53 protein-coding genes (1 of these 53 cut by a window edge) are annotated in these 57,204 nt (G+C 70.3%); 28 read left to right on the forward strand and 25 right to left on the reverse strand.

Annotated features, from left to right (window positions below; genetic code table 11):
- Positions 1-171: 171 nt before the first annotated feature.
- Entirely contained in the window at positions 172-1,416 is a 1,245-nt protein-coding gene (locus tag BMY74_RS06450) for a cytochrome P450 (protein ID WP_089911113.1), read from the forward strand.
- On the opposite strand, the gene BMY74_RS06455 is transcribed toward BMY74_RS06450, so the two are convergent.
- The gene (locus tag BMY74_RS06455) at positions 1,406-1,996 is read right to left on the reverse strand and encodes a TetR/AcrR family transcriptional regulator (protein ID WP_245785938.1); all 591 of its coding nucleotides are present in this window, start codon (positions 1,994-1,996) and stop codon (positions 1,406-1,408) included. The genes BMY74_RS06450 and BMY74_RS06455 overlap by 11 nt on opposite strands.
- Positions 1,997-2,100: 104 nt before the next feature.
- Between BMY74_RS06455 and BMY74_RS06460 the strand changes: the two genes are divergently transcribed.
- The 6 genes from BMY74_RS06460 (at position 2,101) to BMY74_RS06485 (ending at position 15,299) form a co-directional block, all read left to right on the forward strand.
- A complete protein-coding gene (locus BMY74_RS06460) occupies positions 2,101-5,181 on the forward strand; it encodes a S8 family peptidase (protein WP_089911116.1) in 3,081 nt (1,026 codons plus the stop codon).
- A gap of 10 nt (positions 5,182-5,191) precedes the next feature.
- On the forward strand, positions 5,192-6,460 hold the full coding sequence (locus BMY74_RS06465; RefSeq protein WP_089911121.1) for an alpha/beta hydrolase family protein: 1,269 nt from the start codon (positions 5,192-5,194) through the stop codon (positions 6,458-6,460).
- Between the two features lie 317 nt (positions 6,461-6,777).
- Positions 6,778-10,593, forward strand: coding sequence for a galactose-binding domain-containing protein (locus BMY74_RS06470; RefSeq protein WP_089911131.1), 3,816 nt, complete (start codon positions 6,778-6,780; stop codon positions 10,591-10,593).
- Positions 10,594-10,618: 25 nt separating this feature from the next.
- Positions 10,619-13,948, forward strand: a complete 3,330-nt coding sequence (locus BMY74_RS06475) for a CARDB domain-containing protein (RefSeq protein ID WP_089911134.1) — start codon at positions 10,619-10,621, stop codon at positions 13,946-13,948.
- A gap of 64 nt (positions 13,949-14,012) precedes the next feature.
- On the forward strand, positions 14,013-14,864 hold the full coding sequence (locus tag BMY74_RS06480) for a universal stress protein (RefSeq protein WP_089911137.1): 852 nt from the start codon (positions 14,013-14,015) through the stop codon (positions 14,862-14,864).
- 6 nt (positions 14,865-14,870) lie between these two features.
- Positions 14,871-15,299, forward strand: a complete 429-nt coding sequence (locus BMY74_RS06485; RefSeq protein ID WP_218159536.1) for a hypothetical protein — start codon at positions 14,871-14,873, stop codon at positions 15,297-15,299.
- On the opposite strand, the gene BMY74_RS06490 is transcribed toward BMY74_RS06485, so the two are convergent.
- From BMY74_RS06490 to BMY74_RS06500, 3 genes are all read right to left on the reverse strand, one after another.
- The gene (locus BMY74_RS06490) at positions 15,296-16,231 is read right to left on the reverse strand and encodes an alpha/beta hydrolase (protein WP_089911140.1); all 936 of its coding nucleotides are present in this window, start codon (positions 16,229-16,231) and stop codon (positions 15,296-15,298) included. The genes BMY74_RS06485 and BMY74_RS06490 overlap by 4 nt on opposite strands.
- Positions 16,232-16,490: 259 nt before the next feature.
- A complete protein-coding gene (locus BMY74_RS06495; protein ID WP_089911144.1) occupies positions 16,491-18,491 on the reverse strand; it encodes a neutral/alkaline ceramidase in 2,001 nt (666 codons plus the stop codon).
- A gap of 26 nt (positions 18,492-18,517) precedes the next feature.
- Positions 18,518-19,378 (reverse strand): EamA family transporter, encoded by an 861-nt coding sequence (locus BMY74_RS06500; protein ID WP_245785939.1) that lies wholly within the window; start codon positions 19,376-19,378, stop codon positions 18,518-18,520.
- A gap of 83 nt (positions 19,379-19,461) precedes the next feature.
- Here BMY74_RS06500 and BMY74_RS06505 point away from each other — a divergent pair, with 83 nt between their 5' ends.
- Both BMY74_RS06505 and BMY74_RS06510 read left to right on the forward strand, forming a co-directional pair.
- On the forward strand, positions 19,462-20,313 hold the full coding sequence (locus BMY74_RS06505) for a LysR family transcriptional regulator (protein ID WP_089911147.1): 852 nt from the start codon (positions 19,462-19,464) through the stop codon (positions 20,311-20,313).
- An 80-nt stretch (positions 20,314-20,393) separates the two neighbouring features.
- Positions 20,394-22,025 carry a long-chain fatty acid--CoA ligase gene (locus tag BMY74_RS06510; RefSeq protein WP_089911150.1) on the forward strand — a complete coding sequence of 544 codons (1,632 nt, stop codon included), beginning with the start codon at positions 20,394-20,396 and terminating at the stop codon, positions 22,023-22,025.
- Here BMY74_RS06510 and BMY74_RS06515 read toward each other — a convergent pair.
- A complete protein-coding gene (locus BMY74_RS06515) occupies positions 21,987-23,657 on the reverse strand; it encodes a helix-turn-helix domain-containing protein (protein ID WP_245785940.1) in 1,671 nt (556 codons plus the stop codon). The genes BMY74_RS06510 and BMY74_RS06515 overlap by 39 nt on opposite strands.
- A 144-nt stretch (positions 23,658-23,801) precedes the next feature.
- On the opposite strand from BMY74_RS06515, the gene BMY74_RS06520 reads away from it, so the two are divergent.
- Both BMY74_RS06520 and BMY74_RS06525 read left to right on the forward strand, forming a co-directional pair.
- A complete protein-coding gene (locus BMY74_RS06520; RefSeq protein WP_089911156.1) occupies positions 23,802-25,178 on the forward strand; it encodes an MFS transporter in 1,377 nt (458 codons plus the stop codon).
- Between the two features lie 12 nt (positions 25,179-25,190).
- Positions 25,191-26,807 carry a tannase/feruloyl esterase family alpha/beta hydrolase gene (locus BMY74_RS06525; RefSeq protein WP_245785941.1) on the forward strand — a complete coding sequence of 539 codons (1,617 nt, stop codon included), beginning with the start codon at positions 25,191-25,193 and terminating at the stop codon, positions 26,805-26,807.
- On the opposite strand, the gene BMY74_RS06530 is transcribed toward BMY74_RS06525, so the two are convergent.
- Positions 26,797-27,684 (reverse strand): LysR family transcriptional regulator, encoded by an 888-nt coding sequence (locus BMY74_RS06530; protein WP_089911159.1) that lies wholly within the window; start codon positions 27,682-27,684, stop codon positions 26,797-26,799. The two genes, BMY74_RS06525 and BMY74_RS06530, sit on opposite strands and share 11 nt — an antisense overlap.
- Before the next feature lie 82 nt (positions 27,685-27,766).
- Here BMY74_RS06530 and BMY74_RS06535 point away from each other — a divergent pair, with 82 nt between their 5' ends.
- Positions 27,767-28,981, forward strand: coding sequence for an MFS transporter (locus BMY74_RS06535; protein WP_089911162.1), 1,215 nt, complete (start codon positions 27,767-27,769; stop codon positions 28,979-28,981).
- 31 nt (positions 28,982-29,012) lie between these two features.
- On the forward strand, positions 29,013-29,486 hold the full coding sequence (locus tag BMY74_RS06540; protein WP_143091467.1) for a hypothetical protein: 474 nt from the start codon (positions 29,013-29,015) through the stop codon (positions 29,484-29,486).
- A 53-nt stretch (positions 29,487-29,539) separates the two neighbouring features.
- Here the strand turns inward: BMY74_RS06540 and argG are convergent, their stop codons facing one another.
- Positions 29,540-30,985: an argininosuccinate synthase gene (gene argG / locus BMY74_RS06545; protein ID WP_089911168.1), complete on the reverse strand. Its 1,446-nt coding sequence runs from the start codon at positions 30,983-30,985 to the stop codon at positions 29,540-29,542.
- A gap of 83 nt (positions 30,986-31,068) precedes the next feature.
- Positions 31,069-31,548 carry a hypothetical protein gene (locus BMY74_RS06550; RefSeq protein WP_089911171.1) on the reverse strand — a complete coding sequence of 160 codons (480 nt, stop codon included), beginning with the start codon at positions 31,546-31,548 and terminating at the stop codon, positions 31,069-31,071.
- A gap of 76 nt (positions 31,549-31,624) precedes the next feature.
- Between BMY74_RS06550 and BMY74_RS06555 the strand changes: the two genes are divergently transcribed.
- The 5 genes from BMY74_RS06555 (at position 31,625) to BMY74_RS06575 (ending at position 35,898) form a co-directional block, all read left to right on the forward strand.
- Positions 31,625-32,446, forward strand: coding sequence for a siderophore-interacting protein (locus BMY74_RS06555; protein ID WP_218159537.1), 822 nt, complete (start codon positions 31,625-31,627; stop codon positions 32,444-32,446).
- A 398-nt stretch (positions 32,447-32,844) separates the two neighbouring features.
- Positions 32,845-33,039, forward strand: a complete 195-nt coding sequence (locus tag BMY74_RS06560; protein WP_089911173.1) for a hypothetical protein — start codon at positions 32,845-32,847, stop codon at positions 33,037-33,039.
- Positions 33,036-34,058, forward strand: a complete 1,023-nt coding sequence (locus BMY74_RS06565) for a hypothetical protein (RefSeq protein ID WP_089911176.1) — start codon at positions 33,036-33,038, stop codon at positions 34,056-34,058. The genes BMY74_RS06560 and BMY74_RS06565 overlap by 4 nt, the downstream gene beginning before the upstream one ends.
- A 25-nt stretch (positions 34,059-34,083) precedes the next feature.
- Positions 34,084-34,977: a pentapeptide repeat-containing protein gene (locus tag BMY74_RS06570; RefSeq protein WP_245785942.1), complete on the forward strand. Its 894-nt coding sequence runs from the start codon at positions 34,084-34,086 to the stop codon at positions 34,975-34,977.
- Between the two features lie 171 nt (positions 34,978-35,148).
- A complete protein-coding gene (locus tag BMY74_RS06575) occupies positions 35,149-35,898 on the forward strand; it encodes an NPP1 family protein (RefSeq protein ID WP_245785943.1) in 750 nt (249 codons plus the stop codon).
- On the opposite strand, the gene BMY74_RS06580 is transcribed toward BMY74_RS06575, so the two are convergent.
- Positions 35,899-36,570 (reverse strand): TetR/AcrR family transcriptional regulator, encoded by a 672-nt coding sequence (locus tag BMY74_RS06580; protein WP_089911180.1) that lies wholly within the window; start codon positions 36,568-36,570, stop codon positions 35,899-35,901.
- 93 nt (positions 36,571-36,663) lie between these two features.
- Between BMY74_RS06580 and BMY74_RS06585 the strand changes: the two genes are divergently transcribed.
- Positions 36,664-37,389: an SDR family oxidoreductase gene (locus BMY74_RS06585; RefSeq protein ID WP_089911183.1), complete on the forward strand. Its 726-nt coding sequence runs from the start codon at positions 36,664-36,666 to the stop codon at positions 37,387-37,389.
- Positions 37,389-38,261 carry an SDR family NAD(P)-dependent oxidoreductase gene (locus BMY74_RS06590; RefSeq protein ID WP_218159538.1) on the forward strand — a complete coding sequence of 291 codons (873 nt, stop codon included), beginning with the start codon at positions 37,389-37,391 and terminating at the stop codon, positions 38,259-38,261. Before BMY74_RS06585 ends, BMY74_RS06590 begins: the two co-directional genes overlap by 1 nt.
- Here the strand turns inward: BMY74_RS06590 and BMY74_RS06595 are convergent.
- Genes BMY74_RS06595 through BMY74_RS06615 form a run of 5 tightly spaced genes read right to left on the reverse strand, consistent with a single transcriptional unit; the run spans position 38,258 to position 41,561 of the window.
- Entirely contained in the window at positions 38,258-38,977 is a 720-nt protein-coding gene (locus BMY74_RS06595; RefSeq protein WP_089911186.1) for a polysaccharide deacetylase family protein, read from the reverse strand. The two genes, BMY74_RS06590 and BMY74_RS06595, sit on opposite strands and share 4 nt — an antisense overlap.
- Positions 38,974-39,474 (reverse strand): MOSC domain-containing protein, encoded by a 501-nt coding sequence (locus tag BMY74_RS06600; protein WP_089911189.1) that lies wholly within the window; start codon positions 39,472-39,474, stop codon positions 38,974-38,976. Before BMY74_RS06600 ends, BMY74_RS06595 begins: the two co-directional genes overlap by 4 nt.
- Positions 39,453-39,950, reverse strand: a complete 498-nt coding sequence (gene msrA, locus BMY74_RS06605) for a peptide-methionine (S)-S-oxide reductase MsrA (protein WP_089912529.1) — start codon at positions 39,948-39,950, stop codon at positions 39,453-39,455. Before msrA ends, BMY74_RS06600 begins: the two co-directional genes overlap by 22 nt.
- A gap of 23 nt (positions 39,951-39,973) precedes the next feature.
- The gene (locus BMY74_RS06610; protein ID WP_089912532.1) at positions 39,974-41,113 is read right to left on the reverse strand and encodes an AI-2E family transporter; all 1,140 of its coding nucleotides are present in this window, start codon (positions 41,111-41,113) and stop codon (positions 39,974-39,976) included.
- Positions 41,114-41,165: 52 nt separating this feature from the next.
- Entirely contained in the window at positions 41,166-41,561 is a 396-nt protein-coding gene (locus tag BMY74_RS06615) for a nuclear transport factor 2 family protein (protein WP_089911194.1), read from the reverse strand.
- Positions 41,562-41,645: 84 nt separating this feature from the next.
- Between BMY74_RS06615 and BMY74_RS06620 the strand changes: the two genes are divergently transcribed.
- Positions 41,646-42,014 (forward strand): winged helix-turn-helix transcriptional regulator, encoded by a 369-nt coding sequence (locus tag BMY74_RS06620; RefSeq protein ID WP_089912535.1) that lies wholly within the window; start codon positions 41,646-41,648, stop codon positions 42,012-42,014.
- A 21-nt stretch (positions 42,015-42,035) separates the two neighbouring features.
- Here BMY74_RS06620 and BMY74_RS06625 read toward each other — a convergent pair whose 3' ends face one another.
- The 4 genes from BMY74_RS06625 to BMY74_RS06640 are packed head-to-tail and all read right to left on the reverse strand — an operon-like array spanning position 42,036 to position 45,467.
- Complete coding sequence (locus BMY74_RS06625; protein ID WP_089911196.1) at positions 42,036-43,187, reverse strand: FAD-dependent oxidoreductase; 1,152 nt, start codon at positions 43,185-43,187, stop codon at positions 42,036-42,038.
- Between the two features lie 58 nt (positions 43,188-43,245).
- Positions 43,246-43,803 (reverse strand): TetR/AcrR family transcriptional regulator, encoded by a 558-nt coding sequence (locus BMY74_RS06630; RefSeq protein ID WP_089911198.1) that lies wholly within the window; start codon positions 43,801-43,803, stop codon positions 43,246-43,248.
- 43 nt (positions 43,804-43,846) lie between these two features.
- Positions 43,847-44,884, reverse strand: coding sequence for a CU044_5270 family protein (locus BMY74_RS06635; RefSeq protein ID WP_089911201.1), 1,038 nt, complete (start codon positions 44,882-44,884; stop codon positions 43,847-43,849).
- Positions 44,877-45,467, reverse strand: a complete 591-nt coding sequence (locus tag BMY74_RS06640) for an RNA polymerase sigma factor (RefSeq protein ID WP_177229606.1) — start codon at positions 45,465-45,467, stop codon at positions 44,877-44,879. Before BMY74_RS06640 ends, BMY74_RS06635 begins: the two co-directional genes overlap by 8 nt.
- A 429-nt stretch (positions 45,468-45,896) precedes the next feature.
- Between BMY74_RS06640 and lexA the strand changes: the two genes are divergently transcribed.
- Positions 45,897-46,556 (forward strand): transcriptional repressor LexA, encoded by a 660-nt coding sequence (lexA, locus tag BMY74_RS06645; RefSeq protein ID WP_089912538.1) that lies wholly within the window; start codon positions 45,897-45,899, stop codon positions 46,554-46,556.
- Here the strand turns inward: lexA and BMY74_RS06650 are convergent.
- Complete coding sequence (locus BMY74_RS06650) at positions 46,553-47,446, reverse strand: LysR family transcriptional regulator (RefSeq protein ID WP_245785944.1); 894 nt, start codon at positions 47,444-47,446, stop codon at positions 46,553-46,555. The genes lexA and BMY74_RS06650 overlap by 4 nt on opposite strands.
- A 56-nt stretch (positions 47,447-47,502) precedes the next feature.
- Here BMY74_RS06650 and BMY74_RS06655 point away from each other — a divergent pair, with 56 nt between their 5' ends.
- Entirely contained in the window at positions 47,503-48,162 is a 660-nt protein-coding gene (locus tag BMY74_RS06655; RefSeq protein WP_089912544.1) for a type 1 glutamine amidotransferase domain-containing protein, read from the forward strand.
- Here the strand turns inward: BMY74_RS06655 and BMY74_RS06660 are convergent.
- The gene (locus BMY74_RS06660) at positions 48,159-49,502 is read right to left on the reverse strand and encodes a DUF6297 family protein (protein ID WP_089911207.1); all 1,344 of its coding nucleotides are present in this window, start codon (positions 49,500-49,502) and stop codon (positions 48,159-48,161) included. The genes BMY74_RS06655 and BMY74_RS06660 overlap by 4 nt on opposite strands.
- Positions 49,499-50,104: an ABC transporter ATP-binding protein gene (locus BMY74_RS06665; protein WP_089911210.1), complete on the reverse strand. Its 606-nt coding sequence runs from the start codon at positions 50,102-50,104 to the stop codon at positions 49,499-49,501. Before BMY74_RS06665 ends, BMY74_RS06660 begins: the two co-directional genes overlap by 4 nt.
- Before the next feature lie 89 nt (positions 50,105-50,193).
- Between BMY74_RS06665 and BMY74_RS06670 the strand changes: the two genes are divergently transcribed.
- From BMY74_RS06670 to BMY74_RS06680, 3 genes are read left to right on the forward strand one after another with little or no spacing between them, the layout of a single operon-like run.
- Positions 50,194-51,351, forward strand: a complete 1,158-nt coding sequence (locus tag BMY74_RS06670) for an LLM class flavin-dependent oxidoreductase (RefSeq protein ID WP_089911213.1) — start codon at positions 50,194-50,196, stop codon at positions 51,349-51,351.
- Positions 51,348-51,773, forward strand: coding sequence for a MarR family winged helix-turn-helix transcriptional regulator (locus tag BMY74_RS06675; RefSeq protein WP_245785945.1), 426 nt, complete (start codon positions 51,348-51,350; stop codon positions 51,771-51,773). Before BMY74_RS06670 ends, BMY74_RS06675 begins: the two co-directional genes overlap by 4 nt.
- Positions 51,770-52,438, forward strand: a complete 669-nt coding sequence (locus tag BMY74_RS06680) for a CE1759 family FMN reductase (RefSeq protein ID WP_089911217.1) — start codon at positions 51,770-51,772, stop codon at positions 52,436-52,438. Before BMY74_RS06675 ends, BMY74_RS06680 begins: the two co-directional genes overlap by 4 nt.
- Here the strand turns inward: BMY74_RS06680 and BMY74_RS06685 are convergent.
- On the reverse strand, positions 52,435-53,265 hold the full coding sequence (locus BMY74_RS06685) for an SDR family NAD(P)-dependent oxidoreductase (RefSeq protein WP_089911220.1): 831 nt from the start codon (positions 53,263-53,265) through the stop codon (positions 52,435-52,437). The two genes, BMY74_RS06680 and BMY74_RS06685, sit on opposite strands and share 4 nt — an antisense overlap.
- A 79-nt stretch (positions 53,266-53,344) precedes the next feature.
- Between BMY74_RS06685 and BMY74_RS06690 the strand changes: the two genes are divergently transcribed.
- A complete protein-coding gene (locus BMY74_RS06690) occupies positions 53,345-54,001 on the forward strand; it encodes a TetR/AcrR family transcriptional regulator (protein ID WP_089911223.1) in 657 nt (218 codons plus the stop codon).
- On the opposite strand, the gene BMY74_RS06695 is transcribed toward BMY74_RS06690, so the two are convergent.
- Genes BMY74_RS06695 through BMY74_RS06705 form a run of 3 tightly spaced genes read right to left on the reverse strand, consistent with a single transcriptional unit; the run spans position 53,998 to position 56,446 of the window.
- On the reverse strand, positions 53,998-54,747 hold the full coding sequence (locus BMY74_RS06695) for an ABC transporter permease (RefSeq protein ID WP_089911226.1): 750 nt from the start codon (positions 54,745-54,747) through the stop codon (positions 53,998-54,000). The genes BMY74_RS06690 and BMY74_RS06695 overlap by 4 nt on opposite strands.
- Complete coding sequence (locus BMY74_RS06700; protein ID WP_089911229.1) at positions 54,744-55,466, reverse strand: ABC transporter ATP-binding protein; 723 nt, start codon at positions 55,464-55,466, stop codon at positions 54,744-54,746. Before BMY74_RS06700 ends, BMY74_RS06695 begins: the two co-directional genes overlap by 4 nt.
- Positions 55,463-56,446 (reverse strand): ABC transporter substrate-binding protein, encoded by a 984-nt coding sequence (locus tag BMY74_RS06705; RefSeq protein WP_089912551.1) that lies wholly within the window; start codon positions 56,444-56,446, stop codon positions 55,463-55,465. The genes BMY74_RS06700 and BMY74_RS06705 overlap by 4 nt, the downstream gene beginning before the upstream one ends.
- A 54-nt stretch (positions 56,447-56,500) precedes the next feature.
- On the opposite strand from BMY74_RS06705, the gene BMY74_RS06710 reads away from it, so the two are divergent.
- Positions 56,501-57,204: the beginning of an FAD-dependent monooxygenase gene (locus tag BMY74_RS06710; RefSeq protein ID WP_089911231.1), read on the forward strand. Its footprint extends 808 nt past the window's final position; 704 of the gene's 1,512 nt are visible here — the first part of the coding sequence; the start codon lies at positions 56,501-56,503; its stop codon lies beyond the right edge, outside the window.

Consider the following 57,204-nt stretch of genomic DNA (forward strand, 5'->3'; position numbering starts at 1 on the left):
CGACTTCCGCCCTCCCGCCGTCCACTCTCCCGACTCCCCACCACCCACAGCCCGGCAACCCACCCATCCCTAAAGACGCCCTAAAAATCTTGCACAACGCGCAAGTTTGAGTAGCGTGGAGGTGACGCCGAGCCACGACCCGGTCACACCGGGTCAGACAGGGAGAAGGCCATGACCACGGCCGAGCGCCAGCGCAACGCGGCGGAGCTCATCCGTCCCCAGCTGCCCGCCGAACTCATCGAGAAGCGCGCCGGCTGCCCGTTCGACCCGGCCGCCGGGCTGACCGAGCTGAGCGGGCAGGGGCGGATCCACCGGATCGAGCACAACGGCGACACCGTCTGGCTCGTCACCGGGCACGACGAGGCGCGGGCGGTGCTGGCGGCGCCGCAGATGAGCTCGGACCGGATCAACAGTCCCCGCGCCAGGGCGTTGATCTCCCCCGAGCTGCACGCGGAGATGTTCCCGCCGGAGCGGCAGGCCGGGTCGTTCATCTTCATGGACGCGCCCCGGCACACGCGCTTCCGCCGGCTGCTGACCGGGCAGTTCACCGTGCGGCGGATGCGGGACCTCACGCCGCGCATCCACGAGATCGTCACCGAGGCCCTCGACGCGATGATCGCGAAGGGCGCGCCCGCGGATCTGGTGCACGACTTCGCGTTGCCGGTGCCGTCCCTGGTCATCTGCGAGCTGCTGGGCGTCGACTACGGGGACCGGGACGAGTTCCAGCAGCGCACGGCCAAGCTGCTGAGCCTGCACACCACGGTGGACGAGCAGATCAAGAACAACCTCGCGATGCGCCGGTTCATGCAGAAGCTGGTGCGCGCCAAGCAGGAGAACCCCGGCAACGACCTCCTCTCGGGGCTCGTGCGGGACACCGACCTCAACGAGGACGAGCTCGTCGGCATCGCGAACCTGCTGCTGATCGCGGGGCACGAGACGACGGCGAACATGCTGGCGCTCGGCACCTTCGCGCTGCTGGAGCACCCCGACCAGTGGGCGAGGCTGCACGACGACCCGGAGTTGATCGACAACGCGGTCGAGGAGCTGCTGCGCTACCTGTCCATCATCAGCTCGGGCGTCTCGCGGCATGCGAAGGAGGACGTCGAGATCGGCGGCGTCACGATCCGGGCCGGCGAGACGGTCGTGGTGTCGGTGCCGGCGGTCAACCGCGACGACAGCCAGTACGACGACCCGCACGAGCTGCGGGTCGACCGGCCGCGCGGGCACCACGTGGCGTTCGGGCACGGCATCCACCAGTGCCTCGGCCAGCAGCTCGCTCGCGTCGAGATGGCGGTCGGCTTCACCGAGCTGCTGCGGCGCCTGCCGACGCTGAAGCTCGCCGTGCCCGCGGACGAGGTGCCGCTGCGGACCGACATGTCGATCTACGGCGTGCACTCGCTCCCCGTCACCTGGTGAACCCGGCGCCGAGCTGGTCGATCATCCTGCCGACCAGCTCGGCGGCCGTGTACCGCTCGGTGGCCTGCGGGGTGTCGAGCCACCACTGCACCACCGCGCGCATCGACGCGAGGATCGTCGACGCCGTCACCGCCGGATAGGGGTCGACGAGGGGGTCGACGCCGCAGCGCACCGCGATCGCCGCCGTCAGGGCCTGCTCACGGGCGGAGTAGGCGGCGAACACGTGGGGCAGCAGGGCCGGGTGGCGGCGCAGTTCGCGCAGCTGGCGGAGGCGGTCCAGGTCGACGTGGCGCGGGTAGATCGAGTGCAGCGCCTCGCGCAGCGCGACCAGCACCGGTTCGTCCGGCGGCCGCGCGGCGAACTCCTCCACGAACGCCAGCGCAGTGGCCGTGTCCCCGGCGACGACCGCCTCCTCCTTCGACGAGTAGTAGTTGAAGAACGTCCGCAGCGACACCCCGGCCGCCCGCGCGATCTGCTCCACCGTCACCCGGTCGAGGCCGTGCTCCACGCACAGACTCCAGGCGGCGTCACCCAGCGCTTCCCTGGTCGCCGCCTTCTTGCGTTCACGCAGGCCCGTCACGGACGAAGAGTAAAGCGTACCGAAAATTGGTGTAGACCTTGTCACCCGGGTGAGCCCCTCACTACGGTCCGTGAGAACGCTCTCACGAACTCACGGAGGACCGGGTGCGCTTACTCGGAGTCGTCGTCCTGGCGGGCGCCCTGCTCACCGCCGGCCAGGCCCAAGCCTCTCCCCCGAGACCGGCCGCGCAGGCGCCGACCGTCACGCTGATCACCGGTGACCAGGTGCTCACCGGGCAGCGCGCGGTCAAGCCGGCCCCCGGCCGCGAGGGGGTCCTGTTCTCCACCTACACCGTGCAGGGCCACGAGTACGTGGTGCCGCACGACGCCATCCCGCTGATCGCGGACGGCCGCCTCGACGAGCGCCTCTTCGACGTCACCGAGCTCGCCACCTACGACGGCGCGCTGCCGGTGATCGCCACCTACCCCGAGGGCACCGTCAGCGCGCAGTCCGGCCTCCAGCTGCGCAGCATCAACGGTGTGGCGTTCGACGCGGCCAAGACGCCGCTCGTGGGCACCCTCGCCACTTCGAGCGCCGAGAAGATCTGGCTCGACGCCAGGCGCAAGGCGAACCTCGACCGCAGCGTCGTCCAGATCAACGCCCCGGCCGCCTACGAGGCGGGCTTCACCGGCAAGGGCGTCACGGTCGCCGTCCTCGACACGGGCGTCGACAACACCCACCCGGACCTGGCGGACCGCGAGATCGGGGAGCGCAACTTCACGAGCTCGCCGGACAACGTCGACCGCTACGGCCACGGCACGCACGTGGCGTCGATCGTCGCGGGCACGGGCGCGAAGAGCGGTGGCAAGTACCGCGGTGTGGCACCCGACGCGCAGATCCTCGACGTGAAGGTGCTGGGCGACAACGGTTCCGGCCAGGACAGCGGCATCATCGCCGGCATGGAGTGGGCGGTCGAGCAGGGCGCCCAGATCATCAACATGAGCCTCGGCGGGTACGACACGCCCGCCGTCGAACCCCTCGAAGAGGCCGTGAACCGCCTCAGCGCCGAGAAGGGCACGTTGTTCGTCGTCGCGGCCGGCAACAGCGGCCCGAACGCGCGCACGGTCGGTTCGCCCGGCTCGGCGGACGCGGCGCTGACCGTCGGCGCCGTGGACCACGACGACAAGATCGCCGAGTTCTCGAGCCGCGGCCCGACGCAGGCGGGCACGCTCAAGCCCGACCTCACCGCGCCCGGCGTCGGCATCGTCGCCGCGCTGCACTCCGCCGGGCGCATCGGCCCGCCGGTCGCCGAGGGCTACACCTCGCTCGACGGCACCTCGATGGCCACGCCGCACGTCGCGGGCGCGGCGGCCCTGCTGCGCCAGCAGCACCCCGAACTGGACGGCGCCGCCCTCAAGGCGCGGCTCACCGGTACCACCACGCCCACCGCGAACCTCACGCCGTTCGAACAGGGTTCGGGTCGCGTCGACGTCGCCAAGCTGATCAGGCAGAACGTGACGTCGAGCCCGACCAACCTCAGCTTCGGCTCGCACCAGTGGCCGCACACCGGCGAGACCCCGCTGACGAAGGAGATCACCTACTCCAACGCCGGTTCCGAGCCGGTCACGCTCGACCTGTCGACGGACACCACCGGCACGCTGTTCAGCGTCTCCCCCGCCACGCTCACGGTCCCGGCGGGCGGCACCGCGAAGGCGACCGTCACCGCGGACCTCGCCCAGCAGCCCGCGGGCGGCGTGTTCGGCGGTTCGGTCGTGGCGAGCGGCCTGCGCACGGCCGTCGTGGCCGACCTGGAGGTGGAGAGCTACGACGTCACGGTCACCGGCGTCCAGCGATCCGGAGCGACGACGACCTCCACGTTCGCCAGCCTGACCAACGTGGACACGGGCGCCCGCGTCTGGCCGAACAGCACGACCGGTCTGGCCCGCGTGGCCAAGGGCCGCTACATCCTCACCGGCAGCGTGCTGTCGTCCGGAAGCGGTCCCTACACCCACGACGTCATCAACTACCCGAACCTGACGGTCTCCGGGCCGACGACGATCACCCTCGACGCCCGCCAGGCCAAGCCGGTCGAGGTGACGCTGCCGGTGAGCGCGCAGCTCTCGTTGCTGCAGACCGGTTTCGAACGCGTCGTCAACGGCACGAGCTACACCATCGGCAACTTCTCCGTCGGCGGCTCGATCGGCCACCTCGGTGTCGCGAGCATCGGTCCCGAGTCGGAGGAGGTCACCGGCAAGATCGCGACCTTCTGGACCGCGGGCACCGACTTCTACGGACTCGCCTGGTACCAGAAGGGATCCGCGCCGAACGGCCTGGCGAAGACGGTCCTGAAGCGGGACCTCGCGACCGTCAAGGTCGACATGCCGGCCCTCAAGCCGGGCCAGAGCGCCTCGATCGGCCACACCTCCTCACCCGAGGGCCGTGCCGACTGGACCTACGGCTCGCTCGACAACTTCGTCGCGGGCCAGCGCACCGAGTACTACGGCGGCGAGGGCGGTGACTGGTCGCGCCGGTTCAACCTCTTCGACGAGACCGGCAACGTCGGCGCGCTCGTCACCCCGCTGCGGCACTACAAGCCGGGCCGCTCCTACGTGGAACCGTTCAACCGCGCGGTGTTCGGCCCGGCGCTCCCGCCGACGCGGGACGTGCCGCACTCGTTCCGCACCGGCGACTTCGTCCGCGTCACCGTGCCGCTGTACGGCGACAGCGCGGGCAACGAGGGCTACGGCCCCGTGACCGAGGCGAAGACGACGGTGTACCGCGACGGCGTGAAGGCGGTCGAGACGGCCGAGGCGGGCTGGGCGGCGCTCGACGTCCAGCCGGGCACCGCGGACTACCGCGTCGAGACGTCCGCGAGCCGTGCGAACGCGTTGAGCAGCAAGGTGTCCGGGGTCTGGACGTTCCGCAGCGGCACCACGCCGGAACGGACCGCACTGCCGCTGTCCGTCATCCGCTTCACACCGCAACTGGACGACGAGGGCTTCGCCCGCGCGGGCCGGCTGCTGTCTGTGCCGATCTCCACGCAGTCCCAGGTGGACTCGGTCCGCGTCACGTCCGTCGAGGTCTCCTACGACGGCGGCACGACGTGGAAGCACACGCCGATCACAGCCAACCGGGTCCTGCTCGCACACCCGAGGGACGCGAAGTCGGTGTCCCTGCGCGCCAAGGCGTCCGGCAGCGGTCAGACCGCGGAGCAGACGATCATCGACGCGTACCTGCTCCGCTAGCCTGGGGACCATGGGGGCGGCGGTGCGACAGCTGACCGACGAGATCGTCGTCGGCCACCGTCCGCCGCCGCCCACCGAGAAGCCTCCGTCCGACGTGCACGTCCCCGGCCGTCACGTCGCCGAAGTCGCCCGGCACCCCGACGGCAGGCTGGCCGTGATCACCTGGTCGTCGCAGGAGATCGACCCCGGTCTGCTGAATCCCGCGCTGCACGTCGTCGACCACGGCCGGATCACCGACCTGGGCGCCACGCCCGCGGACGCCGGTTCGCCGGTGTGGTGGGGCGACGAGGTCTGCTACCTCGCGCTCACCCCACCGCACCTGCAGGGCGGCAACGCCGTGTTCGACCAGCGGCACCGCAACCTGACCGAGGGCATGCCGGCGTGCCCGATCGACCTCGTGCAGGACGACGGCGACGCACCCGTCGTGGTGGTCGCGGCGGGCCTGGACACGGAGTTCCACCGGCTCGGGGGCGGCCTGCTCGCCCGGATCAGGGGTTCCCACCTCCCACCCCGCTACGACGACCTCGACGGCATTCCGTGGGGCACGCAGGAACGCCTCCACTACCGGGCGCACGACGGCCTGGACCTCGACGGCCTCCTCGTGCTCCCCGTTGGAAAGACCAGGGAGGACGGGCCGTTCCCGCTCGTCACGGTGGTCCACGGCGGCCCCTACGACCGCTGGACGGACAGCCTGCAGCTGCACTGGGTGCCGTCCGCGCAGTGGTTCGCCCACCAGGGCATCGCGACCTTCCTGCCGAACCCGAGAGGCGGGCAGGGTCACGGCCACGAGTTCGCCGCGGCGGTGGCGAAGAGGGTCGGTCAGGAGGAGTGGCTCGACATCGAGGCGGGCATCGACCTGCTCGTCGGCCAGGGCGTCGCGGACGGGGACAGGCTGGGCATCGCCGGCTGGAGCCACGGCGGGTTCATGGCCGCGTGGGCGACGACCCGCACGGACAGGTTCAGGGCGGCGCTGGTCGGCGCGGGCATCTCCGACTGGCCGCGGCTGATCGCCACGGGCGAGTGGGGCGTGTTCGAGGCGGCGCTAGGCGACAGCGCGGAGCACAGCCCGCTCACCTACGCGTCCAGGATCAGCACGCCGATGTTGATCGTGCACGGTGCGGACGACACCAACGTGCCGGTGGAGCAAGCCGAACTCCTGCACCGGGCCGTCCCGCACTCCGAACTGGTCGTCTACCCCGGCGAGGGGCACTCGCTGCGGCGGCGTGAGCACAGGCTGGATCTGCTGAACCGAACCAGAAGGCTGTTCGCCACCCTCTGACTCTTGCGCAAGCCTTACGCAACACCCGCAAGCCTCAGGCAAACCAGCGCAAGCAGTCGCATGACCACCAAAACAATTTTCCCGGCAAGTTCGGACCCGAACCTACGGCGACCCGGTCCGTCCAGCCGCTGGTGATCGCCCTTGTGCACCCTGGGACACCAGCCGGATACTCGTCGCAGCCTCCGTCTTTCCTGTTCAGAGGGCTATGTCGCAAATTTGCGCAATCACGTCGAGATATTGCGGTAATCTGCTGGACACTTCTACGGTGAGGCGCGCCACACCCCCTCGCGTCCCCACCGAGAAGGGCCAAGCCCGCCATGCATGCCTCGTTACTGACGACACGCAGCCGCTCCCTGCTAGCCCCGATAACGGCACTGGTCACCGTCGCGGCCACCCTGACGATCTCCCCCGCGGCCCAGGCGGCACCGGTCAGCCTCGACCTCGCGAAGCAGACCCGCATCGACCAGGTCACGCTCACGTCCTCCCGCACCGGCACCGAAACCTTCGCCGTGCAGACGAGTCTCGACGGCAGAGGCTGGTCGACGCTGGTCGCGGAACAACCGCACGAGTTCAAGAACGGCAAGGCGACCTTCCAGGTCGACCCGACGCTCGTCCGGCACGTCCGCGCCACCAAGACCACGGCCAAGCTCGAAGTCCGCGAGGCGGCCGTCAGCGCGCAGTTGCAGGCCACCTACAGCGCGAGCAGCGTCAGCCAGAACTACGGCCCCGGCAACGCGGGCGACGGCAACCAGGGCACCTACTGGGAGAGCGCGAACAACGCGTTCCCGCAGTGGATCCAGGCCGATCTCGGCTCGGCGGTGAAGGCCGACCGGGTCGTGCTGAAGCTCCCGACCGCAGGCTGGGGCACGCGCACCCAGACGCTCTCGGTCCAGGGCAGCACGGACGGCCAGAACTTCACGGACCTGGTGGCGAGCAGGGGGTACGAGTTCAACCCGGCGAGTGGAAGCACCGTCGCGATCGACTTCACCGCGGCCACCACCCGGTACGTCCGGCTGCGGATCACCGCGAACACGGGCTGGCCGGCGGGCCAGATCAGCGAGTTCGAGGTGCAGGGCCCCACGGGCGGTGACACCCAGGCCCCGTCGGCGCCGTCGAACCTCGCCTTCACCCAGCCGCAGTCCGGGCAGATCCGGCTGACCTGGAACGCCGGCACCGACAACGTCGGCGTCACCGCGTACGACGTCTACGCCAACGGCGTGCTGCGCACCACGGTCACCGGCACCACCTACACCGACAGCCAGCCCGACGGCTTGCGCGTCAGCTACCACGTGATCGCCAAGGACGCGGCCGGCAACCAGTCCCCCGCCAGCAACACCGTGACGCGCGAGGGCGCCACCGGCACGAACCTGGCCCAGGGCAAGCCCGTCACGGCGAACAACAACATCCACAACTTCGTCGCGGCCAACGCCAACGACGGCAACGTGCAGACCTACTGGGAGTCCAACGGGTTCCCCGGCACGCTGACCGTCCAACTGGGATCGAACGCGGACGTCGGCTCGGTCGCGGTCAAGCTCAACCCCGACTCCGCGTGGGGCGCCCGCACGCAGAACATCGAGGTCCTCGGCCGCGAGCAGAACGCGACCGGGTTCACGAGCCTCGTCGCGGGCCGCGACTACCGCTTCGACCCGGCGACCGGCAACAGCGTCACCATCACCGCCTCCGGCCGGATCGCCGACCTCCAGTTGCGCGGCACGTCCAACACCGGTGCGCCCGGCACCCAGGTGGCGGAGATCCAGGTGTTCGGCACCCCTGCCCCGAACCCCGACCTCACCGTCACCGCGACGTCGTTCACGCCGGCGAGCCCGGTCGAGACCGACCAGATCACGCTGAACGCCACCGTCCGCAACGCGGGCACCGCGGCGAGCACCGCGACCGACGTGACGTTCTTCCTCGGCACCACGGCCGTCGGCACCGCGAACGTCGGCGCCCTCGCGGCCGGTGCGCAGGCCAACGTCAGCACGACGATCTCCGCCCGCCCGGAGGGCTCGTACGAGTACACCGCCAAGGTCGACGAGACCAAGAAGGTGGCGGAGCAGAACGAGTCCAACAACGCCCGCGTCCACCCCGACCGGCTCGTCGTGACGCCGGTCCCGAGCTCGGACCTGGTCGCCGTGCCGTCCTGGTCGCCCAGCAACCCTGGCAACGGCCAGACCACCACGTTCAGCGTCGCGCTGAAGAACCAGGGCACCACCGCCTCCGCGTCCGGCGCCCACGGCATCACGGTCACGATCCTGAACAGCAGCGGCCAGACCGTCCGCACGCTGACCGGCAGCCACAACGGCACGATCAACGCGGGCGCGACGACCGCCGCGGTGAACCTCGGCACGTGGACCGCCGCCGACGGCCGCTACACGGTCCGGACCGTCGTCGCCAACGACGGCAACGAGATCCCCGCCAAGCAGGGCAACAACACCAGTGAGCAGTCGCTGTTCATCGGCCGCGGCGCCAGCGTCCCGTGGCAGCACGTCGAGGCCGAGGACGCGACCGTCGGCGGCGGTGCGCAGGTCCTCAGTCCGAACAGGACGATCGGCGACCTCGCCGGCGAGGCGTCCGGCCGCCGTGCCGTCACGCTGAACGGCACCGGTCAGTCGGTCGAGTTCACCACGTCCGGCCCGACCAACACCCTCGTCACCCGGTTCTCCATCCCGGACAGCTCCGGTGGCGGTGGCATCACCTCGAACCTCAACGTCTACGTCAACGGCCAGTTCCACAAGGCCATCGACCTGACTTCGAAGTACATGTGGCTCTACGGCAACGAAGCGTCCCCGAACAACTCCCCGGGGTCGGGCGGGCCGCGCCACATCTACGACGAGGCGAACGTGATGCTCAACTCGACGTTCCCGGCGGGCACGAAGATCAAGCTGCAGAAGGACGCGGCCAACACCACGAACTACGCGATCGACTTCGTGAACTTCGAACAGGTGCAGGCCGCCGGAAACCCCGACGCCGCACGCTATGCCGTGCCCGCCGGGTTCACCCACCAGGACGTGCAGAACGCGCTCGACCGCGTCCGGATGGACACGACCGGCAACCTCGTCGGCGTCTACCTTCCCGCGGGCACGTACCAGACGCAGCAGAAGTTCAACGTCTACGGCAAGCCCGTCAAGGTGATCGGTGCCGGGCCCTGGTTCACCCGGTTCCAGGCTCCGCAGACGCAGGAGAACACCGACCTCGGCTTCTCCGCCCAGTCGTCCGCGAGCGGCTCGACGTTCAGCGGTTTCGCCGTGTTCGGCAACTACACCCAGCGCAACGACGGCCCCGGCAAGGTGTTCGACTTCGCCGGTGTCCAGAACATGACCATCGAGAACATCTGGGTCGAGCACATGATGTGCCTGTTCTGGGGCAACAACGTCGACAACAACGTCATCAAGGACAGCCGCATCCGCAACATGTACGCGGACGGCCTGAACATGACGAACGGGTCGTCGGGCAACCGCGTCGCCAACATCGAGGCCCGGTCGACCGGTGACGACGCGTTCGCGTTGTTCGCCGCCACCGACAACGGCGGCACCGGCCAGCAGAACAACTTGTTCGAGAACCTGAGCGTGACGACCCCGTGGCGCGCGGCCGGCCTCGCGGTCTACGGCGGCAAGAACAACGTCTTCCGCAACATCTACATCGCGGACACGCTCACCTACTCCGCCGTGACGATCAGCTCGCTCGACTTCGGTTACCCGATGGAGGACTTCGGGCCCGAGCCGACGACGTTCAGCGGCCTCACCCTGGTCCGCTCCGGCGGCCACTTCTGGGGCGCGCAGACGTTCGGCGCGATCTGGATGTTCTCCGCGTCCAAGAAGTACACGGGGATCCGGGTGAACGACGTCGAGATCATCGATCCGACGTACAGCGGGATCATGTTCCAGACCAAGTACAACGGTGCCGCCGAGAACGTCTTCCAGGACACGGTGCTGTCCAACGTGAGCATCTCGGGTGCGCGCAAGTCCGGTGACGCGTTCGACGCCAAGTCCGGTTTCGGCCTGTGGGCCAACGAGATGCCGGAACCGAACCAGGGGCCCGCCGTCGGCGAGGTCACGTTCAACGGCCTGAGGTTCAGCAACAACTTCCAGGACATCAGGAACACGACGTCCACCTTCAAGATCAACATCAACTGATTTCCCTGCCGCGAAGGACAAGTACATGAAATCCACGCTCATGAAGCGTGCGGTGAGTGCTGCCGTGGTCAGCGCTCTCGCACTGTTCGGATTGACACCCGCGGCAGGAGCAGCGGTCGTCCGGCTGTCCGCGAACCTGACCGCGTCGAGCAGCAACGGCCCGTACGGGGCCGGGAACGCCGGTGACGGCAACCAGGGCAGCTACTGGGAGAGCACGAACGGCGTGTTCCCGCAGTGGCTCCAGGCCGACCTCGGTTCGTCGAGGAGCGTCAGCAAGGTCGTGCTGCGCCTGCCCTCGACCTGGGAGCAGCGCTCGCAAACGCTTGCTGTGCAAGGGAGTGCGAACGGATCGCAGTTCAGCGACCTCGTCGGTTCGGGCGCGCGGGTCTTCTCCCCCGGCTCGAACAACACGGTGACGCTGGACTTCACCGCCACCAGCGCGCGGTACGTGCGCGTCACGATCACCGCGAACTCCGGCTGGGCCGCGGGCCAGCTCAGCGAGTTCGAGGTGCACGGCGAGTCCGGGCCGGTCGACCCGCCGCCCGCCGGGGACGACCTGGCGGCCGGCAAGCCGGTCGAGGAGTCCGGGCACGTGCACGACTTCGTGCCCGCCAACGCCGTGGACGGCAACGTGGGCACGTACTGGGAGTCGAGCGGGCTGCCCGGTCACCTGACCGCGAAGCTGGGCTCGAACGCCGACATCACCTCGGTCGTCGTGAAGCTCAACCCCGACTCCGCGTGGGGCGCCCGCACGCAGAACTTCGAGGTGCTCGGACGTGAGGCGGGCGCGTCCGCGTTCGCGACCCTGAAGGCGCGCGCCGACTACCGGTTCGACCCGGCCACCGGCAACACCGTCACCGTGCCGGTGACCGGTCGCGCGTCCGACGTGCGGCTGCACTTCTACTCGAACACCGGCGCGCCCGGCGGCCAGGTCGCCGAGTTCCAGGTGTTCGGGGCCTCGGCTCCCGCGCCCGACCTGACCGTCACGAACCTGACGTGGACACCGGCGAGCCCGTCCGAGGCCGACGCGATCAGGCTCACCGCCACCGTGCGCAACGGCGGCACCGTGGCGTCCGGCGCGACGACGCTGAACGCCACGCTCGGCGGCACCGTCGCGGGCACCGCCTCCGTCGGCGCGCTCGCCGCCGGGGCCACGGCCACCGTCACGGTCGACGCGGGTCGCCGGGGTGCCGGTTCCTACGCGGCCGCGGCCACCGTGGACCCGGCCGGCCAGGTCGCGGAGACCAACGAGGGCAACAACACCTTCACCTCCGGCTCTCCCCTGGTCGTCGGCCAGGCGCCGGGACCGGACCTGCAGATCACCGGTGTCACGCCGAACCCGTCGTCCCCGGCGGCAGGCCAGCAGGTGACGTTCGCGGTGTCGGTCAACAACCGCGGCACCTCGGCTGCGGGCGCCTCGGTGACCCGTGTCTCGGTCGGCGGCAGCACCTTGAACGCCAACACCGGAGCGATCAACCCCGGTCAGACCGTGACGGTCAACGTCGGCACCTGGACCGCCACCAACGGCGGCGCCACGGCCACCGCGACCGCCGACGCGACCAACGTCGTGGCGGAGACCAACGAGAACAACAACACCGCCACCCAGTCCGTTGTGGTCGGACGCGGCGCCTCGGTGCCGTTCACCTCGTACGAGGCCGAAGCAGGCCGCCACAACGGCACGCTGCTGCAGGCCGACGCGAAGCGCACGTTCGGGCACACCAACTTCGGCTCCGAGTCCTCGGGCCGCAAGTCGGTGCGACTCGACGCGCAGGGCCAGTTCGTGGAGATCACCTCGACGGTCAGCACCAACTCGATCGTCGTGCGCAACTCGATCCCGGACGCCGCCGCGGGCGGTGGCCAGGAGGCGACGATCAGCCTCTACGCGAACGACCAGTTCGTGCAGAAGCTGACGTTCTCGTCGCGCCACAGCTGGCTCTACGGCACGACCGACGACCCCGAGGGCCTCACGAACCGTCCGGGTGGCGACGCCCGCAGGCTGTTCGACGAGACCTCGCAGTTGCTGGCGAACTCCTACCCGGCGGGCACGAAGTTCAAGCTCCAGCGCGACTCCGGTGACAACGCGCAGTTCTACGTCATCGACCTGATCGACCTGGAGCAGGTCGCCCCGGCCGCCTCGAAGCCGTCCGAGTGCGTCTCGATCACGCAGTACGGCGCCACCGCGAACGACCAGACGGACGACACCGACGCGTTGCAGCGCGCCGTGACGGCCGACCAGAACGGCGAGATCCCCTGCGTCTGGATCCCGGAGGGCAAGTTCCGCCAGGAGAAGAAGATCCTCACCGTGTTCAACAGCGGTGGTGACAACCAGGTCGGCATCCGCAACGTCACGATCCGCGGCGCCGGCATGTGGCGCTCGCAGCTGTTCTCGCTGATCCAGCCGCAGGACGCCGACACGATCAACCACCCGCACGAGGGCAACTTCGGCTTCGACATCGACGACAACACGCAGATCTCCGACATCGCGATCTTCGGCTCCGGCCGGATCCGCGGCGGTGACGGCGGCGCCGAGGGCGGCGTCGGCCTCAACGGCCGGTTCGGCAAGAACACCAAGGTCACCAACGTGTGGATCGAGCACGCGAACGTCGGTGTCTGGGTCGGCCGCGACTACACCAACCTGCCGGACCGCTGGAACCCCGGCGACGGCCTGCAGTTCAGCGGCATGCGCATCCGCGACACCTACGCCGACGGCATCAACTTCACCAACGGCACCCGCAACTCCACGGTGTTCAACTCGTCGTTCCGCACCACGGGCGACGACGCGCTGGCCGTGTGGGCGTCGAAGTACGTGAAGGACCAGAACCTGGACGCCGGCAGCGGCAACGCGTTCCTCAACAACACGATCGCACTCCCCTGGCGCGCCAACGGGATCGCGATCTACGGCGGGTCGAACAACCGCGCGGAGAACAACATCATCTCCGACACCGCCAACTACCCGGGCATCATGCTGGCGACCGACCACGACCCGCTGCCGTTCGGCGGGACGACGTTGCTCGCCAACAACGCCCTGTACCGCACGGGCGGCGCGTTCTGGGGTGAGGCGCAGGAGTTCGGCGCCATCACGCTGTTCTCGCAGAACCTGCCGATCCCCGGCGTCGTCATCCGCGACACCGAGATCCTCGACTCGACCTACGACGGGATCCAGTTCAAGGGCGGCGGCAGCGGCATGCCGGACGTGCAGATCAGCAACGTCCGGATCGACCGGTCCAACAACGGCTCGGGCATCCTCGCGATGGCCCAGGCCCGCGGGTCGGCGCGCCTGACGAACGTCACGATCACCAACTCGCGCGACGGCGACATCACGATCGAGCCGGGATCGCAGTTCGTCATCGGCTAGTCCGGATCTAGATCACTTTTGAAACCACCTCCGATCGGGTATCTCCCGGTCGGAGGTGGTTTCAATGTCCACGGTCGTTGTCGGGTTCGACGGTTCCGACCTGGCCAGGCGCGCTGTGCGGTTCGGTGCCGAGGAAGCATCCCGCCGCGGTGCCGCGCTTCAGGTGGTGCACGCCGTCCGCGCTCCCCTGCCCGAACCGGTCTTCACGCCGATGTCCGTCCCGGTGCCGGAGTTCGTCACCGAGGAGACGATGTCCAAGGCCGCCGAGGACCACCTCGCCGAGCTGGCCGAGGAGATCAGGCGCGACTGGCCTTCGCTCGAGGTGGCCACCCACGTGCGCATCGGCCGCCCGGTCGACGTCCTCGCGGACGAACCCGGCGACCTGCTGGTGCTCGGCTCGTCCGGCCGCACCGGCATCGCCGAGATGTTCCTCGGTTCCACCGCCGTCGAGCTGGTGTCGACGGCGGGCCGTCCCGTGATCGTGACGCGCTCCGGCCCGGTCGACGGCCGCGTGGTCGTCGGCGTCGACGGCTCCGACACCTCGACGGACGCGATCGCGTTCGCCTTCGAGCACGCCGCCCGCCACGGCCGCGAACTGCACGCCCTCCACGCCTTCAACGACGCCGGCTGGGCCGAACTGCCCGAGCCGGACGTCGACCACGTCCGCGCGGACCTCTCCAAGCTGCTGGACGAACAACTGGCACCCCACGCCGCGCGGTGGCCCGATGTGCACGTGTCGCACGAGGTCGTCTTCGACGCTCCCGCCCGCGCGTTGCTCCATGCGGCCGACGGCGCTGCTCTCGTCGCGGTGGGAAGTCACGGCCGTGGAGCCGTGACGCGTGCAATCCTGGGTTCGGTGAGCCACGCTGTGCTCCACCACGCGCCGTGCCCGGTCGCGGTGGTCCATCGGAGGTGACGTCGGATGCGCGGGTTAGCGGCCGTGCTGCTGTGCCTGGTCTTGGCTTCGTGCGGCCAGGTTCCGCCACCGCAGGTGCCTGCTTCGGCGCCGCCTTTGAGCGTGGTGACGTCCGCGGCCGTGGCGTCGCCGCCGAGTTCGGCCCCGCTCAGCGTTCCGGTGCCGACGTCGGCACCACCGCCGCCCACGCTGCCCACTCCCTCGCGTGCGCTCGACCCGTCGCTGACGACGGTGCGGGGCACGGTGTCCGGTGGGGTCGAGTCCGGCTGCACCCTCCTGTCCACGCCCGGTGAGCAGTACTTGCTGCTCGGCGCCGACCCCGCGATCGCGGTGGCCGGCGCCGTGGTGGAGGTGAGCGGGCGTCCTGATCCCGGTGCGATGACCACGTGCCAGCAGGGCACGCCGTTCCACGTCGTCAGGACATCTCGCGTCTAGTCGTTCAGCGCCTTGCGGAGGAACGCGACGGCCTGGCTGATAGCGCCCTCGGCGGCGTGCGTGCCGCGCAACGCGTTGAGCATCACGAAGTCGTGGATCGCGCCCGCGTACCGCACGGCCGTGACGGGCACCCCGGCGGAGCGCAGCTTGTCGGCGTAGGCCTCGCCCTCGTCGCGCAGCACGTCGGCCTCGGCGGTGATCACGAGCGCCTGGGGCAGGCCCGCGAGCTGGTCGAGCGTGGCGCGCAGCGGGGACGCGGTGATCTCGGCGCGCTCGACGGGGTTCGTCGTGTACTGGTCCCAGAACCACTGCATGCCGTCGCGGCGCAGGAAGTAGCCCTCGGCGAACTGCAGGTACGAGTCGGTGTCGAAGGACGCGTCGGTGACCGGGTAGAAGAGCACCTGGGCCTTCAACGCGATGTCGCCGCGTTCCTTGGCCTGCAACGTGAGCGCCGCGGCCATGTTGCCGCCGACCGAGTCACCGGCGACCGCCACGCGCGACGCGTCCAGGCCGTAGGAGGCGCCGTCGGTCTGGATCCACTGCGCGGTGGCGTAGTTCTGGTTGATCGCGACCGGGTAGCGGGCCTCCGGCGAGAGCGAGTAGTCGGGGAAGACGACGGCCGCACCGGCGCCGACGGCCAGTTCGCGGACCAGGCGGTCGTGGGTGTGGGCGTTGCCGAAGACCCAGCCGGCGCCGTGGATGTAGAGGATCACCGGGAGGTCGCCGGTCGCGCCGAGGGGCTTGACCACGCGGACCTTGAAGCCGTCGAGCTCCACCCACTGCTCGTCGACCTCGGGCTTCGCGATCTCACCCGACTGCACCTCGTCGACGGCCTTGCGGCCCTCCTCGGGGGCGAGGTCGAACAGGAACGGCGGCTGGGCGGTGGCGGCGGCGAACTCGGCGGCGGCGGGCTCGAGGACTGGGCGCTTCATGGCTGCTCCTTCGTGGATCGGATGCCATAAAGCTAGTACGCGATTAAATCGCGCACAACGTAACCACGACCTCACCGGAGACGGGAATACCGACGGCCCCCACCCGAACGGGCGAGGGCCGTCGATGAGCGCGTGCTGGACTCAGGGCAGAGCGGCCGTGGCAGGCGTGCAAGCCGAGCCGATGGCGGGCGTGTCAGCTGACGGAGAAGGCGGCCGTGGCCGGCCTGTCAACCGGCAGAAGCTCCAGCGAGCCCGCGTGTCAGCCGACCGTGAAGCCCGCCGTCGCCCCCGTGAACCCGGAGATCTTCCCGGTCCACCCGCTCTTCTCGTCACCGTGGTGCACGATCCGGTAGGTGCCGGCCGGAGTGTCCGCCGGGATCTGCCAGGTGATCGTCGCGTTGGAGAACGCGATCCCGACCCGTTCCCACTTGTAGCGCGTAGACCAGTCGCCGTCGTCGTGAACGCGCACCCACTGGCCGTTCACCTGCCGCTGCACCTCCAGGAACGTGTGGTTGCGGTGCAGGTTGTTCTTCGGGTGCCCGGTGACGAACACGGACGTGACGGTCTCACCGCGCGCATAAGAAGCCTTCGGTGCCGTCAAGACGTCGCCGTACTTCTTGTCCGCGGGCTTGTCGTCGAGCACGACGCCGGTCTGCAGGTTGATCTCGGTGAACGGCGGCTTGCCGGGGAGGGGGCCCGCGGGCAACGTCGTGCCCGCCTTCATCGACGCGGCCAGCTTGCCGAACTCCTGCTGGTACGCCGGCGTGGTGTTGCGGCCGAACAGCGTCGAGCCGCCCTCGTACTGCTGGGAGTCGTACTCCTCCGGCGTGGTGACGTACTGGCTGTAGTCGTTGGCGTAACCCTGGATCAGCACGTTCTGCACGGGCACACCGGCCTCGGCCGCGACCGCCTTGCGGATGCGCAGGCCCGCGGTGATCGTGACCTCACCGGGCACGGCGACGAGGTGCAGCTGTCCGATGCGGACGATCTGCAGCGGCACGACGTTCGGGGTCGCGCCGATCAGGCCCGTCGGCACCAGGGAGGCCTTGGGGAACTGGCAGTCCCGCAGCCACTGCGGGACCTCCATCTGCAGCGGCTCGAAGAGCTTCTTCCACGGCGACTGCATGCCCTCGGAGAAGCCGGGGATCGCCGGGCCGTCCTCGATGCTGCCCGCGATGGTCGACGCGCCGACGACGCCCGAGCAGGTGGTGCCGGGCTGGCCGGTGTCGGTGAAGCGGCCCTCGACCTGCACGGCCGACATGTCCACGAACCGCATCCGCGAGTCGACGCCGCCGGAGAGCGCGGCCTGCGGGCCGTGGTAGATCTCCTGCGCCTTGCGGTTCTGGCGCTCGCCGATGATGCGGGCGTTCTCGAACTCGTTCTCGGTGGGGCCGGAGCCGGGCTTCAGGTTGAGGTTCGGCGACATGTCGCCCGCGTTGGTGTTCGGGAACGCCGCCACGAATCCCGCGGTGTCGTCGAGGTAGCGCACGCCCTCGTCGTCGTGCTCCCACTGGTAGGCCGCGTACCCCTTGTTGTCGGGGCTGATCAGCGTGTTGGCGTTGGTGATCGACGTGTTGTGCGTGGCGAACCAGCTGATCGCGCCGACGTCCTCGCCCGACTGCCGGAACTTCAGCACGGTCATCTGCGGGTCGATGCCCGCCGGGAAGAAGCCCTTGTCCGGGTTGCGGTCGAACGCCACGCGCGAGCGGTTGACCGACGCGTTCGTGAGCTCGCCGACGCCGAGGCTGATCGAACCGGGCTTCACGTCCTCGTGCGCCTCGACGACCGACTCGGTGATGCCGTCGACCACGGCGGCCAGGGCCTGCGGCTGGAGGCCCAGGATCGACAGGTTGTAGGCGAGGTTGTGCGACTGGCCGCCGGGGCCGCTGTGCGTGTGCGTGGCGGACAGCAGCAGGTTGTCGCGCGTGTAAGTGCTGCCGTACTTGGCCTGGAGCTTGGCGAGCACGCCTTCCTGCACCGCGCGGAAGATCATCGCGAGGTCGGCGTTGACGTACGCCACGCGCTTGTTCGTGGCGCGGTCGACCACGACGTAGGCCCGTGACCGCAGCCGCTGGTGGATGCCCGTCGTCTTCTGGTCGAACTTCGAGTAGCCCATCATGCCGTTCTCGGCGGCCGGGCCGGTGACGTCCGAGATGCCCCGGCCCACGAGGTACGGCTCGGGTTCCGCCCAGGCGAACGGTCCGCTGACCAGCGCCGCACCGACGAGTGCGGCGACCACCGTCAAGACTTTCGCCCGCATGGAACACCCCGCTAAGTGAATTGGATTCACATTTCAGGGTCGACGGTAGGTGATCCAGACCACTGAGAGCAAGTCACCGCGAGTGCGTTGGCGGTGACGACGAGCAAGATTCCAGCCCAATGGTGGAGTTCCAGGGTCTCCCCCAGCAGGACGAGACCGGCCAGGGCGGCGAGCACCGGGTGCGCGCTGCACGCCAGTCCGAACAGCCGCGCGGGCACCTTGCGCAGCACGATCACGTCGGCCGCGTAGGGCACCACGCTGCAGAAGACGCCGGCCGCCACCGCGTAGAGGACGGCCATGCCGTTGAAGTGCCCCTGGACGATCAGGAACACCGCGACCGGCACGTAGAGCAGCGCGGACACGCTGGTCGCCGCCGCGGGGGCCTGCAAGCCGGGCAGCCGCTGCCCGACCAGGCGGTTGAGCAGGATGTACGCGGCCCAGCTCGCGGCGGCCAGCAGTCCGGCGCCGATGCCGAGCCAGTCGCTCGACGGCCCCGGCAGCACCAGCACGTAGACACCGGCGGCCGCGATCAGCACGAACAGGAAGTCGAGCCTCGTCCGCGACGCGGCCAGCGCGACGCACAGCGGCCCGAGGACCTCCAGGGTGACCGCGAGGCCGAGTCCGATCCGGTCGACGGCCGTGTAGAGGCTGAGGTTCATGGTCGCGAACACCACGCCGAGCGCGATCGTCGGCCACCACTGCGCCCACGTGAACCTGCGCGGGTTCGGGCGGGCGACCGGCAGCAACACGGCGGCGGCGACGAACTGGCGGACGGCCACGACCCCGGCCGGACCGATCGTGGCGAACGCGTGCGCGCCCACCGCCGCGCCGAGCTGGCTGCTGGCCGCGCTGGCGGTCATCGTGGCGAACCCACCGAGGCTCTTCATGTCGTCCAGCCTGCGGTCGCGGAGGCGATACGGGAAATGCATCGCCCGCGCCGACGATACGTCCGGCGTATAGATTCGGGGTCATGGACCTGCGGCACCTGAGGGCTTTCGTCGCGGTGGTGGACGCCGGCACCTTCACCGACGCCGCCACCGCGCTCGGGCTCACCCAGGCGTCCGTGTCCCGTTCGGTCGCCGCCCTCGAAGCCACCCTGGGCGTGCGCCTGCTCCAGCGCTCACCGCGGCACGTCTCCCTCACCACGACCGGCGCCCAGCTCCTCGAGGGCGCGCGGCGGGTGCTGGACGAGGTCGCGCACCTGCACCGGATCGCGTCCGAGTCGCAGACCGAACTGCGCATCGGCTACGCCTGGGCGGCGCTCGGCAAGCACACCCGGCGCGTGCAGAAGGCCTGGGCCGCCCGGCACCCCGGCCTGCCGCTGGTGTTCGTCCAGTCGAACTCGTTGACCGCCGGGCTCGCCGAGGGCACCGCCGACGTCGCCGTGGTGCGCAAAGCCCTCGACGACTCGCGGTTCGAGACGGCACTGCTCGGCACCGAACGCCGTTACGGCGTCGTAGCGACGGACAACCCGTTGGCGCGCAAGCGTTCGCTCAAGCTCGCCGACCTGGCCCGGTACTCCCTCGCCGTGGACGACCGCACCGGCACCACCACCCTGGACCTGTGGCAGCCGGGCAAGGCGCCGGCCGTCGTGCGCAACACCGGCAGCGTCGACGAGTGGCTGACGCTGATCGCCGCGGGGCAGGCCGTCGGCATGACCTCCGAGGCCACCGCGAGCCTCAACCCGCGCCCCGGCGTGGCCTACCGGGCCGTGGTGGACGCGCCGCCGATCGCGGTGTGGCTCGCGTGGTGGAAGGACCAGCCGCCCCAACACCTGACCGACCTCATCACGCTGGCGTGCGACGCCTATCGCGCGGTGTGAGAAGTCGCTGCCATAACAGGGACATGAGTGGAAGTTTCACCCCTCATGCCCGCCTCGCAGCTCACTTAGTGTCACCTGTCATGGACGGGCTGATGCAACCCCGGCCGCTCACCCTCGCGCACGTGCTGGAGCGGGCCGAGCGGCTCTACGCGCACAAGCAGGTCGTGACGGTCGGCGAGCGGGTCACCTACGCCGAGGTCGCCGAGCAGACGCGGCGCCTCGCCACCGCGCTCGACACCCTCGGCGTCCCGGCCGGCGCGCGGGTCGCCACGTTCGCGACCAACACCCGGCGGCACCTGGAGCTGTACCTCGCGGTGCCGATCACCAAGCGGGTGCTGCACTCCATCAACATCCGGCTCTCGGCGGAGCACCTCGAGTACATCGTGAACCACGCCGAGGACGACGTGGTGTTCGTCGACCGCGCGCTGCTGCCGCGGATCTGGCCGAGCGCCGGCCGGATGCCGGAGGTCCGGCACTGGGTGGTCCTTCCCGACGACAGCGGCGAGCCGATCCCCGACGACCCGCGTGTCCTGCACTACGACGACCTGGTCGCGGCGGCCGAGCCGTTCGCGGGCTCGTTCGAGGACTCGTTCACGCTCGCGGACGAGAACCTGGCCTCCGGGCTCTGCTACACCTCGGGCACGACCGGGCCCCCGAAAGGCGTGCTGTACAGCCACAGGTCGACGATCCTGCACTGCCTGGGCACGCTCGCCGCCGGGTTCATCGGCCTGTGCGAGAGCGACGTCGTGATGCCGATCGTGCCGATGTTCCACGCCAACGCGTGGGGTCTCCCCTACGGCGCGATGATGACGGGCGCGTCGCTCGTCCTGCCCGGCCCGTCCTCGGATCCGACGCACCTGCTGACGCTGATGGAGACCGAACGGGTCACCGTCGCCGGTGCGGTGCCGACGGTGTGGACGAGCCTGGTGCCGCAGCTGGCCTTCCACGACCTGGGAGCCACGCGGTTCCTGCTCGGCGGAGGGTCGGTGATCGCCCCGGCGCTGTCCGAGACCTACCGCGCCGCGATCGGCGTCCCCATCACGCACTCCTGGGGCATGACGGAGATCAGTCCGGTCGGGACGATCGGCGGCACCCGAACCCAGCACCACGGCACGACCGCGGCCGAGCAGACGGCGGTGCGCGCGGCCCAGGGCCAGCCGCTGCCGCTGGTGACCCTGCGGATCGCCGACGTCGAGACGGGCCAGGAACTCCCGCGCGACGGCACGGCGATCGGCGAGCTGCAGGTGGCAGGCCCCTGGGTGGCGGGCGGCTACTACCAGGTGGACGCGGTGGACAGCTTCACCGACGACGGCTGGCTGCGCACCGGCGACCTCGCCACGATCGCCCCCGACGGCTACATCCGGCTGGTCGACCGGATGAAGGACCTGATCAAGTCCGGTGGCGAGTGGATCTCCTCGGTCGAGCTGGAGAGCGCGATCACCTCGCACCCGGACGTCGTCGAGGTGGCCGTGATCGCGCGCCCGGACCCGAAGTGGGGCGAACGCCCCGTCGCCTACGTCGTCCTGCGCGACGGCAGCGCCACCACCGGGGACGACCTGCTCGCGCACATCACGCCGGCGGTCGCGAAGTGGTGGCTGCCCGACGAGGTCGTCTTCCGCAGCGCGTTGCCCAAGACCGGCACGGGCAAGCTCTCCAAGAGCTCGCTGCGCGACCTAACCCAGGTCCCGCAGGCGGAACAGCTGCAGACCTAGCTGCAACTCCAGGTCGTTCTCGGTGCGCCAGTCCGCACCGAGAACGTCGCTGACCCGGTCCAGCCGTTTGAGCAACGTGTTGACGTGCACGTGCAACGCGCGTGCGGTCGCCGCCACGTTCGCGCGGTGGTCGTAGTAGGTGCCGAGCGTGCCGACGAGGTCGGTGCCGCGCCGCCGGTCGTACTCGACGAGCGGGCCCACGGAGGTGTCGAGGAACCGGTCCAGCTCGCGGACGCGGTCGGCGTCGAAGATCATCGCGTAGAGGGCGTACCGGCTCGTCGTGACGCCCCGGTCGGTGTGCCCGAGCGCCTTCATGACCGCGCCGCACCGGCTCGCCAGGGAGAACGCGCGCGCCCAGTCGTGGCCCGTGACCCGTTCCCCCACGACGGCGACGGGACCGCCCAGCGCACGCCGGAGGCGCCGATGGACCTCGTCGGCGGCTCTGTCGTCGTCGGTGCTGGGCACGATCATCGTGGCCCTGCCGAGGTGTTCGCCCGCCAGTCCCGCGCGGTCCCTCGCGATGTCGTGCAGGTGCCGCGCGAGCTCGGTCGAGGTCAGCGCGGGCGAGTCCGCGACGAGGACGAGGTTCAGCCGGTCGGCGTTGATGTGGCGGGCCTGCGCCCGTGCGCGCTGGGACGGGCTGATGCCGGGGCTGCCGACCATCAGCTCGGTCAGCAGCTCGCCGCTGAGCCGCTCGCTGGCGTCCGCGACCGCGCGTTCCTTCAGGATCAGCAGCCCGAGGATGTGCGTCGCGCGCTCCAGGGTGCGCAGGTCCATGTCGTCCGAGACCCCGTGCTCCGGCACCGCTTTCCGACTCCAGGACAACGCGCCGAGGTGGCTGTCGCCCGCGCGGATCGGGGCCACGCTGTGCGCGGTGCCGTCGGCGTCGACCGTCGTCGTGACGCGGCCCGAGCGCGTTCCGGCGGCCCTGTCGAGCACGACGACGGTGCCGCCGAGCTGCCCGGCGAGGAGCTGGGCCACGTCGTCCGGCGTGCCGCCCTCCAGCACCACGCCCGTCAGCGTCTCGTGGATCGCCTGCGCCCGTTCCACGACGGCCACGTGCTTGCGCAGTTCCCGCAACGCCGTGCGGCTCTCTTCGTACAGGCGGGCGTTGTCCAGGGCCACCGCCGCGTGGTCGGCGAACGCGCTGAGCAACGCGATCTCGCCCGCGTGGAACGACCGTTCGGAGCGGTACGCGGCGAACAGCGCGCCCACCACCTCGTCGCGGATCACCAGCGGTACGCCGAGGAGCGCGACCAGGTCCTCCGTGCCGACCAGGCGGTCGAAGCCGGCGTCGTGGTCGATGAGGGTCGAGGCGGCGTAGTTCGGCACCCACTGCGGGCGCCGGGTCGCGAGCACCTTGCCGCCGAGGCCGACCCCGGCCGGGATGGTCGCGCTCAGGAACGCCGCCGAGATCGTCCCCTCCGCCGCCCTGGCCGACAGCCTGCCGTCCGAGACCAGCGAGAGGTACGTGAAGTCTGTGCCCATCAGGTCATGGGCGTGGCGGACGATCGACTGCAGCACGGCGTCGAGCTCACCGAGGGCGGTCAGCGACTTGGCCGTGGCGTACAGCGACGCCAGTTCGCGCTGCCGTCGCACGAGCTCGTGCGACTCGTTCGGGTCGATGCTCACCCGGCCATTCTCACCCATCAGCCGGTGGAGGAAAGGCCCACCGAACTGGGTGCAGCGGTGTGTGATCCGGACCTCAACCAGACGGTGCCGCCGCCCTAGAGTTGGCCGCCATCACCTGCCGGTTCATCGACGAAGGCGGCATGTATGGCAACCCCTCTGGCCCAGCCCGAAGAGCAGTCCGCGCAGACCGACGCGACCCGCCGCCGCGGCTTCCGCAAGCTGCTGACCGTGGGCCTGATCGGCAGTTCGATCGAGTGGTACGACTTCTTCCTCTACGGCACCGCGGCCGCGCTGGTGTTCCCCAAGGTGTTCTTCCCGCAGTCCTCGGCGCTGACCGGCACGCTGCTCGCGTTCAGCACGTTCTGGGCGGGCTTCGTGGCGCGGCCGGTCGGCGGGGTGCTCGCCGGGCACTTCGGTGACAAGTACGGCCGCAAGCCGGTCGTGGTCACGTGCCTCGCGCTGATGGGCGCGGCGACGTTCCTGATCGGCTGCCTGCCCAGCGCGTCGTCGGTGGGCGCGCTCGCCCCGATCCTGCTGGTGACGCTGCGGTTCCTGCAGGGACTCGCGGCGGGCGGCCAGTGGGGCGGGATCATGTTGCTGCTCACCGAGTCCGCGAGTCCCAAGCGGCGCGGGTTCGCCGGGACGTTCGGGCAGACCAGCGTCTTCGTCGCGGTGATCATCTCGAACCTGATCTTCGTGGCGGCCAGCGGGCTGATGCCGGACGACGCGTTCCTGAGCTGGGGCTGGCGGATCCCGTTCCTCGTCAGCATCGTGATGTTCGGTGTCGTGCTGTACATCCAGTCCAAAGTGGAGGACACGCCGGAGTTCCGCGCGCTGCAGAACGAGGTCGCCCGCCCGGAGCGCGCCGTCGTCCGCGCCCCGCTCGCGCAGGTGATCCGGTCCAAGTGGGGCACGATCCTGCTCGCCTGCGGCATCCTCTCGGCCACCAACAGCCTCTTCTACGTCAGCATCGCCGGGTTGCTCAACTACGGCACGACGTCGCTGAAGCTCGACCGCGACGGGCTGCTCGCCGTCGTGCTGCTCGGGTCCGTGGCGATGCTCGCCGTGCTGCCGTGGGCGGGACACGTCTCCGACCGGATCGGGCGCCGGCCGCTGATCCTCGTCGGCGGTCTCGGCGTGGCGTTGTGGGGCTTCCCGTACTTCGGGCTCGTCAACACCGCGTCACTGCCGCTCATCTTCGTCGCTGTGGTCGTGGGGTTCACCTTCCAGTGCCTCACCTACGGCCCGATCGCGAGCTTCCTCGGCGAGCTGTTCGCGCCCAACGTCCGGTACTCCGGCGCGTCGCTGTCCTACCAGCTCTCCGCGATCATCATCAGCGGTGGCACGCCGTTCCTCATGACGGCGCTCATCGCCGAGACCGGCAGCACGATCCCCGTCGCCGCCTACATCACCCTGATGGGGCTGATCACGTTCGTCAGCGCGTGGTTCCTGCCCGAGACGAACCCGGCCGAGGTCCGCGAGGACCCGCAGGCCGTTCCCGGCACGCACCTCTACCGCTGAAAGGGCTCGGGCGTGAAGACTTTCGTCGTACTGGCGACCTCGGTCCTGCTGCTCGGTGCCGACCCCGCGCTCGCGACCGCGTGGACCGGTGTGCCGGACTGCGCGGCGCTGGACCAGCTGAGGATCCCGGCGTCCGCCCTCAGCCTCCCGACCACGGGCGGCCGCGTCACGGCGGCCGTCCCGACCACCAGTGTCGTGAGTGGACAGACCGTCGAGCACTGCCAGGTCGACGCGGACCTGTACCCCGTCGACCGGTCGGCCCCCGCGATCAAGATGCGGATCTCGCTGCCGCGGACGTGGAACCGCAAGGCGATGATGTTCGGCGGTGGCGGCTACAACGGCACGATCCCGGCCCTCACCGGCAACGTGCCGTTCTCCACCGCGGTGGCCCCCTTGGCGCGGGGGTACGCGGTGTTCGCCAGCGACTCCGGGCACCAGCAGAAGCCGGGCACCGTGCCGTCGCTGGACGGCTCGTTCGGCGTGAACGACGAGGCGCTGCGGAACTTCGCGGCCGGTGACGCGCTGAAGAAGACGCACGACGCGAGCCTGTTCCTGATCCGGCGGGCCTACGGGCGCGGGCCCGCCGGATCGTTCTTCGCCGGCGGGTCGACCGGCGGGCGCGAGGCGCTGATCGTCGCGCAGCGCTGGCCGCGGGCGTTCGACGGCGTGATCTCGGGCTATCCCGCGTGGAACAACCTCGCCGAGGTCCTGTACCTGGGCCACCTCACGCAGGTCCTCGCCCGGCCCGGCGCGTTCCCCGGCCCCGAGAAGCAGACCTTGGTGTACGACAGCGTGATCGCCGCGTGCGACGGGCTGGACGGCGTCACCGACCGGGTCGTCTCGAACCAGCGCGGCTGCCACTTCGACCCCCGTGTCCTGCGTTGCCCCGACGGCGCGGACACGGGTCCCACGTGCCTGCCGGACACGCAGATCGATGCCGTGGCGGCCATGTCGACACCGTTCCGGTGGCCGTACCGGGTCGCGAGCGGCGAGAAGCAGTACCCCGGCTTCCCGTTCCTGTCGGGAGCGGACATGCGGACCCCGTTCCTCGGGTTCGGCACGACCGCGCCGGCCAACCCCATGCCGGCCACCAGCGGGTACGGCATGCAGTACTGGGACCAGTGGGTGAAGCACTTCCTGACCCGCGACCCCGCGTTCAACTCCCTCGACCTCGATCCCGCGCGACCCGGGAGGTGGCTCGACCGGATCAGCGAGCTGTCCACGATCCAGGACCGCAACAACGCCGACCTCCGCCCGTTCGCCCGTGCCGGCGGCAAGCTGATCCTGGTGCACGGCAACGCGGACGAGCTGGTCTCGCACCGTTCGACCAACGACTACTACGAACGCGTGCGCGACCTGCTGGGACCGGAGAAGACGCGCGACTTCCTGCGCTACTACCTGGTGCCGGGCGCGAACCACGCCAACTTCGGCACGCCCGCGTTCGCCGCCGGCTGGGACTCGCTCACCGCGCTCGAACAGTGGGTCGCGAGTGGACGGTCGCCGCGCGACCCCGTGGTGACCGACCTGGCGCACAACCGCACCCGTCCGCTGTGCGAGTACCCGGCCTGGCCCCGGTACCGCTCGGGGGACCAGGACAGCGCGGCGAGCTTCACCTGCGTCACCGCCTGAGGAACTCGTGCACCACCGCGATCAACGCCCTGGTCGCGGCGCTCGGGGCGCGGTCGGCCGGTCGGGCCAGCCCGATCGGCCACCGCAGGTCCGCGCCGGTGACGCGGAGCGTGGCGACGTCCCGGGTGTCGCGCAGGACGTAGCCCGGCAGCAACGCGATGCCGAGACCGTGGCGCACGTAGTCGACCCCGGTGAAGAGGTCCGACATCTCCAGGGTCACGCGCCGGGGGATCGCGCCGGCCGCGAACGCGCGGTCGACGACGGCGCGGTTGCCGTAGCCCAGCGGTGAGTCGATGAAGTCCAGGCCCGCGAGCTCCCCGAGGGACACCTCGGTCCTCGCCGCCAGCGGGTGGTCGTGCGGTACGACCAGGTCCATGACCGAGTGGGTGAGCTCGTCGAGCACGATCCCGGCCGGCACCTCGCCCGGCAGCGACACGAAGGACACGTCGAGCCTGCGGTCCAGCAGCTGTTCGACGAGCCCGATGGAGCCCGTGGTGGCCGCGTTGGTGCGCACCAGCACGCCGGGGTGACGGCGGTGGAACTCACCGAGCAGCGCTGGAAGGTCGACCAGGGTCATCGCGTTCAGCGTGCCGAGCCGGACCGTCCCCGTCAGTCCTCCTCTCACCTGTGCCACGGCGTCCTTCGCCTCGGTCACGGCGTCCAGGACGGCCCGGGCCTTCGGCAGCAACGCCTCCCCCGCGTCGGTCAGCACGACGCGCTGGGAGTTGCGGTCGAGCAGGGTGGCGCCGAGCTCGCGTTCGAGGGTCTTGATCGCGGCCGAGACGGCGGACTGGACGACGTGCACGCGGGCGGCGGCACGCGTGAAGCTGCTCTCCTCCGCGACCGCGACGAAGTACTCCAGCTGACGAACGTCCACAACTGCGAGTATCTCAGAATGTGATGATCCTAAGCTCGAACTTTCGTTGGACGTGATACATCCGGGCGCGCAGGGTGGAGCCATGTCCGTGCTCCTCGACTCACCGGTCACCGACCAGCCCCGCACCAGCAGGCACCACGGCCGCGGTTTCTGGGCCGTGGCCGCGACCTTCCTGGTCGCGATGGCCTACTCGACCGTGCCCGCCCCGCTCTTCCCGCTCTACGTGGCCCGCGAGGGCCTCTCGACGTTCGCGATCACCGTCGTGTTCGCGGCGTTCGCGGTCGGTGTCGTGGTCAGCCTGGTCCTGGCCGGTCACGTGTCCGACCGGGTGGGCCGCAAGACCGTCCTCATCCCGGCGCTGGGACTCGAGATCGTCTCCGCGCTGCTCTTCCTCACCAGCACCTCGCTGCCGGTCCTCGTCGTCGCGCGCGTCGTCAACGGCCTCGGCGTCGGCATGATCACCGCGACCGCCACCGCCTACCTCTTCGACCTGCACACGCGGCACCGTCCGGGGGCGTCGTCCCGCCGGTTCGAGATCGTGTCGACCGCCGCGAACATCGGCGGCCTCGGCGTCGGCGCGCTGGTGTCGGGTGTGCTCGCGCAGTACGTGTCGTCACCGTTGAGCACCCCGTACGTCGTGCTGGCGGTGCTGCTGGCCGTGAGCGTCGCGGCGGTCGCACTCACGCCGGAAACCGTGGTGCGGTCCCGGTTCTCCTACCGCCCGCAGCGGATCAGCGCCGACCACGGCGACCGCGCGGGTTACGTCGCCGCGGCCACCGGGGCGTTCACGGCGTTCGCGGTGTTCGGCGTGTTCACGTCCGTCTCGCCCGGCTTCGTGGCGGGCGAACTGCACCACCCGTCGCGCCTGCTGGCCGGGCTCGTGGTCTTCCTCGTCTTCGGTGGAGCGGCACTCGCCCAGACCGTGACGGGAGGCCTCGCGCCGGGTGTTCGCCGCGCGCTCGGCCTGGGTGGTCAGGCGGTCGGCGTGCTGCTGGTGGTCGCCGGGATGCAGGTGACGAGCTTCCCGGTGTTCCTCGTCGGCGGCGCGGTCGCCGGCATCGGCGCGGGCGTGCAGTTCAAGGCGTCGATCGGGGCCGTGACGGCGATGGCGGCGCCGGAGAAGCGCGGTGAGGCGCTGGCGGGCCTGTTCTTCATCGCCTACCTGGGCTTGAGCGTGCCGTCGCTGTCGATCGGCCTCGCGACGCGCTTCCTCCCGCCGACCGCGGTCATGACGTGGTTCGCCGCGGTCGTGCTCGTGCTGCTGGCCGCGGTGGGCGCACTCACCCGGAAGAGGTAACACCGGCGGCTCCGGCGACGACCTGGCGGACATGAGGTCCTTGATCACCCCAGTGCTCGTCGCCGTGCTCGCGGCCGGTTGCTCCTCGCCGGTGACCGGGTCGGGTTCGTCGACCGGCACGCCCGAGACGACGACCCGGTCGCAGGAGACCACCCAGGCGCCGACGACCACCACCACGTCGGCGAGCAGGACCACCGCGCTGAACGGCGTGTCGCCGGACCAGTACGAGGGCATGCCGTCGCAGTACTGCGACAAGCCCTTCACCGGCGCCCTGGGCAAGCCGATGCTGGCCGTCGTGGTCGAGACGCCGTCGGGGCGGCTGAACTGCGACCAGGCGAGCGCCGTGCTGTTCGACTACTACGCCGAGCGCTCCCAGCCGAACACGGGTCTGCCGCCGATCGAGGTCGGGCCGATGTCGTGCAACCAGGTCCCCGAGGGGATCATGCCGCAGGTCGTGTGCGCCGACGAGGACAACGTCATCTACTCGATGTGGCCGCAGACCTGACGACGCGAACGGGGCAGGCGGGATGACCCACCTGCCCCGTCACGTGCGGAACGTCAGTCCGTGCCGAACTCCATGGCCGCCGCGTCGAGCAGCTCGTCGGCCGCCGAGACCTCACCGCGCGAGGCGATGGCCTCCGCGCCGCCGTCCGGCACGTCGCCGATCAGCTGGGTCGGCTCGGGCTGCGCCGAGATGAGCGCCGACTGCCGCGTGCCGACCATGCCGAGGCCCGCGAAGAGTTCCAGCTTGGCGCGCGAGTCCGCGATGTCGAGGTTGCGCATGGTCAGCTGGCCGATGCGGTCGACCGGACCGAACGCCGAGTCCTCGGTGCGCTCCATCGACAGCTTGTCCGGGTGGTAGCTGAACGCCGGGCCGGACGTGTCGAGGATCGAGTAGTCGTCGCCCCGGCGCAGCCGCAGCGTCACCTCGCCGGTGACCGCGGCGCCGACCCAGCGCTGCAGCGACTCGCGCAGCATCAGCGACTGCGGGTCGAGCCAGCGGCCCTCGTACAGCAACCGGCCGAGCTTGCGGCCCTCGTTGTGGTAGGCCGCGACGGTGTCCTCGTTGTGGATCGCGTTCACGAGGCGGTCGTAGGCGATGTAGAGCAGCGCCATGCCGGGCGCCTCGTAGATGCCGCGGCTCTTGGCCTCGATGATGCGGTTCTCGATCTGGTCGGACATGCCGAGACCGTGGCGGCCGCCGATGGCGTTCGCCTCCAGCACCAGGTCGACGGCGTCGTGGAACTCCTTGCCGTTGATGGTGACCGGGCGGCCCTGGTCGAAGCCGATGGTGACGTCCTCGGTCGCGATCTCGACCGACGGGTCCCAGAACTTGACGCCCATGATCGGCTCGACGATCTCGATGCCCTCGTTGAGCAGCTCGAGCGACTTGGCCTCGTGCGTCGCGCCCCAGATGTTCGCGTCCGTGGAGTACGCCTTCTCGACCGACGAGCGGTACGGCAGGTCACGCTCCAGCAGCCACTCGGACATCTCCTTGCGGCCGCCGAGCTCCGTCACGAACGCGGCGTCGAGCCACGGCTTGTAGATCCGCAGCGACGGGTTCGCGAGCAGGCCGTAGCGGTAGAACCGCTCGATGTCGTTGCCCTTGTAGGTGGAGCCGTCACCCCAGATCTGCACGTCGTCGTCGAGCATGGCGCGCACGAGCATGGTGCCCGTGACGGCCCGCCCGAGCGGCGTCGTGTTGAAGTACGCGCGGCCACCGGAACGGATGTGGAACGCGCCGCAGGCCAGTGCCGCGAGGCCTTCCTCGACGAGCGCGGCACGGCAGTCCACGAGCCGGGCGATCTCGGCACCGTACGTGCCGGCGCGGCCGGGGACCGTCTCGATCTCGGGCTCGTCGTACTGGCCGATGTCCGCGGTGTACGTGCAGGGCACAGCGCCCTTCTCACGCATCCACGCGACCGCGACGGAGGTGTCGAGACCACCGGAGAAGGCGATGCCGACGCGTTCGCCGGCCGGAAGTGAAGTGAGCACCTTGGACACGTTGAGAATTATGCACGACAATGTATGAGCATGCACGTCCGGGTGGCTGTTACTTCCGCCTCAACCCCGTTTCCGCAGGTCGACTAGGCAGGATCGAGCTCGTCCGCCTTCGCCTGCATCCGCTGGACACTGCCCTCGTGCTCGTCGGCACGCATCGCCGTGATGGCGGCGTACAGGTGCGCGCCCACGTACGGGTCTTCCTCCTTGCGTGCGTTGACCTCGCCGAGCGTGGCGTTGTACATGGCGTGCGACATCGCCGCGAGCAACGCGCGCATCTGGGCCGCGACACCCTTCGGCGCGGAGGCGTCGATGATCGGGGTGACCCGTTCCCACACCTCGTCCGGCGGCCCGGGCGGGTAGATCTGGTTGAGCCCGAGCAGGCCGTTCTCCAGCGCGCCCATGACGAGCCAGACCTCACCCCGGTCGTCGGGCAGCAGCCGTCCGACGGCCTCGGCGTCCCGCCGGTGGTACGCGATGGCGAGTCTCAGACCGATGGCCTGGCTGCGGTTCTTGCTGGCGGGTTCTTCGAACCACCACTGCTGTTGCGCGGTCCTCGGGAACATCTCCGCAGTGTGCGGCACTGATCGAGATTTCGCCGAAGGGTTTAGGCAAGCCTAACCAAAGGTGTACTTTGCTGCCATGACGCGCTACTCCGCCTTCGAGCGGTTCACCCTCAAGGCCGCCACGAAGGCCGCCGAGATGATGATGGCCCCCGCGAACCGCCGCGAGGTCTTCGAGCAGTTCGTCATGACCGTCACCGCGGTCACCGAACTCGGCGAGCACATGCGCCGCATCACCTTCCACGCGCCGGAGTTCGCCTCCTACACCGTGACGGGCCCGGACGAGTACTTCGGCCTGATGATCGCCCTCGGCCGCGACCTCGTCCTGCCGCCGGACGACCGCATCAACGTCCGCACGTCGCTGCGCGAGATGCCCGAGGACACGAGGCCGGACCTGCGCTGGTACACGGTCCGCGCACACCGCCCGGACGTGGCCGAGATCGACGTCGACTTCGTCGTGCACGGCGACGCGGGCCCCGGCACCCGCTGGGCCCGCCGCGCCATCGCGGGCGACACAGCGGGCTTCCGCGCCGGCGGCTCGGCCTACCGCCCACCGGCCGAGGGCTCGGTGCTGCTCGTGGCCGACGAGACCGCCCTCCCCGCGCTGGCCGCGATCCTCGAGGCGGAGACGCGCCCCCTGCACGTGTTCGCCGAGGTGCCGGACGAGTCCTACCGGCTCGACCTCGACGTGGAGTGGGTGTACCGCGGTGATGCCGAGCCGGGATCCGCGGTGCTGAAGGCCGTCCAGGGGAAGGCGCTGTCCACTGTGGACTACGCGTGGGCTTGTGGCGAGTCGGCGCTCGCGACCGGGGTGCGCCGGCACCTGACGAAGGACCGCGGGGTGGACCGCAAGGCGATCATGTTCAGCGGGTACTGGAAGGTGGGCTCGGCCCGCGAGTGACGCGGTTTCAGCGGAGCCTGTTCGCGACGGAACGTCACCGCCTCGAAACGACATTCGCCCCCGTTCCGATGACATCACGCGGGCACGGCCCTAGCCTTGTCTGACTCGTGCGCAGGGGGTGGGCCGCTGTGAGGTTGTTCCGTCTGCTCGCCGTGGTCCTCGCGATGTCGGAGAGCGGTCAGCGCCTTCCCGGCGGCGGCCGCTACGAGGCGCGTGATCAGGTCAAGTGCCCGAGATGCGGAGCAAACGCACTCGATCCTTCGTCGCACAGCGCCTTCTGCCCCAGAGACGGGTGGTTCGCCTGGACGCACTGCACGTGCGGTAAATGGTCCTACCGCTTCGACCTGTCCGGCTGGGTCTGCTCGAACAGACACACTGTTCGGTCCCCGCTGTGCCCGATGTGCGGACGTTGGGGCAAGCAGCAGAAGGGCGGTCCGCTCTTCGTGTGCATAGCGAACCGGCAGCACCAGTTCTACCTGCACGATCCGATGGAGTGCGGCAACTGCGGCAGCGGCTACCTGGTCGTCACCGGCGACGGCAGGGCGGCGTACTGCGACGTGTGCCCCGCGAAGGTGAGGAGGGGCGGACGGTGAGCACGGCGGTGGTCGGGACACTCTCATCCGGAGCGGGCAAGGTCGGCCGTTACTTCACGGTCGTCAGCGCCATTCCGGCAGCGCTCTTCTGCGCTTATGTCTACCTCATCGTCGTCGTGGGGTGGTCTGCTCCCTTCCGGTGGTCCGCGCTCGACGAAGCACCGTGGTACGGCATCGTGGTGGCCGGACTGGGTGGGCTGACGCTGGCGCTGTCACTCAACCCGCTGCAGTTCCCGCTGATCCAGTTGTTCGAGGGTTACTGGGGCGGTTCCCCGATCGCTTCCAGACTGGCCGCGATGCGCATTCTCCGCCACCGCCGCCGCTGGTTCGATCTGCGGAACGCCGACGCCTCGAGTCAAGATGCAGTGGCCCGGGACCGTCCACAGGCGCTGGACCTCCGCACGGCTTCGCCCGAACTCGTCCGGGCAGTGGTCGTCGGGTCCGAGAGCCAGCGAGCACTCGGCTCCTATCCCGGTGTCCGGGAGATCCTGCCGACTCGACTGGGAAACGTGCTCCGCAGTTACGAACGGACAGCGGGAAGCGCGTACGGAATCGACCCGCTCGTCGCCGTGCCCAGGTTGGCCATGGTCGCGACCGACAGGGAGATCGCCTACGTCCAGAACCAGCGGGTGCAACTGGAACTCGCACTCCGCACGTCGCTGATGGGTCTGCTGGCCGTCGCCGTGACACTCGTCGTGATGGCGAGACATGGCCTTTGGCTCCTGCTGGCCTTGGCGCCCTACACGGTCGCCTATCTCTCCTACCGCGGCGCGGTGGCCCTCGCTCACGAGTACGGCACGAGCATCACCGTTCTCATCGATCTGAGCAGGACGGAGCTTTACCGCCGCATGGGGGTGAAGCAACCGACGTCGACAGAGGAGGAGCGGCGCAGCAACACCACGCTCATGAAGATCTTCGCCTCCGACGACGAGGCTTCGTTGCCCTACGACGAGGCCGCCCAGGACGCCCAGGCGGCTGCTCAGGTGCAACTCGTCGTGCAGCCGACCCAGAACGACTGACCGCTTCGCTGAGCTACCTGACACCATGCCTCTTGTGGTTCCCAACGACGACTCCGCGGAGCGCGTGCACCCCGAGGGCGTGGCGACGTCACGCCTAGAGCAGTTCACCAGCGAGTTTCCCGAAGCTGACGAGGCTCCCGGTGTTCCGGACGCCACCTCCCGCCCAACCCGCGAGGCGACGACTCGCGGTGTCCAGGACGAGTCGTCACCAAGCGACCGGTCGATGATGTGGATCTGGCCCGCGGTCCTCATCGTGGTGATAGCGGTTTCGGGACAGTTGTTCGGGCCGTTGGGGGTCCTGCTGTCAGGCGTCGGGCTGACCTCGACGATCGTGCTCTTCGCCAGCCGACGCGTGGAAGGCTTCCCGCGGAAGTGGTTGCTGCCCATCATCGTCGCCGTCAGCCTGCTGGTCACCGCGGCCATCCTCGCGGCTCAGTACGGTCTGCTGACCAACCGCCCGGTCGGAGCCTCGTCCACGATCTTCACGCGCGGTGTCCCGTCCGCCGAACAGCTGCGTGAAACGCCATCACCCGGCATCGCGGTGCAAGGGATCAAGCTCGACGACCAGAACCTCCGCGGAGCGCGTCTTCCGGGCGCCAGCGCACCTGGTGCGTCCCTGGAGGACGCGATCCTCGAGGACGCCCGGCTCGCCGGGGCCGACCTCCGGGGAGCCAACCTGCGCGGCGCGAGGCTCAGCGGCGCCGATCTGCGAGGCGTGGACTTCACCGGAGCGGATCTGCGCGGCGCGGTGCTCACCAACACCTGCCTGCGCGGCGCGGACCTCACGGGAGCGGTGACCACCGACCTCGACGCCACCGGTGCGGCGGTGGAGGGAGCCGTCGTCTCCGAAAGCCAGACGAGCGCGGCCAAGGTGTGGCCCACCTCGGCTTCGCCTGTTCCCGGTGCCTGTCCGAGGTGAGTGCCGTCATCGCCGGGCCCTAGGTGAACCGCAGTGGATCACCCACCGCGACCGGGTTGTTAATTTCCCGGTTCGGCAAAGTTTTGGCGAAGTCACTAGACGTGAACGCCGTTCATGTACCACCTTCTGCCTCGCAAGGCCTTCCGCTCCCCTGCACACCGGAGGCTGAAGTTGAGGAAGAAGCTCCTGTCCGCGCTCGCCGGCGCCCTGCTGATCACCGTGCTCGTGCCCGGCGTCGCGCTCGCCGACCCGCCCAGGGCGATCCCCGCGAACTACGAGGAGGCCGACGGCAAGTGGCAGCCGGCCTTCGACTACGACGGCGACGGCTGCTACCCCACCCCGGCGATCTCGCCGACCGGTGACATCGCGCCCGGCCTGAAGAACTCGGGCGCGCTGAACGGCAACTGCCACGACCAGTCCGACCTGGACAACACCAACTCCTACAGCCGCTCCAAGTGCAACAACGGCTGGTGCGCCTACCTGTACGACCTGTACTTCGAGAAGGACCAGGCGGTGCCGCTGATCGACTGCTGCGGTCACCGCCACGACATCGAGCACGTGGTCGTCTGGGTGCAGAACGACGTGGCCCAGTACGTCTCGACGTCGGAGCACGGCAAGTACAAGACCCACCCGCGCGCCAACGTGCAGTGGGAGGGGACCCACCCGAAGATCATCTACCACAAGGACGGCGCCAGCACGCACTGCTTCCGGCTGGCGGGCAACGGCGAGCAGGCCGAGAACCACTACGGGGTCTACCAGTACCCGGACCTGGTCAGCTGGAACCGCTTCCCGGCCGGGGTGCGCGACAAGCTCGTGAACGCGAACTTCGGCAGCGCGTCCCTGGCGATCAAGGACAGCGCGTTCAACTACAACCTGAGCAGCGCGAAGCCCGCCGGGATCCCGTTCGACCCGAACGCCTGATCACTTCGCGACACGGTCGAGCCACTCGGCCAGGAGGACCCGTTCCGCGTGCGACAGCATCTGGGGCGGGTCCTCTTCCAGTGCCGCCTTCAACGCGATCGCGCGGCTCGGGACGTCGGTCGGCTCGTCCGGTGAGGCGTCCTTCGTGATCGCCCTGATCACGTTCTCGCGCGTGAACGCGATCAGGTCCAGGTCGCGGTCCTGCTCCTGCGTCGCGATCAGCGCCAGCACCACGCCGAGGCCGGTTGCGTGCACGAACTGCGCCGCCTGCTCGACCGGGACCGTCAGCCGGCCCGCCGACGCGATGCGGCCGATGATCTCGCGGAGCATCGCGTCCGCCTCCAGCCGCGCCTCGCGCTTGCGCGGCTCGCCGTACATCAGCAGGTAGAACGCGGGCCGCGCCAGGCCGAAGCCGATGTGCAGGTCCCAGCCCCGGCGGAGGTCGTCCACGGGGTCGCCGGTGGCCCCCATCGCCTGCTTCGAGGCGAGGTAGCCCGCGAACCCGTGCGCCGCCACGGCGTCGAGCAGCCCGTCCTTGTCCCCGAAGAGCCGGTACAGCGTGGGCGCCTGCACCCCCGCGGCCGTCGCGACCGCGCGCGTGGAGACCGCTTCCTTGCCGCCCTCGACGAGCAGGTCGGCCGCAGCCTTCACCAGCCGCTCCCTCGTGTCCATGTAACGACGATAACACATCGCTGGTATCGCTGATTCGATATCAGTGATACGTTGATTCAGGTATCAACGGAAACAGCAGCTAGGAGCATTGACATGACTCGCGTTGCGATCGTCACCGGGGGATCGAGGGGTATCGGGCGGGCTGCCGCCGAGCGTCTCGCCGCCGACGGAATGGCCGTCGTGATCGTGTACGCCGGCAACAGGACCGCGGCCGACGAGGCCGTCGAGAAGATCAGGTCGAACGGTGGCCAGGCGGTCGCCGCCCAGGCCGACGTCGGCGACGAGGAGGCCGTGGCCGCCGCGTTCGCGCTGGCCGCGGAGACGTTCGGCGGCGTCGACGTCGTCGTCAACTCCGCCGGCATCATGCCGCTCGGCACCGTCGCGGACATGGACCTCGACACGTTCGACAAGATCATGCGCACCAACGCCCGCGGCACGTTCGTCGTGAACCAGCAGGCCGCGCGGACCCTGCGCGACGGCGGCGCCATCGTCAACGTCTCGTCGTCCGTGGTGGGCCTGCGCTTCCCGCAGTACGGCGCCTACGCGATGTCGAAGGGCGGCGTCGAGGCGCTGACGCTGATCCTGGCCCGCGAGCTGCGCGGCCGCGACATCACCGTGAACACCGTCGCTCCCGGCCCCACGGCCACCGACCTGTTCCTCGACGGCAAGGACCAGGCGACCATCGACACCCTCGCGAAGCAGCCGCCCCTGGAGCGCCTCGGTTCCACGGACGACATCGCCGAGGTCATCTCGTTCCTGGCCGGTCCCGCCCGGTGGATCAACGGCCAGACCATTCGTGCGAACGGAGGCATCATCTGATGGGCCAGGTCATCGTCGTCACGGGCGCGTCGAGCGGGTTCGGCGCACTGGCCGTCCGCAGGCTGGCCCTCGCCGGCCACACGGTCTACGCGGGCATGCGGGAAACGTCGGGGCGCAACGCCTCCGCCGTCGCGGAGCTGGAGTCGTTCGGCGCCGAGAACAAGGCCGACGTGCACGCCGTCGAGCTCGACGTGCAGTCCCAGGAGTCCGCGGACGCCGCCATCGCGTCGATCATCGCCGCGCGGGGGCGCCTGGACGTGGTCGTGCACAACGCGGGCCACATGGTCACCGGTCCCGCCGAGGCGTTCACGCCGGAGCAGTACGCGGCCCTCTACGACGTCAACGTCCTGGGCACCCAGCGCGTGAACCGCGCCGCCCTGCCCCACCTGCGCGGGCAGCGCTCCGGCCACGTCGTGTGGGTCGGCTCCAGCTCGACGCGCGGCGGCACTCCCCCGTACCTCGCGCCGTACTTCGCGGCCAAGGCGGCGATGGACGCCCTCGCGGTCTCCTACCGCGCCGAACTGCTGCGGTTCGGCATCGAGACCACCATCGTCGTGCCGGGCGCGTTCACCCACGGCACCAACCACTTCGCGCACAGCGGCACCCCCGCCGACACGTCCCGCGCCGCGGAGTACGAGGCGCTCTACCCCGGCCTGATGGACCAGGTCGGCGAACGACTGGCGGACCTGGAGCCGTCGTGGGCGGACGTCGGTGCCGTGGCGGACGCGATCGTGGACGTGGTGGGCGCTTCGAAGCCCCCGTTCCGCGTGCACGTCGACCCGTCGTCCGACGGGGCCGAGGTCGTGAACGCGGTGGCGGACCGGGTGCGCGGCGAGTTCCTGCGCCGGGTGGAGCTGGCCGACCTGATCTAGCGGCCGGCCAGGAGCGCGGACGCGGTGAGGAACCGGTACCCGCGCTCCTTGAGGCCGGTGATGATCGGCCTGAGCGCCTGACGGGTCTCGGCCCGGCCCGCGTACATGGGGTGGAGCAGGATGATCGAGCCCGGCGTGGTCTCGGCCAAGGTCCGCTGGGCGATCTCCTGGGCGGTGGGCGTGCCCTCGGAGTCCGGCTCGACGTCCCACATCACGGTCGTGCGGTTGTGCTGCTGCAGGTAACGCGGCAGAGCGAAGAGCTTCTTGCCGTTGGGCGGGCGGAAGTGGATGTCACCGGTGTAGCCCGTGCGGCGGATCTGGGCGTCGGTGTCCTCGACCTCCTTGGCCACCGTGCCGGGAAGCACGCCGATCATGCGCTGGTGGTTGTAGGTGTGGTTGCCGATCTCGTGTCCGGCCTCGGCGATCTGCCTGCCGAGGTCCGGGTGCTTCTCGAGGTCGCGGCCCATGAGGAAGAAGGTGGCCGGAACCTGCTCGGCACTCAGCAGCTCCAGGACCTGCCGGGTGCCGGCCGGGTCGGGGCCGTCGTCGAAGGTGAGGGCGACCAGCTTCTCGTCGGTCTCGACGCGGTCGACCAGGTCACCGAAGAACTGGAAGCTACGGGCACTGGCGACGTTCCACAGGGAGACCGCGACGGTCAGCGTCAGCGTGAGCCCCACCGCCGCGATGATCGTCGGCTTGCGGCGCAACCACTTCATGCGTCCATCATGGCCACGGCGGATTTCCCGGTGCGCAGCACCCCGTCGTCCAGTGGCACGCAGCGGATCCCGCCCCTGCCCCGCAACCCCTTGAAGGCTCCCGGTCCGATCACCTGGTCCATCCACGCGCACGGGTGCGCCGGCCGGTGGACCTCGAACCGCACCGGTCCGTCGCCGCTGTCCAGGCTGAACACGGTCCCCCGCGGCAGCGCGTCCACGTCGAACCCGCGCACCACGACGTTGCGGCGCGCCAGCAACGGGTCCGCGGACCACTCCCGCAGCGACTCGGCCGAGATGAAGGTGACCGCCGCGTTGCGGTGCGCGGGGTGGTTGAAGTAGCGGTCGCCGACGATGCCGAGCCCGGCGCGGACGACGACGTGGTCACGCGAAACAGGTCCGGGATCGGGACGAGGGCCGTCCGACGGACGGCCCTCGAAGGCGTGCACGGGTGAGACGTGCAGCGCGACGATCTCGATCAACGCTCGCCGAGCTGCCACTCCGGCCGCACGTAGTGGCACGTGTAGCCGTTGGGGTAGCGCTCCAGGTAGTCCTGGTGCTCCGGCTCGGCCAGCCAGAAGTCCGACTCCTGCGTGACCTCGGTGACGACCTTGCCCGGCCACTTGCCCGAGGCGTCGACCGCGGCGATGGTCTCCTCCGCGACCTTCTTCTGCACGTCGTCGGTGTAGAAGATCGCCGAGCGGTAGCTGGCGCCGATGTCGTTGCCCTGGCGGTTGCGGGTCGACGGGTCGTGGATCTGGAAGAAGAACTCGAGGATCTGCCGGTAGCTCAGCTTCTCCGGGTCGAACGTGATCTCGATGGCCTCGGCGTGGTTGCCGTGGCGGCGGTACGTGGCGTTCGGCGTGCTCGGGTCGCCGGTGTACCCGACGCGGGTGGAGACGACGCCGGGGTGGCGGCGGAACAGGTCCTGCATGCCCCAGAAACAGCCGCCCGCGAGAACTGCCTTCTCCGTCACTGTGACGCTCCTCTTCTCGGTGTTCACTCAGGAGAACGCTCGGTCTCGACCGAATCATCCCCGTCGGGATGTGACGGAACCCTTACGGACCGGGCCTCGATGACTTCGCCCAGGTAGCGGATGACGACCGCCACGGCCGCGGCGACCGGCACGGAGAAGAACGCTCCCGCGATGCCGTAGAGCGAGGTGCCGGCGGTGACGACGAGCAGGACGACCGCCGCGTGCAGGCGCAGGCTGCGCGACTGCAGGATGGGCTGCAGCACGTTGCCCTCGACCTGCTGCACGACGATGACGATCGCGAGCATGATGATGGCCGTGGTCGGGCCGTTGCTGACCAGGGCGACCAGCACGGCCAGCGCACCGGCGATGAACGCGCCGACGATCGGGACGAACCCGCCGAGGAACGTGAGCGCGGCCAGCGGGACCGCGAGCGGGACGCCCAGGATGATCAGGCCGAGTCCGATGAACACCGCGTCGATCAGCGACACGATCGCCTGGCTGCGGATGAAGCTGCCGAGCGTGACCCAGATCCGCTCCAGCACCGTCGTGACGTGGGCGCCGGCGCGCTCGCCGATCACGCCGCGCACCCACGGCGTGAAGCGCATGCCGTCCTTGACGAAGAAGAACGCCAGCAGCAACGCCACCACGCCGGTGACCAGCCCGGACGTCACCGCGCCCGCCCCGGTCAGCAGCCCGCCCGCGATCGACCCGATGCTGGACTTGAGCTGCTCCACGCCCTGCGAGATGAGCCGGTCGAGGTCGCTGCCCCGCAGGTTGAACGGCGGGCCCGACGCCCAGTCCTGCAGCTGCGTGATCGCCTTCTGCGCGCTCTGCGCGATCTCGGGCACACCGGACGCGATCGACGACGAGATCGCCGCGATCACACCACCCAGCACACCCAGCCCCACGAGCAGCACGATCGTGGCCGACAGCGCCGCGTTCAGGCCCTTCGACATCATCCACCGCGCCGGCGGCCACAGCACCGTCGTGATCAGCAGACCCAGCAGCACGGGCATCACGACCACCCACAGCTTGCCGATCAGCCAGAACACCATCCAGAAGCCGAGCGCGGCCAGCGCCGCCCGCAGGCTCCACCGCGCGAGCCAGCTCACGCCGTGCCCGATGGCCTCACCCTTGTCCGCCCACTTGCGATCCCGTTCCACGCCCACAGTCTGTCGTTACCCCGGCCTGAGGGGTGGCAGACATGCCGTTTCGTTAACCGCGGCCCCAGAACGCGTCCTCCTCCGCCGGGTCGGCCGTGAACAGCCACACCTCGACGACCCTGCCGTCCACGACGCGCATCAGGTCGACGCCGACGCCGTCCATCTCGGCCCCGGACCGCTTGCCGGTCCAGTGCACGGGCGCCGCCACGACCTCGCCGTTCACCATCAACAGGGCGTTGCGCTCCAACGAGAAGGTGCCCTCGGACACGGCCATCATCCCGCCGATCATCGCCCCGACGGCGTCGCTGCCGCGGTGCACGCCCGAGAACTGGTTCTCGCCCGGCTGGTGCCACACCACGTCGTCGGCGAAGTAGGTGGCGACCGTGTCGAAGTCGCCGGCTTCCAAGGCCTCGAAGTAGGCGGTGGCGACGGCGAGCGGGGTGGTCATAGGTCTCTCCTTTGTGTTGCGGTTGACCTATGCTCACGAAAAGTAACCAATTACCTCAACGTAACCATTGGACGGATGTGCGCCATGTCACAGACCATGCCGGACTGGAGCGTGCTCGCGGCCACCTGCCCCTCCCGCACGAGCCTGGCGCGCATCGCGAACAAGTGGACGGCGATGGCGGTGTCGGTGCTGGGCGGCGGACGCACGCGGTTCGGCGACCTGAAAGCGCGGCTCGACGGGATCAGCGGCAAGGTGCTGACCGAGACCCTGCGCGACCTCGAGCGCGACGGGCTCGTCACGCGGCACGTCTTCGCCGAGGTGCCGCCGCGGGTCGAGTACGAGCTGACGGAGCTCGGGTTCACGTTGCACGAGCCGTTGCTCGCACTGTGCCGGTGGGCGGAGGAGCACATCGCCGAGGTGCTCGTGAACCGCGAGAGCTACGACGCCCGTTAGCGCACGACCGGCGCGAGGTGTTCAGGCCGGCGTGAGCACGCCGTCGACGTCCGGCACCAGCGAGCCCCGGACGAGGTTCCGCACGACGGGCAGCCCGGAGAGCCGGAACACCAGGTCGCGCACGGAGATCCGCCACGCCGACGAGGGCGCCATCCAGCCGATGAACCGCCGCCCGAACTCCTGCGTGCGCTCCACGGCGGGCTTCATCCGCGCCTGGTAGCGCGCGAAGGCGCCGTCGAAGCCCGCGGACAGCTCCTCCGCCAGCACGCAGGCGCCGGCCATCGCGAGCGACGCCCCGTGGCCGGCGAACAGCGAGACCGCCCCGCACGCGTCACCGACGAGCACGACCTTGCCGCGATGCCACACCGCCATGTCCACTTGGGACACCTCGTCGTAGTAGACGTCCTGCGGCACGACCGAGAGCAGAGACGGCGTGACCCAGCCGAGGTCGCCGAACCGCGCGCGCAGCGCGGCCGCCGGATCGTCGGGCACCTCCGCCGACGGTGCCCGGCACAGCATCAGCGCGGCCGTCGCGCCGTCCCGCACGGCGTAGCAGCCGATCATCCGGTGCGGCACCGTCAGCATCTGGTACCGGTACCCGATCCGCGCGCTCAGAGCGGCGTCCCGCACCGAGAACGCCGCCACGTGGTGCCCGAGGTACCGCACGAACGACGGCCCGAACACCAGCTCCCGCACCCGCGAGTGGACGCCGTCCGCGCCCACCACGAGGTCGAACTCGCCGGAAGTCCCGTCCGAGAACGTCACCAGTCCGTCGTCCACGACTGAAACCGTTGTGCCGTAACGGACAGGGGCGTGCACGTCGTCCCGGATCGCCGAGGCCAGGTCACCGCGCAGCAGGCTGATCACCCCGTCCGCGACCGCCTCGTACGCGGCCGTGGAGATCTCACTTCGCCGACGCCCGCGCGAGTCCACGCTCGTCACCGACGAGATCGGCGCGCGCCACCGCTCCAGCGCGGGCAGCAGGCCCATCCGCCGCGCCACCTCGTGACCCGGCCCGAAGAAGTCGATCATGTAGCCGCCCTCGCGGAACGACGACGCCTTCTCCACGACGCGGACGTCCCAGCCGGCGCGCCCCAGCCACCACGCGGTGGTGAGCCCGGCGATCCCCGCTCCGACGATCAACGCTCTCTGTTGGGCGTTCGACTTAGGCATACGCCCAATCTAGCAGCACGGTCGCTGTGATCGGCGGAATCGTCGCGAACCTCGCTGGTCAGCCCGTGACGAGACGCCGGAAGGGGCCCGCGACCGCGCGGGGGTCGACCGACGGGTCCAGCGCGCGGTGCAGCACCAGCCCGTCGAGGGCGGCGCTCAGCAGCAACGCCACCGCGTCGGCGTCTCGGACGCCCGACGCCCGCAGCCAGTCGGCGACCCGCGCCCGGAAGTCCGCGACCAGCGCCGCCAGGCCTTCCCGCAGCTCCGGCAGCCGGTGCGCGGCGAGGAACGCCTCGGTCAGCAGCAACGACTCCGGATCCGTGCCGGTGAAGCGGGACAGGTCCGCGAAGACCCGCTCGACGCCCTCCGCCGGCGGCGTCTCCCGCAGCGCGTCCGCCGACTCGGCCAGGATCCGGGTCGCGTGCTGCAGCGCGGCCGTCGCCAGCAGCTCGGACACCGACGAGAAGTGGTAGTGCACGAGGGCCGCGTTGACACCCGCCCGTTCCGCGACCAGCCGCGTGGTCACGGCGCCCCAGCCGACCTCGCCCACGAGCGCGGCGGCGGCGTCGATCAGTTGTTCACGGGTGCGGCGGCCGCGGTCGGCTGAGTTGGGCACGCGCTCAACCTAACTCGCGGCCCTCGTCGAGCACCTCGGGCGGTCAGCGGGCGCCCAGCGAGTCCACGATCTTCGTGGTCACCGCCGACGAACTGCGGACGGTCCCCTTCTCGAGTCCGCCCTCCTCCGGTGGGAGGTCTTCGGCGACCGTCGCCCGGCTGCCGATGTAGTCCCCGTTGTCCGGGTCGACGATGATCTCGGTGAAGTCGTCGAAGTGCTTCAGGCCGAGCGCGACGCCTTCCTTGCCGTCGAGGTTGGCCTTCCTGTCGGTGACGACCAGGCCGGGCAGCAGCGCGAGCGCGCGGAAGATCGTCGCCCTCACCTCGGCCGGGTACTGCCCCGAGTTCAACGCGGCCCCCGCCTGCACCAGCGCTCCCGCGTCCCCGGCCTGCCCGGCCTCCCGCAGCCTGGCCAGCATCGCGGCCGGGTCCTTCGGCAGCGCCGCGACGAACTCCGGCGTCGGGTTGTGGAACGAGCCGTCGGTGCAGCGGTCCGGCTGCCCCTCGGCGTAGTAGGAGTACTTGCCGCACTTGCCGCGGAACTCCTGGCCGTCCTTGAACGACGTGCCGGCGTCAGGCCGCCCCTGCCCTTCGTGGCCTTCCAGCCACCTCACCGAGTTGATCTGGTTGCGGAACATCCACTCGTCGCGCCGGTCGGCGGGAACCCACTCCTCCTGGGTCAGGTCGGTGGCACTGGCCTTGCCGCCGTCCCCCTCCACGGTGATGCCCTCGTACCGGCTGCGCACGTAGCGGAACTGGCCGGGCGCGAGCGGGCGTTCGACGACGCGGGCGGCCAGGTCGGCGGCCCTGACGAGCTGCTCGGCGGCGGTCGCGGAGGTGCCGCCGAAGTCGGCGGTCGAGGCGGCGAGGGCCGCTCCCGTCAGGACGGTGACGGCGGCCGCGGCGGCGAGCCAGCGGGTGCGACGGGGCTTGTGCTCCGCCGGTCGCGCGGCGCGGTCCTCCAGCGCGGCGGCCAGGGCGGCCCTGCCGGCGGCCACGTCGAACTCGACGGGCTCGTCACCGGCGCGCGACAGCGCGGCGTCGAGCACGCGGTCGAGGGTGTCGGACTGGGACTCAGGCATGGCTGTCCTCCTTGAAGTCGTGGTCGGTCGCCGCGAGGCGGGTGCGCAGCCGTGCCCGGCCGCGGTGCAGGCGGGTGCGCACGGTGGCCACCGGGACGTCGAGCGCCACGGCGATCTCGGCGGGCGTGAAGTCGGCCCACGCGTGCAGCAGCAGCACCTCGCGTTCCTCGACGCGCAGTTCGGCGAGCCAGGCGGTGAGCGGCCCGGCGAGCGTGCCGGCGTCGGCCGCGGCGCTGGCCCGGTCACCGATGTCGGCCTCGTCGGTGCGGGCCGCGTGCTCCTTGCTCCACGCCCGCAGCTTGCGCTCCTCGGCGCGGACGTGGCCGCGCAACAGGTTCGTCGCCACGCCGTAGAGCCAGGCGCGGACGGCGTCGGCGTCGTAGGCCTGGCCCGCCCGCTGGTCCCACAGCACGAGGAACGCCTCGGAGACCACGTCCTGCGCGGTGTCGGCACCGACCCGCCGAGCCACGTAGCGGTGCAGCCGCTCGGCCGTCGATTCGTAGAGGTCGAGCAACGCGGCCTCGTCCAGCACGGCCGGCGCCTCCTCTGGTGTCAGCGCCACGGGCGCCTCTCGGGTTCGCACGGACCTACCTGGTCGCAGCCCGCAGGAGCGTTCCCGGCGTGTGCTCACGGCCACATCGTGGGTCAGCCGGTCAGATCTCGCGCGGGAACGGGTGGCGGGCGGCGAACTCGGAGGCGGTCATCCCGAACGGGACCACTGCGCTCGCCGAACATGTACGTCAGCGGCAACCGCACCACTTCGGTCGTGCAACCGCGTCCTTTGTGGAGGGTGCCGATCGCGATCCCGCAGGAGAACCGGCCCGCGCGGTGGCCGATCGCGTCCTGCTCCCCCAACGCTGTCGCCCGTGTTCTCGTCGAACCGGTGGAAGGCCTCCCAGTCCTCCGGTTCGACGCCGCGCAGCCGGACGAGTTCTCCTACCCGGGCGGACGTCATCTCATGATCGAACGACCACCCGATCGTGTCTGGCAAGCGGATTACTACTATCGCCGGATGACCGCCTACGACGATCTCGAGCTCGACACGACGGTGCTGCCGGAACGCCAGCAGAAGATCCTCGTCGCCATCCGCGACTGGGTCGTCGAGCACGGCTACTCCCCCAGCACCCGCGAGATCGGCGAGGCGGTCGGCCTGAAGTCGTCGTCGAGCGTCTCGAAGCACCTGGCCGCGTTGGAGGACAGGGGTTTCCTCAAGCGCGGCGGCTCGGTGACGCGTCCGATGGACGTGCGGGTGTTCCTGAGCGGCGCGCCCGTCGTGCCGGGTCAGGCCTCGGAGGACTCGATCTCGGTGCCCGTCGTCGGTGACATCGCCGCCGGCGCGCCGATCTCCGCCATCGAGCACGTGGACGAGGTGCTGCACCTGCCGCGCGGGCTGGTCGGCCGCGGCAGCAACGTGTTCGCGCTGCGCGTGCGCGGCGACTCGATGATCGACGCCGCGATCTGCGACGGCGACACGGTCGTCGTCCGGCAGACGCACGAGGCGTACAACGGGCAGATCGTCGCCGCCATGATCGAGGAGGAGGCGACCGTCAAGGTGTACCAGCGCAAGGACGGCCACGTGTACCTCGAGCCGCGCAACGCGGCGTACCCCGTGATCGACGGCGACAAGGCCGTCATCCTCGGCATCGTCGTGTCGGTGCTGCGCAGCGTTTAGAGGACACCCCAGTCGCGTGACCCGAGGTGCTCCACGACGGCGTCGGTCGCCGCCGTGGTCGCGCCCCGGGTGACGACGTAGAGGGTGTTGAGCGGCGGGACCTCCGGGTGGTGCAGCTGCTCGACGGACCCCGCCGCGAGCGCGGGTTCGGCGAGGTAGCGCGGCAGGGCCGAGACGCCCGCCCCGGCGATCACGGCCGCCAGCACCGCGCGCAGGTCCGGCACGGTGATCGTGGGAGCGTTCCTCGGACGTCTGCCGAACTCGCTGCGCCAGTAGCGGCGGACGATCGGCAGGTCACCGGAGTAGGCGACGAGCGGCAGGTGTTCGAGGGCGCGCGCCGGGTCGTCCTCCAGCAGGTCCCGGTCCACGGTCCTGGCCAGCAGCGGCGCGCCGACCAGCAGGAACTCCTCGTCGGTCAGCGGTGTCGCGGTGAACCCGGCGGCCGGGCGGACCGAGGACAGGACCACGTCGAGCTTGGCGGCCCTGAGGTCGGCGAGCAGGTCGTCGGCCAGGCCGAACGCGACCTCGAGCCGCAGGCCCCTGCGCGTGAGCGGCGCGAGCGCGGGCAGGCCCCTGACGGTCATGAACTCCGCCGCTCCCCCGATCCTGACGACGCCGTCGAGCGCCGGTTCGGGGTCGAGCGCGCTGGTGAGCTGGTCGAGGTGCGGACCGACCCTGCGGGCCAGGTCGTCGGCACGGGGTGTGGGCGTGACCCCGCGGCTGGTGCGCACGAACAACGTCGTCCCGAGCTGCTTCTCCAGCTTGGCGAGCTGACCGCTGACCGCCGGCTGGGTGAGGCCGCGCCGCGACGCCGCGCTGGTCAGCGAGCCGCCCCGGTAGATTTCCAGGAACGTCACCAGCAGGTCCAGGTCCGTCAAGCTCGAAGCCATAACTCAGCTTATAGCCCATGACTCGGCGTCCTGCGGATCTGTGATGTCCTGTGGGCATGAAGAAGCTACTGATGGTCGTGTCCGCCGCCGACTCGCTGACGCTGGCGGACGGGTCCAGCCACCCCACGGGGTTCTGGGCGGAGGAGGTCGTCGAGTCCGTGCGCGTGCTGCGCGAAGCCGGCGTCGAGGTCACCCTGGCGACGCCGGGCGGTGTCGTGCCGACGGTCGACAAGGCGAGCCTCGACGGCACGTTCGACGAGGCCGTCACCTCCCTCGCGGACCTGCGCTCGCCGATCTCGCTGTCCGATGTGGACGGTTCGACGTTCGACGCCGTGTACCTGCCCGGCGGCCACGGCCCGATGGCGGACCTCGCCTTCGACGCCGACCTGGGCGCCCTGCTCGCTGACTTCCACGACAACGGCAAGGTCGTCGCAGCCCTCTGCCACGGACCGGCCGGACTGCTCAGCGCCGTCCGCGCCGACGGCACGTTCGTGTTCGCCGGCCGGGAGATGGCGGTGTTCAGCGACGAGGAAGAGCGCCAGGGCGGCCTGGACGTTCCCTACTCGGTCGCCGGACGGCTGGCCGCACTGGGCGCGCGGGTCGTCGCCGGGGAGCCGTGGTCGAGCACGGTGGTCGTGGACGGCACCCTCGTGACGGGCCAGAACCCGCAGTCGACCGCCGCCACCGCCGCCCGCGTGGCCTCGCTGCTCGCCTAGAGCGCCGTCTGCACCAGGGCCAGCACGGTCAGCAACGCCGGCCCGCGGCTGAGCTGCACTATCAGCCCGAGCGGCGTCGGCCCGAACAGCCCGAAGTCGACGATCGCGGCCCCGTGGTCGACCGGCGGCCGCGTCGCGATCCGGTACACGACCGCCACGGCCCCCACCGCCGACACGAGCCCGTTGAGCACGGACACGTGCGGGGTGAACGCCGTGGTGACCGCGCACCACAGCACCGCACCGGCCGCCGGGACCACGAGGTGCGCCCGCCGCAACGTCCGGTCGGGCAGGCCGAGCACCCTCCGCACGGCCGGGGACCGGCAGACGAACCTGAGCCCCGCGGCGAGGCGATCGGTGGCCAGGAAGGCGGCGATCACCTGCACGGCGGCGGCGAACTCGGGCTCGCCGCCGAGGGCCACGAGTGCGGGGGCGGGGAGCAGGGCGGCCCAGACCAGGGCGGCGTTGGGGGTGCGGCGCAGGCGGAGGGCGTCGGTCCAGGCGAGGGCGGCGACACGGGAGAGCCGGGAGGGTGGGGCGGACCTCGCACCGCGTCCGCCCACTCCCAGCCGGGCCGACTTCACCCGTCCCAGGGCACGCGCCCGGCGCTCGGCGAGGATCGCCCCGAGCAGCGCGAGGTCGAACCAGCTCACCGACACCTTCGCCACGCCCGCCAATGAACCTCCTGCCGCGAGGTCGGACCGCCGCAGGCGCGACAGCGACACGCCCGCCGCCACGGCCAGGCCGATCGCGAGGACCCAGGCGGCCACCGGCAGTGCGCCGGTGGCGCCCGGCTCCACACCCAGCTCCAGCGGCACCAGCAGCGCCACCACCGCGAGCCCCACCACCCCGCTCAGCCACCCCTGCGGCCGCCACCGCCCCCGCTGCACCACCACGGCGAACGCCACCACCGCCACCCCCACCGCCGCCCCGATCCCCACGGCTTCCAGCGCCGGCACCACCGCCCCGACGAGCCCGAACACGGCGGCAGTCCAGGCGACCCCCAGCCCGGCCGCGACCACCAGCAGTCCGAAGAACCGCGGCCGCAGCAAGGCCCCGCGCCGGACCGGCGAGCTCAGCACCCAGAACATCCGGTCGGCACCGGCGAACACCGGACCGAACGCCAGCGCCGCCTTCATCAGCACCGCGGCACCCAGCACCGACAGCCAGAGCGCGCTCCACGCGCTGCCGGCCGCGGGCGCCTTGGTCAGCCCGGCGTACGCCCACCCGTACGCGACCAGCGCGACGATCCCGAAGACGACCAGCCGCGAGTACAGCCGCGCGACCAGCAGCCGCCACGGCACCGGAGTCCGCAACCGGCGGCGCACCGCCCACGCGGTCACAGCGTGACGGTCCGGCACGCCACCGCCTCCACGAGCTCGGCGTCGTGCGACGCGAACACCACGGCGACCCCGGCGGCCTTCTCGGCCAGCAGCCGCGAGCGGAGCCACGCGCGCCCGGCCTCGTCCAGGCGCTGCTCCGGTTCGTCCAGCACGAGCACCGAGCGCGGCCGCACGAAGCACGACGCGAGCCCGAGCCGGTGGCGCTGGCCCGACGACAACGTGGGCGGCAGCTGGTCCGCCACCGCCGAAAGCCCGACCTCCGCCAGCACGCGCGCAACGTCCTCGCCGGACCCGTGCAGCCACGCCAGCAGCCGCAGGTGCTCCACGACGGACACGTCCGGGAAGTAGTCGGCGTCGTCCAGCAGCGACGCGACGGCCGCGCGGAAGGCGCATGACGACTCGTCCAGGGGGTAGCCCTCGAACAGCACGGTTCCGGTGTCGAGCACCTCGGCGCCGACGAGGCAGCGCAGCAGCGTCGACTTGCCCGAGCCGTTCGCCCCCACGACGGCCACGGCCTCGCCGGGCTCCACGACGAACGACAGACCTGCGAAAACGGGGACCCCGCCGTAGGCGAAGCCGGCGTCCCCCACGCCCAGCGACATGTGATCAGGGTAATGGGAATGGATCGGGCGCCCAGGCGTTAGAGTAGATGCAAACGCATTAGTCACTAAGTTTGAAGGAGGCGGGTGCCGTGCAGTTCGGAATCTTCTCGGTGAGCGACATCACCAGGGACCCGGTGAGCGGCGAGACCCCGAGCGAGGCCGAGCGGATCGACGCGATCGTGCAGATCGCGGAGAAGGCCGAGGAGGTCGGGCTCGACGTGTTCGCGATCGGCGAGCACCACAACCCGCCGTTCTTCTCGTCCGCGCCGACGACGCTGCTCAGCCACATCGCGGCGAAGACCAAGAAGCTCATCGTCAGCACCGCGACGACGCTGATCACGACGAACGACCCGGTGCGCATCGCCGAGGAGTACGCGATGCTGCAGCACCTGGCGAAGGGTCGCATGGACCTGATGCTGGGCCGCGGCAACACCGCGCCGGTCTACCCGTGGTTCGGCCAGGACATCCGGCAGAGCCTGCCGCTGGCGCTCGAGAACTACAACCTGCTGCACCGGTTGTGGCGCGAGGACGTCGTCGACTGGGAGGGCAAGTTCCGCACCCCGCTGCAGGGCTTCACCTCCACGCCGCGTCCGCTGGACGACCTGCCGCCGTTCGTGTGGCACGGGTCGATCCGCACGCCGGAGATCGCCGAGCAGGCCGCGTTCTACGGTGACGGCTTCTTCGCCAACAACATCTTCTGGCCGAAGGAGCACTACATCCGGCTGATCAAGTTCTACCGCCAGCGGTACGCGCACTACGGCCACGGCACGGAGAAGCAGGCCATCGTCGGCCTCGGCGGCCAGGCGTACATCGCGAAGCGGTCGCAGGACGCGCTGAACGAGTTCCGCCCGTACTTCAACGAGGCCCCCGTCTACGGCCACGGGCCGCGGATGGAGGACTTCATGGAGCAGACGCCGCTGTCGGTCGGCAGCCCGCAGGAGGTCATCGACAAGACGCTGACCTTCCGCGAGCACTTCGGCGACTACCAGCGCCAGATGTTCCTGATGGACCACGCCGGCCTGCCGCTCAAGACGGTGCTGAACCAGCTCGACCTGCTGGGCGAGGAGGTCGTCCCGGTGCTGCGCAAGGAGATCGAGGCGCGGCAGGACCCGGAGACCGCCAAGCCGCCGACGCACGCCGGGCGCGTCAAGGACAAGTACGGCGACAAGCCCGCCCGTCAGCCGCGGCCGAACGCCAACCGGGGTGACAACGTCACGGGCGGCTCGCCCTACCAGGACGAGAAGTGACCGGAGCCAACGAAGCGTGGGAGTCGCTCATGAAGGCGTACTCCGTGTTGATGAAGCAGTTCAACGCGGAGGACATCTGGGGCGACCTGACCATGCGGGAGTACGACGTGCTGTACCAGCTGTCCAAGTGCGACAGTCCACTCAGGATGAGTGAGCTGAACCGCCACGTGCTGCTGAGCCAGCCCGCCCTGTCCCGCATGGTCGAGCGCCTCGTCGAACGGGGCTACGTGCAACGGTGCCCCGACCTCGGCGACCGCAGGGGTGTGCGCCTGTCGCTCACCCCCGCGGGCCGCGAGACCCAGCGGCGGATCGGCAGCCCGCACGCACGCAGCGTCACGCGCGCCCTGAGCGTGCTGACGCCGGAGGAACTCGACCAGCTCGCCGCGATCACCGGCAAGCTCAGCCAGAACGAGGAGCGATGAGCCAGAACTTCCAGCTGGTGGTCGTGTCGGCGGGCACCAGCGACCCGTCGTCCACCCGCCTGCTCGCCGACCGCGTCGCCGGACGCGTCACGACGCTCGCCGGCAAGCGGTCGCAGACCGTCGGCACGAGTGTCATCGAGCTGCGCGAACTCGCCTCCGAAATCGCGAACGCGCTGGTGTCGAACCACATCGGACCCAAGCTGCAGAAGGCGATCACGACCCTGCAGCACGCGGACGCGATCATCGCGAGCACCCCCGTCTACAAGGCGGGCGCGAGCGGCCTGTTCACGTCGTTCTTCCAGGTCCTCGACAACGACCTGCTGATCGCGAAGCCCGTCGTGCTCGCCGCGACCGCCGGCACCGCGAGGCACGCTCTCGTGGTCGACGACCAGATGCGCGGTCTGTTCGCCTACCTGCGGACCGTGGTCGTGCCGACGTCGCTGTTCGCCGCGACCGAGGACTGGCAGGACAACGGCCTGAACAAGCGCATCGACCGGGCGGCCCTCGAACTGGTGGCACTCATGACGTCGGGCTTCGAGAAGACCGTGCGCGACGAGTCGTGGGGCAGCTACCAGCACGAGTTCGGCAGCGCGGGAGGCACGGAGCTGACGATCGACCTCGACTCCGACCTGATGCGCCTCGCCGCCGGTGGAGCGGCCAGCTAGAAGTCGGCGCTGCGCGAGAGCTTCTCGTTCTCGCGCAGCTCCGCGAGCGCCTTCTCGTGCATCGCGACGACGACGTCGTAGCCGGAGTTGCCGAGCACGATCCGCTGCGGCGGAACGGGTGCGTTCATCGCGCTGATCACCGCTCGCACCCCGCGCACGGGATCACCCTCCTGCCGGCCGTCGTGGGCCACGAACGCCGCCTTGACGCTCTCGACCATCGGCACGTAGGCGTCGACCACCTCGTTGACGGGCTCGTCCTGGAAGCCTGCGTAGGCCTTGGTGCGGAACGCGCCCGGCTCCACGACGAGCACCCGGACGCCGAACGGCTCGACCTCGGGCCGCAGCGACTCCGACAGACCTTCGAGCGCGAACTTCGCCGCCGCGTAGTAGCCGAACCCCTGCGCGCCGACCAGCCCCGCCACCGACGACATGTTCACGATCCAGCCGTCGCCGCGGGCCCGCATGCCCGGCAGGACCGCGCGGATCACGTCGACCACCGCGAACAGGTTGAGGTCGAACGTGCGGCGGATCGTCTCCTCAGGGGCTCCCTCGACCGACCCGTACCAGCCGCGGCCCGCGTTGTTGACGAGCACGTCGATCCCGCCGAACCGCTCCTCCGCCGCCTTGACCGCCGCGCGCACCTGATCGGCATCGGTGACGTCGAGCGGCAGCACCAGCACGCGGTCGCCGTACTCCTCGGCCCATTCCCGCAGCTCAGCGGGCCGCCGTGCGGTCACGACCACCTGGTCGCCCTGTTCCAGGGCGGCCTCGGCGTAGACCAGGCCGAACCCTCCGGGCGTCCCACCGGTGATGAACCAGGTCCTCATCTGACTTCTCCCATCGCTACAGCGCTCCATGTAGCGCTATAGAAAGCAATGTAGCGCTACATGCGCTAATGTAGCAAGCATGCAGAACGCACGGGATCGGCTCCTGCTCGCCGCGGCGGAGTTGCTGGAGGGCGGCGGCACGGTGTCCACGAGGGCGGTGTGCGAACGCGCCGGGGTGCAGGCGCCGACGCTGTACCACCACTTCGGCAGCAAGCAGGGCCTGATCGACGCCGTCGCGAACCACGGCTTCACCCAGTACACGGCCGTGGAGAGCTCCGGCGACCCGCTCGGCGACCTGCGCGAGGGCTGGGACCGGCACGTGCGGTTCGGGCTGGAGCACCCGTCGTTCTACGCCCTGCTCTACGGCCGCGCCCTGCCGGGAAAGCCCTGTGCCGTCACGGCTCCCGCGCACGCCGCGTTGCGCGAGCGGTTCACCGAGGCCGCCGCACGGGGCATGCTGAAGGTGCCCGCGGACGACGCCGCCGAACAGGTGCTCGCCGCCAACGTCGGCATCACGCTGACCCTGATCACCCAGCCGGAGCCGGACTTCGGGCTGTCCGAACGCGTTCGCGAGGCCGCGCTCGCCGGTGTGCTGCACACGCCGTCGGCCGACGGCCCGGCGACGCGCGCGAGCACCGCGCTCACCCTGCGGGCCCTGGTCTCGGACGACCCCGGTGACCTCACGCCGGGCGAACGCGCGCTGCTCGGCGAACTGCTGGACCGGCTGGCGCGCTAGACGACCCGGTGCTCCTCCGACCAGGGCACGAGCTTCCGCTCAGTCCAGGTCAGGGCGTAGAAGAGCGCCACGCTGATGACCGCCAGCAGTGCCATCGCCGCGAACGCCAGCGAGGTGTCGGCGCTGGCGCCGGACTGCAGGATCACGTAGCCCAGTCCGGCGTCGGCCCCGACGAACTCGCCGATCACCGCCCCGATGACGGCGAGCGTGATCGACACCTTCAGGCCGACGAAGACCTGCGGCAGCGCGTGCCACAGGCGCAGCTTGAAGAACTCGTGCGTGCGCGTGGCGTCGAGCGACCGGAACAGCTCGACCAGTTCGGCCGGCGTCGACCTCATCCCGGACGCCGTGGAGATGACGATCGGGAAGACGCACACGAGCACGACCATGAGCACCTTCGAGGTGAGGCCGAACCCGAACCACACCACCACGATCGGCGCGATGGCGACCTTCGGCACGGCGTTCAGGGCCACCAGCAGCGGGTAGAACATCCGCTCCAGGACGCGCGACCACACGATCAGCAGCGCGAGCGGCACACCGGCCACGACGGACAGTCCGAAGCCGGACACGGCCTCCCACACCGTGACCAGCGCCTGTTCGAGCAGGTAGCCGGGCAGCTCCAGGAACGACTCGACCACGTCCGCGGGCGACGGCACGAGCAGCGGCTGGATCTCGAACACGATCGTCGCGAGCCACCAGATCCCGACGATCGCCAGCAGGCCCAGCACCGGCAGCACGGCCTTCACGCCGTCACCAGCAGTCCGCGCAGCTCCCGGCTCACCGCGTCGAGCTCGACCTGACCGAGCGCACGCGGGCGGGGCAGACCGACGTCGACCACCGAGCGGATCCGGCCGGGCCGCGGGCTGAGCACCACGATCCGGTCGGCCAGCAGCACGGCCTCGTCGATCGAGTGCGTCACGAACACGACGGCGCGCGGCCGGGCGAGCTGGACCCGTTGCAGCTCCTCGCAGAGCTCGGTGCGGGTGATCGCGTCCAGCGCGGAGAACGGCTCGTCCATCAGCATCACCCGCGGGCTCTGGATCAGCGACCGGCACAGCGACACCCGCTGCTGCATGCCGCCGGACAGCTCGTGCGGCCGGCGCTTCTCGAACCCGCCGAGCCCGGTCAGCTCCAGCAGCTCGTGCGCGCGGTCGCGGTGATCCGCGAGGCCGAAGACCTCCACCGGCAACAGGACGTTGGCGAGCACCGTCCGCCACGGCAGCAGCGCGGGCCGCTGGAACATCACCGAGACGTCCCGACGCGGCCTGACGACCCGCTCGCCCGCGACGGAGATCCCGCCGGCGGACGGGGTGAGCAGGCCGGCGACGAGCCGCAGCAGCGTTGACTTGCCGCAGCCCGACCGCCCGATCACCGCCACGAATTCGTGCTCGCCCACCTCCAGGTCGATGCCGTCGAGCGCGTGCACGCCGTCGAAGGAGTGCGAGACCCCGTTCAGGGTGATCACTTCGGCGAACTCCCGAAGGACACGAAGTCGTTGGGCTGCAACGACCCTTCGGTGATCGCACCGGCCTCGACGAGCGTGCGGACCACCTTGGCGACCCGGTCCTCGGTGATCCCGCCGACGGGTCCGCTGTAGCCGGACGGCCGGACGTACGGCGCCATCAGCCCGACCTCGGCGCTCGCGACCGCCGCGTCCTGCGTCGGCTGGTACTTCTTGAGGATCGGCGCGACCTCGTCCGGGTGCTCGATCGAGTACTCGAGTCCCTGGAGCAGCGCCCCGATGAACTTGGTCGCCGTCTCGCCCCTGCCCAGCACCTCCTTGGACGTGACGAGCGCGTTGCCGTAGAGGTCGGGCACCAGGTCGCCGTACGGCAGCACGACGGCCTTCTTGCCCTGGGTGGCGGCCTCGATCAGCGGCTTGCCGACGACGAACTGGCCGATGCCGTCGACCTGCCCGGCCGCCAGCAGCTGTGGCAGCGCGGGCGGGGCGGACGGGACGAACTGGACCTTCGCGGGATCGATGCCCGCGGCCTTGGCGTAGACGGGGAACATCACCTGGTTGGTGGACCCCGGCTGGTCCCCGATCCTCTTGCCCTCCAGGTCTGCGGGCTTGCTGATGGCGCCGCCCTCGAGTGCGACGATCGCGGCCAGTGACCGCTGCTGGACCGCCGCCACGACGGTGACCGGCAGCTTCTCCTTGGCCGTCGTGATCGCCGTGGCGGTGAAGTCGGCGACGCCGAAGTCCGCCCGCCCGGCCGAGACCAGCTTCAGCACGTCGACGCTGCCGGTGCCCGGCGTGATCGTGACGTCGAGCCCCGCCCGGTCGAAGAACCCCTTCTCCTTCGCCACGTAGGCGTAGGCGTCCCGTCCGAACGTGCCGAACGACGTCAGGTAGTTGATCTTCTGCAGGAGCTGCACCTCAGCCGGTGACGAACAGGCCGCGACAGCCAGCAGGACGAGCACGGTTGAAAACGCTTTCCGCATGTTCCCTCCCCCGAAGGCACCCTCGTGCTCGAACATAGGGGGCGGGGAGGGTTCATGAACACGTCCGATCGTCCGGTGGCCGTGATCGGCGCGGGCCCGGTGGGGCTGATCACCGCGCTGGGCCTGGTCGCGCACGATGTCCCGGTAGTCGTCTTCGAGGCGGGCGACGTCCTGTCCGCCGACACCAGAGCGGGCACCGTCCTGACGCGCACGCTGGAGGTGCTCGACCGGTACGGCGCGCTGGGACCGGTGCTGGAGGTGTCGCTGCGGCTCGACGAGATCGGCGAGGTGGACCGGGCGACCGGGACGTCGACCGGGAGCGTCCTGTTGTCCGCGCTGGCGGACGAGACGCGGTTCCCGTTCGTCGTCAACGTTCCGCAGCACGAGCTGGAGCCCGTGTTGGCCGGCGTGCTGAGCGAACGGGCGCCCGGAGCGTTGCGGATGGGCCACCGGCTCGTGGACTTCGTGCAGCACGACGACGGCGTGACGCTGCAACTGTCCACTTCGGATGGAATCGTCGAGTTCGAAGCGGCGTACGCGCTGGGGTGCGACGGCGGGCGGTCGACCGTGCGCGAACGCCTCGGCGCGCGCATGGACGGGCACACGCTGGAGCAGCGGTACGTGCTGGTCGACCTGGTGTGCGACCTCGACGTCGAGAACCCGCGCGACTACCCGTACCTCGCCTACTTCGGCGACCGCGAGGAGTGGATGGTCCTGGTGCGGCAGCCGCACTGCTGGCGGTTCGTGTTCCCGCTGGC

This window comes from Lentzea albida, assembly GCF_900111005.1.
Classification (GTDB): Bacteria; Actinomycetota; Actinomycetes; order Mycobacteriales; family Pseudonocardiaceae; genus Lentzea; species Lentzea albida.

Coding starts and splice junctions, on each gene's coding strand:
- BMY74_RS06475 (WP_089911134.1), top strand. CDS start 10,619: ATGAAATCCACGCTCATGAAGCGTGCGGTGAGTGCTGCCGTGGTCAGC.
- BMY74_RS06615 (WP_089911194.1), bottom strand. CDS start 41,561: ATGACCACCCCGCTCGCCGTCGCCACCGCCTACTTCGAGGCCTTGGAA.
- BMY74_RS06585 (WP_089911183.1), top strand. CDS start 36,664: ATGACTCGCGTTGCGATCGTCACCGGGGGATCGAGGGGTATCGGGCGG.
- BMY74_RS06625 (WP_089911196.1), bottom strand. CDS start 43,187: ATGCCTAAGTCGAACGCCCAACAGAGAGCGTTGATCGTCGGAGCGGGG.
- BMY74_RS06490 (WP_089911140.1), bottom strand. CDS start 16,231: ATGAAGCGCCCAGTCCTCGAGCCCGCCGCCGCCGAGTTCGCCGCCGCC.
- BMY74_RS06540 (WP_143091467.1), top strand. CDS start 29,013: ATGAGGTCCTTGATCACCCCAGTGCTCGTCGCCGTGCTCGCGGCCGGT.
- BMY74_RS06500 (WP_245785939.1), bottom strand. CDS start 19,378: ATGAAGAGCCTCGGTGGGTTCGCCACGATGACCGCCAGCGCGGCCAGC.
- BMY74_RS06495 (WP_089911144.1), bottom strand. CDS start 18,491: ATGCGGGCGAAAGTCTTGACGGTGGTCGCCGCACTCGTCGGTGCGGCG.
- BMY74_RS06465 (WP_089911121.1), top strand. CDS start 5,192: ATGGGGGCGGCGGTGCGACAGCTGACCGACGAGATCGTCGTCGGCCAC.
- BMY74_RS06560 (WP_089911173.1), top strand. CDS start 32,845: ATGTGCGGACGTTGGGGCAAGCAGCAGAAGGGCGGTCCGCTCTTCGTG.
- BMY74_RS06705 (WP_089912551.1), bottom strand. CDS start 56,446: ATGCGGAAAGCGTTTTCAACCGTGCTCGTCCTGCTGGCTGTCGCGGCC.
- BMY74_RS06635 (WP_089911201.1), bottom strand. CDS start 44,884: ATGCCTGAGTCCCAGTCCGACACCCTCGACCGCGTGCTCGACGCCGCG.
- BMY74_RS06665 (WP_089911210.1), bottom strand. CDS start 50,104: ATGTCGCTGGGCGTGGGGGACGCCGGCTTCGCCTACGGCGGGGTCCCC.
- BMY74_RS06595 (WP_089911186.1), bottom strand. CDS start 38,977: ATGAAGTGGTTGCGCCGCAAGCCGACGATCATCGCGGCGGTGGGGCTC.
- BMY74_RS06505 (WP_089911147.1), top strand. CDS start 19,462: ATGGACCTGCGGCACCTGAGGGCTTTCGTCGCGGTGGTGGACGCCGGC.
- lexA (WP_089912538.1), top strand. CDS start 45,897: ATGACCGCCTACGACGATCTCGAGCTCGACACGACGGTGCTGCCGGAA.
- BMY74_RS06620 (WP_089912535.1), top strand. CDS start 41,646: ATGTCACAGACCATGCCGGACTGGAGCGTGCTCGCGGCCACCTGCCCC.
- BMY74_RS06470 (WP_089911131.1), top strand. CDS start 6,778: ATGCATGCCTCGTTACTGACGACACGCAGCCGCTCCCTGCTAGCCCCG.
- BMY74_RS06570 (WP_245785942.1), top strand. CDS start 34,084: ATGCCTCTTGTGGTTCCCAACGACGACTCCGCGGAGCGCGTGCACCCC.
- BMY74_RS06655 (WP_089912544.1), top strand. CDS start 47,503: ATGAAGAAGCTACTGATGGTCGTGTCCGCCGCCGACTCGCTGACGCTG.
- BMY74_RS06550 (WP_089911171.1), bottom strand. CDS start 31,548: ATGTTCCCGAGGACCGCGCAACAGCAGTGGTGGTTCGAAGAACCCGCC.
- BMY74_RS06650 (WP_245785944.1), bottom strand. CDS start 47,446: ATGGCTTCGAGCTTGACGGACCTGGACCTGCTGGTGACGTTCCTGGAA.
- BMY74_RS06535 (WP_089911162.1), top strand. CDS start 27,767: ATGTCCGTGCTCCTCGACTCACCGGTCACCGACCAGCCCCGCACCAGC.
- BMY74_RS06555 (WP_218159537.1), top strand. CDS start 31,625: ATGACGCGCTACTCCGCCTTCGAGCGGTTCACCCTCAAGGCCGCCACG.
- BMY74_RS06480 (WP_089911137.1), top strand. CDS start 14,013: ATGTCCACGGTCGTTGTCGGGTTCGACGGTTCCGACCTGGCCAGGCGC.
- BMY74_RS06450 (WP_089911113.1), top strand. CDS start 172: ATGACCACGGCCGAGCGCCAGCGCAACGCGGCGGAGCTCATCCGTCCC.
- BMY74_RS06590 (WP_218159538.1), top strand. CDS start 37,389: ATGGGCCAGGTCATCGTCGTCACGGGCGCGTCGAGCGGGTTCGGCGCA.
- BMY74_RS06680 (WP_089911217.1), top strand. CDS start 51,770: ATGAGCCAGAACTTCCAGCTGGTGGTCGTGTCGGCGGGCACCAGCGAC.
- BMY74_RS06485 (WP_218159536.1), top strand. CDS start 14,871: ATGCGCGGGTTAGCGGCCGTGCTGCTGTGCCTGGTCTTGGCTTCGTGC.
- BMY74_RS06690 (WP_089911223.1), top strand. CDS start 53,345: ATGCAGAACGCACGGGATCGGCTCCTGCTCGCCGCGGCGGAGTTGCTG.
- BMY74_RS06685 (WP_089911220.1), bottom strand. CDS start 53,265: ATGAGGACCTGGTTCATCACCGGTGGGACGCCCGGAGGGTTCGGCCTG.
- BMY74_RS06510 (WP_089911150.1), top strand. CDS start 20,394: ATGGACGGGCTGATGCAACCCCGGCCGCTCACCCTCGCGCACGTGCTG.
- BMY74_RS06580 (WP_089911180.1), bottom strand. CDS start 36,570: ATGGACACGAGGGAGCGGCTGGTGAAGGCTGCGGCCGACCTGCTCGTC.
- BMY74_RS06520 (WP_089911156.1), top strand. CDS start 23,802: ATGGCAACCCCTCTGGCCCAGCCCGAAGAGCAGTCCGCGCAGACCGAC.